Source organism: Yersinia canariae, assembly GCF_009831415.1.
Lineage (GTDB): Bacteria > Pseudomonadota > Gammaproteobacteria > Enterobacterales > Enterobacteriaceae > Yersinia > Yersinia canariae.
Genome location: NZ_CP043727.1, coordinates 2187778 through 2245448, shown reverse-complemented (window position 1 = coordinate 2245448; position 57671 = coordinate 2187778). Strand labels below are relative to the sequence as shown.

The following is a 57671-nucleotide window of genomic DNA, read 5'->3' as shown; positions in this document are numbered from 1 at the left end:
ACACCTGCTGAGTGTCTTGCCACAGTCGGTGAGCAAAATAGCCGTATTGGACCGCACCAAAGAACCGGGTGCGCTGGCCGAGCCACTTTATCTCGATGTCATGACTGCGCTGGCGGAAGCCTATAGTCGTGGCGAGCGCGCAACACTGCCAAAAGTCATCGGAGGCCGCTATGGGCTGTCTTCCAAAGAGTTTGGCCCCGACTGCGCCTTGGCAATATTCAAAGAATTGTCTCTTGAACTGCCCCGCCCGCGCTTTACCGTGGGGATTTTTGATGACGTAACCGGCTTGTCATTGCCACTGACGGATGAAAAAATTGAACAGCGCGCCACATTGGAAGCTCTGTTCTATGGTCTGGGCAGTGACGGTTCGGTCTCTGCAACAAAAAATAACATCAAGATTATCGGCAATAGCACCTCGCTGTATGCTCAGGGCTATTTTGTCTACGACTCGAAAAAGGCCGGCGGCCTGACCGTCTCCCATTTACGGGTCAGTGAAACGCCGATTAATTCGGCTTATCTGGTCAGCCAGGCTGATTTTGTCGGCTGCCACCAGTTACAGTTTATTGATACCTACCAAATGGCAGAACGCCTAAAACCGGGCGGTATCTTCCTGATAAATACACCGTTCAGTGCCGACGAAATGTGGCAGCGCCTACCACAAGAAGTTCAGGCGGTTCTTCATCAGCGCAATGCCCGCCTGTTTGTGATTAATGCGGCAAAAATTGCCCGTGAATGCAAGCTGGGCGCGCGCATCAATACTGTGATGCAAATGGCGTTCTTCCATCTGACTCAAATATTGCCAACTGCCATGGCGCAAGAACAACTGCGCGCGGCGATTGACCGTAGCTACAGCAATAAAGGGCCGGAAATTGTCACCCGCAACTGGCAAGCTCTTGATGCAACTCTAGATGCATTGGTCGAGATCCCACTGCAACCTATTGATGAAAACAGCCCGATGCGCCCCCCTATTGTCTCGGACCAAGCGCCTGATTTCGTGAAAACTGTTACCGCCACCATGCTGGCCGGGTTGGGAGATGCATTGCCTGTCTCTGCTTTCCCACCTGACGGCACCTGGCCGGTGGGCACCACTCAGTGGGAAAAACGCAATATTGCCGAAGATATTCCTATCTGGCAGCCGGACCTGTGTACTCAGTGTAATCACTGCGTGGCGGCCTGCCCGCACTCAGCCATACGTGCGAAAGTTGTCCAACCTGACGCCATGTCAGCGGCCCCAAGCAGCTTACAATCGCTGGATGTGAAAGCCCGCGATATGCGCGGACAAAAGTATGTATTACAAGTTGCTCCTGAAGATTGCACTGGATGTAATCTTTGCTATGAAGTTTGTCCGGCGAAAGACCGGCAAAACCCTGAAATTAAAGCCATTAATATGAAGCCACGGCTGGAACATTTGGCGGAAGAAAAAGCTCACTATGATTTCTTCCTTAAGTTGCCGGAAATCGATAAAACGCAAATGGAACGTATCGACATCCGCACTTCACAACTGATTTCACCGCTGTTTGAATATTCCGGTGCTTGCTCAGGTTGTGGTGAAACGCCATACATTAAATTGCTCACCCAGCTGTATGGCGATCGTCTATTAATTGCCAATGCGACCGGTTGCTCTTCAATCTATGGCGGCAATCTACCCACCACACCTTATACCACCAACGCCGATGGCCGTGGCCCGGCATGGGCAAATTCACTGTTCGAGGATAACGCCGAGTTTGGTTTGGGCTTCCGCCTGACGGTTGACCAACATCGCCAGCGGGTCACTCGCTTAATCAACCAACTGGCCCCACAGCTGCCGCCGGAATTGGTTGAACAGTTGCTTAATGAGGATGCGACACCTGAAGTTCGCCGCGAACAAGTCAGCCAACTGCGCCAAGTGCTACAGGGGATCCCAGGAAATGATGCACAGCAATTAGCAACCGATGCAGATTATCTGGTGGATAAATCCATTTGGCTGATTGGCGGTGACGGCTGGGCCTATGACATCGGGTTCGGCGGCTTGGACCATGTGCTTAGCTTGACCGAAAATGTCAATGTATTGGTGCTCGACACCCAGTGCTACTCCAATACCGGTGGGCAGCAATCCAAAGCCACGCCGCTAGGAGCTGTGACCAAGTTTGGCGAACACGGTAAACGTAAGGCTCGCAAAGATTTAGGCGTCAGCATGATGATGTACGGCCATGTGTATGTCGCGCAGATTTCGCTGGGGGCGCAACTCAACCAAACTGTTAAAGCTATTCAGGAAGCAGAAGCCTACCCCGGCCCGTCGCTGATTATCGCGTACAGCCCTTGTGAAGAGCATGGGTATGATTTGGCCTACAGCCATGACCAAATGAAGCAATTAACCGCCACCGGTTTCTGGCCTCTGTATCGTTTCGACCCACGTCGCGCCGATGAAGGAAAAATGGCTTTGGCGCTGGATTCTCGCCCACCAAGCAGCGATTTGACGACGACATTGCTCAATGAACAGCGTTTCCGGCGGCTCAACACCCAAGAGCCGGAAGTTGCAGCGCAGTTGTATGCTGCGGCTGAAAAGGATCTGAAAAAACGCTATGACTTCCTCAGCTTGTTAGCGGGTAAAACGGAGAAAGCGCCAACTGAGTAACCGCTTGATTAAATAAGTCAGACCCACCAGCCGGCCAGTTTTTTACTGACTGGCTGGTGGTTAATGACCGAGTATCAGCAACTAGGGGAATCAGCCGGTCATTAAGACACAATGAACGACTCTCTGGGAGCGGATTGACCATTTTGCGTTAAATAAAATTAAATTTTCATTAATCTTAGGTATTTTTATTAGTGGATTAATTATGACTTCGAATATTGGGCTTTACAAATTTGGAGGGAATATATAAATCTAAACCTAAGTTACCGCAATACTCTCTAAACATATTCAAAGAGTTGACCCCCGCTTTTTCGTAGATCATTCTTAATTTATTTTCTATTGTTCTGTGTGATAAGGAAAGTCTTTTCGCCACCATTTTAGCGGTCATCGGTTGTAATATAAAAAATATTATCTCAAGTTCTCTTTCATTAAACAGATCTGTTGGCGGAGTCAGTGTTAATACTGAGGGAGTACGGTGGTCTACATATTGTGAAAGAGAAATAAAATTTAATTTGCTGGCATTTGTTAATGTTCCTATACATTCACCAATCTTATTGTAAATGGGGAATCTAGGTAAATAGTAGGGTTCTAATATTCTATCCCGACCATAAAAATTGGTTGAAATAATCGCCACGCGCTTACCACTTTTCTCCGCCTTTCTATCATTTGCCTGATATTGCTCAGCAAATTCTGCCCAATCAGCGGGGCATTCATTATCTAATTTCCCTTCAATATCAAAGCCGACGGGTAAATTTAAGAAATCAAGACCCGCTTGATTAACATAGACATAGCGCGACTGGCAATCTCTTACAACCCAAGGTTCATGACTGTGTTCCATGATGGAAATCAGTGGGAGTGAATTCAAAGACTCTACAATTAAACTTTTTGAATTCACTGGGTTATTTGGTTTCTTTTCATCCATGATAAACTCTACCTCTCCAATTTTGTCATCCTAACAAAAAGCGAATTCGACGATTATTTGACGAGTGATTGTTCAGCGAGTGATGGTTCAACAAGTGATTGTCACTTTGTAAAACCTACCCCATAGAACCCGCGAGTTCAAGAATAAAGATTGCCGCCGATTTACCCATTGCCCTTTAATATCCTTATCTGATTGGTCTTATTACAGATTAACAGCTCAGATTATAATATTACTCAGGATCACCCGGCCACAGGTCAGACGAATGCAGATAATGCTCGTTATAATCATTATTCACCTCAAGTACATAACACCGTGTCCAGTGATAAAGAGTGGTGTGAATTACTCATGTGTCTAAATTTAGAATAGCTACCGCGTAACTTTCTGCATTATTTTCAATCTTCAATAACAAGGAAGATATTATGAATATGAGAAATTGGATGTCCCGTATTAGTGATACACAGCTATTAAGCCAACTTTCCATCCCCGGAACACATGATTCTGCTTCATTCCTTTCAAACGTATTTGGTGCTGAATTTACAAAAACACAATCATGGAATATAAGAGAACAACTTGATAATGGCGTCAGGTTTTTAGATGCCAGATGTCGCCTTATTAATGATGTATTCACCATGCACCACGGCGCGGTTTTTTTAAAGCAGCAGTTTGGTGACATCCTCAATAGCTGCATTGAGTTCCTCAAAAAAAATCCCACTGAATTCATTCTGTTATCCGTTAAACAGGAACACACAACTGAAAGTAGCACTAAAAGTTTTAACGAAATTATGCACGATAGCTATATTGAACCACATAATAAAATATTTTATTTGAAGAATAAGAACCCTAGCATTCGAGATATCAGAGGAAAGATAGTCCTACTTCGACGCTATTCCGGTAATAAAGTGGGCATTGATGTCTCTCACTGGAAAAATGACACGACGTTTAAAATTAAAAATGGTGATTTTAATATATACATCCAAGATCATTATGATGGTTACACCGCACTGAGTATCAATTTCAAAAGAAAGTTTGTCGAGAGTTTACTTAACGAGGCGAAAAAAAACCGCCCCAATGATATGTATATTAATTTCACCAGCGTATCCGGGATATTGACACCCTATGCCGGTGCCAAAGGTCATCATTTAATAGATGGAATGAACATTTGGTTTTGCAAACAATACAGAGAGAAGCAAAAGATGGGCATTATTGTGGCCGATTTTGTCGATATTGAGGATGGGGCGATTATTAAAACCGTGGTGAATTCAAATACTTTCCTATAAGTCATTATCCTGACCATCACTAAAAAAGACCAGTTCATAAATTAAAATACTAATATATACACTTATTGAATGATAAACTTGCACCATAGCAACACAGGTCCGTCATGCCCCTAACTGGATATGAGTCAAGAACAAATGCAAGAGAAACAAGTGGTTAGCCAAAAAGAACAATACGATTTGAACAAATTACAGAAACGCCTGCGCCGCAATGTAGGTCAGGCGATTGCTGATTTTAATATGATTGAAGAAGGTGACCGCGTGATGGTTTGCCTCTCTGGGGGCAAAGACAGCTACACCATGTTGGATATTTTGCAAAGTCTGCAAAAAAGTGCGCCGATTAACTTCACCCTGATCGCCGTTAATCTGGATCAAAAACAGCCGGGATTTCCTGAGGATATCCTGCCAGCTTATCTGGATAAGCAAGGTGTTGAATACAAGATTGTTGAAGAGAATACCTATGGGATTGTGAAAGATATTATCCCCGAAGGGAAAACCACTTGTTCACTTTGCTCGCGCCTGCGCCGTGGGATTTTATACCGCACCGCCACGGAGCTAGGGGCGACCAAAATCGCGCTAGGCCATCATCGTGATGATATTCTGCAAACACTGTTTCTGAATATGTTTTATGGTGGGAAACTGAAAGGCATGCCCCCAAAACTGATGAGTGACGATGGCAAACATGTGGTCATCCGCCCACTGGCTTACTGTCGCGAAAAAGATATTGAGCGTTTCGCTGTTGTCAGGGAGTACCCCATTATTCCTTGTAACTTATGCGGTTCACAGCCCAATCTGCAACGTCAGGTGATTAAAGATATGCTGCGCGACTGGGATAAACAGTATCCGGGGCGAATCGAAACCATGTATAGCGCGATGCAAAATGTCGTGCCGTCACACTTAAATGATCACACGTTATTTGATTTTAAAAGTATTACTCATAACAGTGAGATTGTGGACGGGGGAGATTTGGCCTTCGATCGTGAAGAACTGCCACTGCAACCCGTTGGCTGGCAACCAGAAGATGATGAGGATAGCGAAAAGCAACCGCTGATTCGTCTTGATGTGCTGGAAATCAAATAAACCACTTATACACATCGCCTCTCACCATCAGGGTTTAGAGGCGACACACCCTTTGTGCCCTACCCAGCTATCTCACTAAAAAAACACAAAAAAAATGCCGATGTTGAAACAACATCGGCATCGTAACAATTATGTGCTATGCAGTAATTCAAAATAAAAGTATTACAAATATGGAGCGCAACGCCCATCGCTTGACGTTGCATTCACCTGCGAAGTCATAATGCCTGAGTCATCACGGTCAAATCTTGATATCGCTCAATTTTGCAGTGATTAGCCCAATATCTGGCACACTCTTTTACCCCGTTAGATGTCATTCACTAGAGCCATTTACTGCGTTTTAACCACCACGCAACACCTAATATCAGCACCACCAACATCATACAAAATGCTGCAAAACCAAAAGAATAGGTATTCCCAGGAATCCCGCCGAGGTTGACACCGAACAGGCCAGTCAAAAAGGTGGTGGGTAAAAACACCATCGCCAACAGCGACATAGTATAGGTGCGCCGGTTCATGGCATCGGCCATTAGCGAGCTAATCTCATCAGACAACACTGCAGTGCGAGCAATGCTAGAGTCTAAATCCTCTAAGCCGCGCCCCAGACGTTCTGAGATTTCCTGCATGCGACGTCGGTCATCATCATTCATCCACGGTAAGCGCTCACTGGCCAGCCGGGCAAAAACATCGCGCTGCGGGGCCATATAACGGCGCAATACAATCAACTGCTTACGCAGCAATGCCATCTGCCCACGTTGTGGAATTTTTTGCTCCAGTAAATCATCTTCAAGATCGATAATTTTATCATGCAGATCTTCAATAAATTCATTGGTATGGTCGGTCAAACCATCGACTATTTCCACCAGCCAGTTACCACTATTTGTTGGGCCAGTACCACTTTGTAAATCATTCAATACATCATCAATAGAATACACTTTGCGGTGCCGGGTTGAGACAATCAACTTATCCGTCATATAAACTCGGATGGTAACTAACTGGTCAGGGCGGGCATCATTATTAAAATTTATACCTCGCAGCGTTATCATCGTGCCGTCACCCATGCGAGTCACCTTCGGACGCACACTTTCACCGGCAAGACCAGCCCGAACGACCTCGGGAAGTAATGGGGTATTTTGTAGCCAGGCGGCACTTTCCGGGTGTGTGTAATCCAGATGCAGCCAACAAGGTTGCTCCGCGGTCGCGATGGCATCGGCACTGATTGATGTTACGCCCCCTTTGCCATCAAATTGATAAGCATAAACAGCATCAGAAACTTGAAGTGCTTTCCCTTCGACTAGATCCACGACAACATCCTCAATTTCAGTATTTATCATGCAATTGGCTCAGTGTAGCGCCCACAACCCAATCTTTAAAGGTGATGTAACAGGATAACTTGCTATTCCATTAAATAATCAGACCGTTATCTTTTAACCATCAATAGCAGTAATGCCAGATATATTCGCTGCAAATTTGAGCACCGCGAGACTTATATCTTTAGCCGTAGATTTAAGGACACATAATGATAAAAGCACAAGGTTCACTAAAGCTTTGGTGTACAATTTTTGCTAATTATCAACATGATATATTCAAGGGATATTGATTATGGAAACCAACCTTATGACGTTAATGAAAGCACTCATTGGTGGCGCAGGCGCGGGATTTGCATTTACCGGCGGCTTGTCGTTTTTAGTTCCCGCATTGACCGTGACAACTTCCCTGGCATTTACATTTTCAGCGATTGGAAGTGTATTAATTGCAGGTATTTATCTCAGCAGAGTTTGGTGAACCAAATTGGACTCACTGCCTACCCACTGGTACTCACCACAGACCACTGATGAGTTAACAAAATTTTACTGTATTATCTGTGTTTCTTATATGCTAGTGCATATTGCATGGGATTGTATTTCCAAAAAAACGCCGCCATTTTCATTGGAAAATCTACAATACAAACTTAATGAATTATATTCATCATCGACATTCGCCACGAGTATATTCTTTTTTGTGATAATTTTAGATATAAACAATCCTCTAAGAACATCAGATGCATTTATATTCCCATTAATAGTTGCATCACTGACTGGGTTTATGATCTCTATATCGGCTATTGTTCCTAAGCGGCGCAGTCATAAATAGCCACCTTACTTTAGATATTATCATCATGAAAATATAACCCGCCACGAGTGCTGGCGGATTATATTTTCTGTCAAAATTAACTATCGGACAACAGTCATTAATGTTTGATGATATAGATCATTTGGCTGTATGCCACATCTTCAGGGTTTGTAATCGGGTAACCTTTCACCCAAGGCTTAATTAAGCGCCCATTGGTAAATTGATATATAGGTGCTATTGGTACTTGCTCGGCAATAATCTGTTCAGCTTTGTTGTAATCATCACTTAGCGCTTTAGGATTAGTTTGTTTACCCGCTTCACTCAATAAACGGTCATAATCTGCGCTCGTAAACTTCGCGATATTCCCGCTGTGAGTGGACGTCAGTAATGACAAGAATGTTGAAGGCTCATTGTAGTCCCCAACCCATGATGCGCGGACAACATCAAAGTTACCGGTATTACGGCTATCAATATAGGTTTTCCACTCTTGGTTAATCATTTTGACATCCACACCTAATGTCTTTTTCCACATTGAAGCAATCGCAATGGCTAACTTTTGATTATTATCCGAGGTGTTATACAGCAATGATAATGTCAGTGGTTTATCCGGGCCATAACCCGCAGCATGTAACAGTGCTTTGGCTTGGGCATTCAGTTCTTCTTGATCTTGCTGTTGTAATAAGTTCGCCACTGGGTGATAGCCGGCTGTCACATCAGGGGTAAAGTGATAGGCTGGTTTTTCCCCTGTTCCCAATACTTTTTCAGCGATAATTTTGCGGTCTATTGCATAAGATAATGCTTTGCGCACCCGCACATCACTTGTTGGCGCACGCTGCGTGTTAAATGCGTAATAATAAGTTCCAAGCTGGTCTGGGGTATAAACTTGATCGGGAATATCTTTTAATAATTTCTGATACAAATTTTTGGGGAAGGACTCTGTAATATCAATATCACCAGCCTGATAGCGCTTGGTGGCATTGGCTTCCTGATTGATAGGAATAAAGGTCACTTTGGTTAGAACGGTATGAGCATGGTCCCAATAATAGTCATTAGGTACCAATACTAATTTCTCATTCACAACTCTATCTTGTAATTTGAATGCACCATTCCCCACCAGATTTCCAACTTTCGTCCAATCATTCCCATATTTTTGAACTACGGTTGATGGAACGGGGAATAAACTGAAGTTTGCTGTCAGACTGGGGAAATAAGGCACGGGCTTGCTAAGTTTAACTTTAAGGGTGTAATTATCAACAGCGCTAACCCCTAACGTTTCCGGCGGCATTTTCCCAGCGATAATTTGCTGCGCATTCTCCATTCCGGCCAGTTCTGCAAACCAGGCAAAAGGAGATAAACTTTTAGGGTCAACCAAACGACGCCAACTATAGACAAAATCCTGCGCGGTGACCGGATCACCATTCGACCATTTAGCATCTTTGCGCAACGTGAAAATATAGGTTTGGTTATCTGCCGTTTTCCAATTTGTTGCAACACCAGGAATTATCTGACCATGCGCATCCTGATTAACCAATCCTTCAAACAAATCCCGCGCGACCTGGGCCTCGATTAACCCAACGGCTTTCATCGGATCGAGTGAGGCCGGCTCATCTTTAATATGACGTACAAGTTCTTGTTTTTCAGCCAATACGGTACCCGCAGGGACATCAGCAGCATTTGCCGCGCCCAGCGCTGTGCCAACTAATGCGGCACACAATGCATAACGGAAATAGCGCATAATTAATAACCTTTTCGTTGTCGTTCCATTTCAGCGAAAGTAGTAACAAATTAGAATAAATATAAACTAGCAGATCAAGGGCCATAATGACGATGGTAAAATAAAAATACTGTATTCAATGGCCTACAAAGTGCGGCAGATCAATCAAAAACCGAATGCAACGCTCGCCGTTGATTAAATCGCCATTTTACCTATTACAAAATAACTTATCTTATTGATTCAAAGTAATAATGTTAAATGCTATGTTGAATACAATACGCACATATTCGAAATAACAGAGAATATCATGAGCCAATATAACCCCCGCTCCGCACGGGGAAAGCTGGTCACTTTAGGGCAACAATACGGAACTTCCCTCTTGGGCGCGCCACTGCTTTATTTCCCGGCAGCTAACCCCTCAACAAAGACTGGGCTAATTATCGCCGGAACTCATGGCGATGAAAGTGCGGCCATTGTTGCCCTCTCCTGCGCGTTACGGACTATCACCCCGCAGCAGCAGCGCCACCATGTGATATTGGCCGTGAATCCCGATGGCTGCCAACTGGGGCTACGGGCTAATGCCAGTGGTGTAGATCTTAATCGTAATTTCCCGGCGAAAAATTGGCAGGCGGGTGAAACGGTGTATCGTTGGAACAGTGCTGCGAATGCGCGAGATGTCGTGCTGTCCACCGGGGAATATGCAGGTTCTGAACCCGAAACCCAAGCGCTGTGTACATTGATTACACAGCTGTCTCCGCAGTGGGTAGTTTCCTTGCACGAGCCCTTGGCCTGCATTGAAGACCCGGGCAGCTCCGCGCTGGGTGAACGGCTGGCCGCCAATTTTTCATTACCTCTGGTCACCAGTGTCGGTTATGCCACGCCCGGGTCCTTCGGCAGTTGGTGTGCAGACATCCACTTACCCTGTATCACTGCGGAATTACCTCCCATTTCCGCCGATGCAGCCAGTGAATGTTATCTGGCTGCCATGATTGACTTACTGACCTTGGTAGATTAAGCCAATAAATCAATAGCGCCGGTTGAGAAATGCAACCCATCATCCACATCGTGTTGTAACCACGTTGGGCCATCCAGGTCAACAAAACGAGCCCCTGGGGCCAGTGGTAATGCGGCACGTATCGCACGCGATGTGCACAACATACAGCCGAGCATAATGGCAAATCCAAGTGATTTTGCCTGTTCGGCCAACAGCAATGCTTCTGTTAACCCACCGCTTTTATCCAATTTAATGTTGACCATGTCATAGCGACCAACCAACCCCGCCAAATCAGCGCGCGTATGGCAACTTTCATCGGCACAGATAGGCAATGGGTGAATAAAATTCCGCAATGAATCATCCTGCCCTGCTGGCAGAGGTTGCTCTAGCATCGCCACACCTAAATCGGCCAGTAATTGGCAACGCGCAGCCAACCCCTCAGGTTGCCAAGACTCATTGGCATCCACAATCAATGTCACTTCGGGTGCAGCGCTACGGATTGCCACCAAGCGCTCGGCAATAAGATGGTCATCCAGTTTTATTTTCAATAATTTGGCACCAAGATGCGCCAATGCACTTGCACTGTGCGCCATCGCCTCTGGCGTGCCGATGCTAACTGTCTGAGCCATGGAAATATTAGGAACTGGCGTCGTATGAGTCAGTTGCCATAAACTTTGCTGATTCTGTAGACATTCCAATTGCCATAACGCGCAATCCACTGCATTCCTCGCGGCTCCCGCGGGTAAAAGCTGTTGTAGTGCCGCACGCGAAGCGCCCTGTTCTATGGCACTGGTCACCAATGCCAACTGTGCCATCACAGAAGATTCACTTTCACCATAATGCGGATATGGGGTACATTCCCCAACAGCATGGATACCCGCCTCCTCAATCTCGACAACCACAACTTTTGCTTCAGTACGGCTTCCGCGGGAAATAACAAATGCGGAATGTAGAGGCCAGGCCTCTGGATAGCAACGCAGGGTTCTCATTAATCGCTCCTCAGAAAATTCGGGCTTTGACAGTCAGTATTAGAACCTAACGTCAGCAAAATCTGAATGATTTAGCAAATTTCTCATATCCAAGCTGCCATTGTTACCTTAAACTGAACTTCGTGTTACACATCTGTAAAGGGATCAAATAATGACACAGACAGTCCATTTCCAAGGCAATCCAGTGACCGTTGCAGGTCAACTGCCGCAACCAGGCGATAAAGCTAAAGATTTTACTTTGGTCGCGAAAGATTTATCTGATGTTGCGCTGAGCAGCTTTGTCGGTAAACGCAAAGTTCTGAATATCTTCCCAAGTATTGATACCGGTGTTTGTGCCGCTTCTGTACGCAAATTCAATCAATTGGCTGGCGAACTTGAGAACACAGTTGTTCTTTGTATCTCCTCTGACCTGCCATTTGCCCAATCACGTTTTTGTGGTGCTGAAGGCCTGAGCAACGTCACGACACTCTCGACTTTACGTGGTGCTGATTTCAAACAAGCCTACGGTGTGGCGATTACTGAAGGCCCATTGGCGGGTTTGACCGCTCGCGCCGTAGTGGTTCTGGATGGTCAGGACAATGTTATCTACAGTGAGCTGGTTAACGAAATCACAACCGAACCTGACTATGATGCCGCACTGGCAGCACTGAAATAACACTCTGTTCCGGTTTCAATGAAGCAAAATTTTAATACAAACGGCTGGAACCATTGGGTGCAGCCGTTTTTTGCAATAATCTCTTTATCTTACGTCTTATTCTTCTTCGGTTTCATCACTGGCAGGGCGTTTACTGCTTAAGCCATATTCACGCAATTTATTGGCAATTGCGGTGTGAGAAACACCCAGCCGTTTGGCCAGTTTCCGCGTACTTGGATAGTTGCGATAAAGGCGAGTCAAAACAGAACGTTCGAAACGTTTGCTGATATCGTCAAGCGAACCATCAAGGACTTCATCCCCCAGAACCGCCTCAACTTCAAATTCCGGTAAGACGATATCTTGTGGCCGTAACTCTGCCCCTTCCAATTGTGTCAAAGCGCGATAAATAGCATTTTTCAGTTGGCGCACATTGCCCGGCCAACCGTAATTTGTGAGGAAACTGCTCAGCTCAGGTGCCAACTTCGGCCGAGGAACACCCTGTTCGTCAGAGAAACGCGCAACAAAAAGAGCTGTCAGTGGCATGATATCCGCCTGGCGCTCACGTAATGGCGGCAAAGTGATTGTCAGCACATTGAGGCGGTAATATAAATCCTCGCGGAATTCGCCGCGTTGGACTAATTCCACCAAATTCTTTTGGGTGGCACAAATAACCCGCACGTCAACATGTACCTCATGTTCTTCCCCTACGCGGCGGAAAGTCCCGTCATTAAGAAAACGCAGCAGTTTGATTTGCATACGAGGCGACATTTCGCCAATTTCATCTAACAGTACCGAGCCGCCATTTGCTTGCTCAAAGAAGCCTTTTTTGCCCTCTACCGCATTCGGGTAAGCCCCTGCTGCATAACCAAATAACTCACTTTCCACGACATCGTCGGGAAGAGAAGCACAATTAAGACCGAGGAAAGGCATTTTCCCGCGCGGGCTGCGCAGGTGACAAGCTCGTGCTAAGAGGTCTTTACCGGTTCCGGTATCACCGACCAACAGTAAAGGCGCATCTAACATTGCTAATTTACGTGCCTGTTCAAGCACTTGGCGCATTTTAACACTGGTGGCAACAATCTGTTTAAATTCGGTATCATCGTTTACCGACAAGACTTGCAGTTGTTTCCCCATACGTGCGGTAGATTTTAACATGACGACAGCCCCAACAGTCTGCTGCTGCTGGTTTTCGTCCTCTAGCTGAATCGGAGTGATCTCCATCAGGTAATCCTGATTATTGATCAATACCCGCTCGGTATGAGGCGCGGTCTCTCCCCCATCAAACCAACGGGTAAAATTGTATCCGCCCAATAAGCTCCCCGCTGTTTTGTGATGAATTTTCTCCTCATTAAGGGAAAACAACTCACGGGCTGCGGGGTTAGCTAACTCAAGATTGCCCTTTAAATCGATAGAGAATACCGGCTCAGGCATAGATTCAAGCAACGCCCTTAGTGCACGATGTTCCCGCTCCGAGGGCATAAAGGAGACGGTCCGAACATCTGTCACTCCATCAATGCGCCGGATATCCATCATTAATGCGCTAAATACACTGAAATCCAGTTGTAAAAAATTCAGATAGATACGGCCAGTCGGATCAATTTCGATCCCCCGTAAATCAATGCCGCGTAAAACCAAGAGATCAAGTAACTCTCTGGTGAGACCGATTCGGTCTTCGCAAAAAACTTCCAAGCGCATCAGTATCGACCTTATATATGGCAGGTGCGGAATATCTGTCTATGATAATACCCTGTCCCCTCTTACTGATGAAGCAGTCTGTCAGCAAAAGTTGACAGGAATCGGATTTTTACTGATTTTTCTACCCTATTTAGCGCATTAAGATAAGATCATCAGCGCCTTTCCTTCCCATATGTAGCGAGTTATTAGTTTTTATATAAATAATTTAGAATAATATAATGCCGGATAGCGTCAGATATTCACGTCAAGAGTCCGTGACACTTTGCTTTATATCGGCCAACTGGCTATAGTGAAGGTAGCCATTTGACCGAGGAGGTTACATGAGAACATTTCACCCCACCCCAGTAAGCAAAACAGGGGCGCTATGGCGAGAAATCGGCTTGCCCGCCAGCCGCGGTACGGTATTGGTTGATAGCATCAAAATGGGTTTTTCTGTTGATGTCATTGACAGTATCCATCTATGGGCGTCAATCCCTAAAGCTGAAATCTTGCGAGCGACCGGTATTCCCAGCCGCAGTTTGACACGCCGGCGCACTCATGACGGCCGTTTCACCCCTGAAGAAAGTGAGCGAATTGCGCGCTTCGTCCGGGTAATGGACGCGGCAGTTGAGCTGTTTGGCGGCGATAAGGGGAAAGCTATCACCTGGATGTCGACCCCGATTAAGGGCCTTGGTCACCGGAGCCCAGACTCCCTGCTGGAGACTGAAACCGGTGCATTGGAAGTCTGCGATTTAATTGGGCGTTTGGAGCACGGTGTGTTTTCATAACAGTGAACCACGGGATTCGGGTGTATGGAAGAATATATTAGAGGGATCAGCAGGTTATGAGAATAAACCCGTTTGGGCGGCACTTATGATGCTCTACCGCATCGTGATGCGCCGTTATCTTGCATCAACCTGGACCGGTTATGGCGCTGAAATCTATGGTGGCCGCTGGAATCATAAGGGGCACGCCGCCATCTACTTAGCCAGCAGTGTGTCGTTGGCGATGTTAGAGACATTGGTGCATATTCAGGACAGCTCAACACTGAGTGAGTTTGAGTTATTTCAGATTGAAATTGAAGACAGTCATATCTTGCTGCTTCAGCCGCAGGATTGGCCAGCAGACTGGCGCAATGACCCGGCACCTGCGACCACAATGGATATCGGCACCGAATGGCTGGAGTCAGAATCATCACTTGGATTACTGGTTCCATCCACTCTGGTGCCATCAGAAAATAATCTACTGCTTAATCCTCGACATAAAGATTTTCAAACCAGCTTAAACAGTGTCAAACCACTCTCTTTTGCCTTTGATTCTCGGCTGAAATCGTCCTCATGACTGAGGCAATTTATCTTTCTTTGGCAAGGTATTCTTCAACTGGCTAATCAACTGCCGACGAAAATCGCCCAATTTAGGTTTGTCATCACCTAACCACGGCAATGGCCTGCACAATTCCATTGCTTTGATACCCAATCGGGCAGTCAACAATCCCGCCCCAATACCTTGAGCAGCTCGGGCTGACAAACGCGCAGCTAAATCCTGCGACAGCCAATCCATACCCACTTCTCGCACCAATTCAGACGCGCCAGCAAAGGCAATATTAAGCAACACCAAACGGAACAAACGGAGGCGGCTGAAATATCCCAACTCAATGCCATATAAAGCAGCAATACGATTGATCAGACGAATATTCCGCCAGGCGATAAATGCCATATCCACCAGCGCCAGTGGGCTGACAGCAATCATCAATGCTGACTCAGCGGCATAGCGGCTAATTTCGGCCCGCGCCAGATTATCCAGTGAAGGCTGTACCAATTTAGCATACAGTTCAACGACTTCACGGTCATTATGGGTTTCATGCAGGGAAGCTTGCCAGCGCTGGAGTGCTGGATGACCTTGATCCAACCCAGCCTGGCGCGCCAGTTTTTCACAAAATGCACGCCCTTGCCCGATACCGTGACTCACCAGAAGCTCTCGTGCAATATCTCGCTCTTCGGCCCGTTGACGTAGGCGATACAAGCGCCGCCACTCTGTCACGACCGAACCGACCCCCGCCAGCACAATCAATCCCCCCGCGGTGGTGGCCCCCAAAGCAATCCAATCCTGCTGTTGCCAGGCCTGATTGACCCATTGCACTGACTGAGCAATCACGCTGACACCAAATAATGCCACCCCCGCAGTCACCATTTTGCGCCACAGACTGCGTTTGGGTTTCAATGCAGCATTAACCAATCCTTCCACCCGCCCTTCTTCATTTTCGGCGTCCAGTTCTGGGGCGGCAGGATAGAAATTCTCAGCGGCCTGCTCGTCAAAAGCCTGCGCAGCTTTTAATACTGGCTCATCCAAGGGTTGCAAAGGCTGTTCAAAATCGATCCGTGGTTTTAAAGGCTCGCTCATCGCAATTTATCTCCCAATAAGAATTCCATTACGGCGTCAAGGCGAATATGGGGCAAGGGACTGTCAACATGCACAGCTTGCGGGCGAAATTCGTCAAAATGAAACCCTTGCTGCTGCCAGAACAGTGGGCCGGGTAAACGCGCCGGAACCTCGCCGGGAAAGACAGTCAGTGGCATACCATCGGCCAGCCGATTACCGCGTAGTGCTGGGATTTTTTGCCCCTGATGGTCGACAATTCCACTTTCCGTCGCCTGTACCGAGGCCAGCCCGACGCAATCCATACTGATTCCTTCGAATGCCGCATTTTGCCAGGCTTCCTGCACTAATTGTTGCAGTAAGGAGACTAAGTTCGCGTGTTGGTCCGCCGTCACATGATCAGCTTTGGTTGCCGCAAACATCAGCTTATCAATACATGGTGAGAATAAGCGGCGGAATAAAGTGCGCTTCCCGTAATGGAAACTCTGCATAAGTTGTGTCAGCGCCAAACGCATATCATTGAATGCCTGCGGCCCACTGTTCAGGGGTTGCAAGCAGTCCACCAGCACGATTTGCCGATCAAAACGAACAAAATGCTCTTTGTAAAAACCTTTAACCACCGAGTTGCAGTAATAGTTAAAGCGGGCGCGCAACATCCCCAAATTAGAATGTTTATCGGCCTGCGCCAACCGCGACTCACCCAGGTCACTGACATCCGGCCATGGGAAAAACTGCAATGCAGGTGCGCCAGCCATATCACCGGGCAACACAAATCGCCCCGGCTGAATGAAATGCAGCCCTTCATTTTTACAACGAATCAGATATTCGGTATAGGCCTGAGCAATTGCCGCCAGCTGATTTTCATCAGCGGGCGCTAACGGATCACATTGCTGACACAGTGTTAGCCAAGGCTTTGCCCACTCAGCGCGATCCCCTTGTAACAAGCCCGCCATTTGCCGCGACCAACTTAAATAATCTTGTTCCAGCATCGGCAAATCCAGCAACCATTCACCCGGATAATCGACAATTTCCAGATACAGAGTTGATGTTTCTTTAAAATGGCGCAACAGAGAATCACTGGAACGAAAACGCAGCGCTAAACGGATTTCACTCACACCTCGGGTCGGTGTTGGCCAATTTGGCGGTGTGCCATATAAAGAAGCCAAACCTTCGTCGTAGGTAAAGCGTTGAATACCCAAATCACGCTGTGGTACTCGTTTAACACCGAGTAGCCGCTCTTCGCGCACAGCAGAAAACAGCGGCAAACGAGCACCGCTGTGAACATGAAGTAATTGATTCACCAGAGAAGTAATAAAAGCGGTTTTCCCGCTACGGCTCAGGCCGGTGACGGCCAACCGCAGATGCCTATCCATCCCGCGATTGACCAGTGATGTAATCTCATTTTGCAGTCGTTTCATGCTTCTCCTTAGCAAATTGACCCGCCGCTACCCCCATTGCTCGTTTTAGCATCGGTTCCAACATCATAAGCAGCAACCAGCGCAGGGGTTTACGGCTGACATTTTTGACAATAAAGCCCGCCGCACCTGCCGGGCCATAGGTCAATGCCACACTAAAAACAATCTTAACCAGTGTGGTAAAGACTACACCTGCACGGGTTCGGGCGAAATTACTGTTCATCTTTTTGCTCTCCGGCAGGTTTTATCATTAATAGGTCACATTACAACTGACGAAAACGGCTCTGCACGCCAAAGGTTTCGGACGTAACATAGCGCTCAACTTGGCGCAGACGTTGCTCTCCGGCTCCCAACTCATATTCTAACTGATCAAGGAGTTGGCGTGGGGTCGCTTCATGATGTTCGCTGAAACGGGACGCCGGTGCCGGCTCAAGCATAAAAGTCAGTACGATATAAGCTGCGATGGTGAAAACAAACAGGCCAAAGAATAATGACAACACCACCATCACGCGAATCAATCGTACCGGAATATCAAAATAGTGCGCTAATCCAGCACAAACCCCTTTGATCATGCCCTCTTCTGGCACCCGGTACAGTTTTTTGCTGCTCAGCGCATTATTCTTAAAAAAATCGCCCATTATGACTGCCTCCAGTTTGGATGCTCGGCATCAAGAATTTCTTCCAAAGCCTGAATACGCTCACGCATCCGGCGGGCATCGTCAGTTAACTGCGATAGACGTTGCATATCCTGATGACTGAGTTGAGCACCGCTTTGTTGGCGATTGCTGTAATGTAGCCATAACCAAATCGGCGCGACAAATAGCACAAAAATTGTCAGCGGTATGGCAAGAAACAGGATACTCATTCGTTCCCCTTAATAATATGTTCGCGGCTATCCGCATTTTAGTCATGACAGGCCGCCTTTATCCTGACGGCCGGGCGAAGTCTCTTACTGAAATTTAAGTCATGACTTATTCAGCTGATTTCATTTTTGCTTTCAGAGCAGCGAGTTGGTTACTGATTTCATCATCGGCCTTCAATTCGGCAAACTGGCTTTCCAGCGACTTTTGTTTGCCAACACCCACAGTTTCAGCTTCAGCTTCAGCTTCCATATGATCAATACGGCGTTCAAATTGTTCAAAACGGGCCATCGCCTCATCCAACTTGCCACTGTCTAGCTGACGGCGAACATCACGAGATGATGCGGCAGCTTGATGACGCAGTGTCAGAGCCTGCTGTCTGGCACGAGTTTCGGTCAGTTTACTTTCCAACTCGGTGATTTCGTGCTTCATGCGATTGAGCGTTTCTTCAACCGTCTCCACTTCACGAGTTAGCGTATCAATTAATGACGCCACTTTTTGTTTTTCAATCAGTGCCGCGCGCGCCAAATCTTCTTTATCTTTGCGTAAAGCCAGTTCAGCTTTATCTTGCCACTCTTGCTGCTGGCTTTCACAATGGTCAATGCGGCGCAGCAGTTGTTTTTTCTCAGCCAGTGCGCGAGCCGAGGTTGAGCGGATCTCAACAAGTGTATCTTCCATTTCCTGAATCATCAGCCGTACCAACTTCTGTGGATCCTCAGCTTTATCCAGCAATGTATTGATGTTGGCATTCACGATATCGGCAAAACGAGAAAAAATACCCATAATTTACATCCTCTTTAACTGATTGGCGTTTGGTTGCGCCGATTCACATAATTTCAATAGTGATATATCAAAAGTCGTGCCAATTTTTCATAAAACTTAATACACTGAAAAATAACAAAAAATATTTTTTGACTGTTTTAGGATAAAAGGTAAAGTGATTACTTTAACCAACTATTGGCGAATTTCATCATGAGTGAGCAACTAGAAAATCTGTTAGGTGAAGCAAACTCTTTTGTTGAGGTACTGGAACAAGTTTCCGGGTTGGCAAAGCTGAATAAGCCGGTATTGGTCATCGGTGAACGCGGAACCGGTAAAGAATTGATAGCCCATCGCCTGCATTATTTATCAAATCGTTGGCAAGGGCCGTTTATTTCGCTCAATTGTGCCGCGCTTAATGAAAACCTACTTGATTCAGAGTTGTTCGGGCATGAGGCCGGCGCGTTTACTGGCGCGCAGAAGCGACATCTTGGCCGTTTTGAGCGCGCAGATGGTGGCACATTATTTTTAGATGAGCTGGCGACCGCCCCCATGCTGGTGCAGGAAAAATTATTACGGGTGATTGAATATGGTCATCTGGAGCGTGTTGGCGGGAGCCAACCCTTGCAAGTGGATGTTCGTTTAGTGTGTGCGACTAATGATAATTTGCCCGCACTTGCGGCCGCAGGGAAATTCCGTGCTGATTTACTCGACCGGCTGGCATTTGATGTTGTGCAACTGCCGCCTTTACGCGAGCGCCAACAAGATATCATGTTGCTGGCTGAGTATTTTGCTATTCAGATGTGCCGGGAATTAGGTTTGCCACTGTTCCCCGGCTTTACCCCGCAAGCCAAACAACAATTACTGGAATATCGCTGGCCGGGCAATGTTCGTGAACTGAAAAATGTGGTCGAGCGTTCAGTATATCGCCATGCCGACAGTAGCGAAGCACTGGATAACATTATTATCAACCCGTTCACTCGTCGGCTGAACACAGCAGAAAATGAAAATACCGAAAGCAATAAAACAAAGAGTGAGGCTGGCGAATTACCTACCCTGCCCCTCAATCTGAAACATTGGTTACATAATAGCGAAAATCAGTTGCTCAAACAGGCCTTGGAGCAAGCTCGTTTTAATCAACGAAAGGCCGCTAGTCTGTTAGGATTAACTTACCATCAATTACGGGGCATGCTAAAAAAGCATGCAATTCTGACCAGTGAAGATGGGCAACCATAACTATATTTTCGATTTTTAGTTATCGTTTGTTAATATGCGATAACTAAAAATTAATTCACGCCTTCTAACCCACGTAAATGTTTATCTTTTACGCAAACATTAACAGCCAAGTTAATCAAATAAGCCGTCTGGGCAAAGTGCGGTAAGTTTATTGATAAATTGCTGTCCGTCCTGTCTTCCGCCGTAGCGGAATACCATTCATCATCTATTTTTATATTAATATTATTTACTGAGATATGCCCTGGCTGGCGCATAATACTCGTATTGAAACTTTTGATTAAACGATCATAAAGCATAGTGCCATGAACGGAATCACATTGTGATTGTAAACTGCCCGTGATATATGCAAATCCTTTCCCATGGAATGCGGTAATAACAACAATAAAACCCAAAATGAATAACTTCATACGATAACCTCTAGGGATTTATATTACTGATTGACGTGTTTTTATATTAATAAAATATTGGCCAATAAGAACCCTTGATGACCCAGATGCTGCTCGTGAATACCCGTATTGGAATAGGTGAAATCTAAACGGCCAAAACAAGCATTAATCATTGGATTAACACCCAGTCGCAGCATCCAGGTACGCGGTATTTGCATTGTGGATTTCCCTGAAAAAACAACTGGGTAAGGTCGATTATTGGCGTGAGAACGCGTTTGCACAAATCCTGGGTTTGACAAGTATGCATCTGAGCGCATCACACCACCATCAATATGGTATGCCATTCCAACAGCCACTTGTTCTGCCCCAATCCTGCGATGAGCCATCCACTCAGACAAATAAGGGAGACGATATATCATACGAAAACCACTCCTGTTTTTAAAACTATTGTTACCCTGTAATAAAAATATTAATGTATCCTCTGCGCTATACATATTCTCAGCTGCCCTAATTTGATAAATATAAATTTTTGCATTTTGGCTTCCTTGCTTAGCCAAATTTTTTAATACCCGTTCAGCATAATCATATGCAAAGCTTCTATTGGCAGTTGTCGCAATAAAAGCACTCCCTTCCATTTTCCGTGACTTGCGACAACTTTCCCCGCTGAGATGATCAGCAACATTATGATTATTCCCAGCAGCAACAAACCCATGATTAAAAACATCATGGTGATCACGAGCATCAACACGCCAAACAATATCAGGGGGTTTAGCTTCGCACTCGTAACTTAATAAAATACTGATCAAATATAATAAGATAGCTTTGATTAATATCATCACCTGCCTCTCATGAGCAATATTAATGCTTAATTTAAGCCAACAGGAACATAAGTATCCCAGACAAAATATATCTAAAAAAAGGGATTACACATACAACAAAACGCCTTAATACATGCATAAAAACGATAAATATGGAAAGCATAGCTAAGGAAAGAACATCATCTGATGCTCATGTTTTTATAAGTGAGTTAGTCGCAGGCAAAAAAAAAGCCAGCACCCGAGCTGGCTTAAAAAACACTGGAAGCAATGTGAGCAATGTCGTGCTTTTCTAACAAAAACCTGAAAATTTAGGCTTTGTCCCGAAGAGCAAATTAATGATAATGGTTATCAATAGCACTTGCAAACACTTTGTTGAGAATTTTTCTCATTCCCGCACTAATTCTGATGGAATTATATGCAGCGAAGGGAAGATATTGATCTTCTTTGCCAGCATCCGCGCCGTGAATTCCCGGCGAATAAACAATAATTTGCTGTTTATTACCCTCTATTGCTGCAACAAACAGCAGACAGAGCAGTTGTTTTGCTCAATGGATTGGGAGGCGTGCCAGATTACGGTACACTAAGAGCATTGCTTACTTACTGCGAAAGCGTTTATGCGTGCGTTACTCATTTGGATGCTGTCGCTGGCTTGCCTTGCGACCTCAGCGCTGGCGCAAACTGCCCCGGCCGCCGACCCCACTCAACCGCTGCCGGATATCCGCCAGCGCGGTTTTGTCTATTGTGTCAGTGGAATACTCAATACTTTCAATCCGCAGATGGCCAGCAGTGGATTGACTATCGATACCCTGGCGGCTCAGCTCTACGACCGCTTGCTGGATGTCGACCCTTATACTTATCGGCTAATCCCTGAATTAGCGGAAAGTTGGCAGGTGCTGGATAACGGCGCGACCTACCGTTTTCATTTACGCAAAGATGTCCCTTTCCAGACCACCGATTGGTTTACGCCGACGCGGAAGATGAATGCCGATGACGTTGTATTCAGTTTTCAGCGGGTATTTGATTCACAGCACCCTTATCATGACGTCAACGGCGGCGAATATCCTTATTTTGACAGCCTACAATTTGCCGATGCGGTACAAAGTGTCAAAAAACTCGATGACTATACCGTTGAATTTAAACTGAAAGCCCCCGACGCATCATTTCTTTGGCATCTGGCAACCCATTATGCGCCAGTCCTTTCTGCTGAATATGCCGATGTATTAACTCAAAAGGGTCGACAGGAACAAATCGATCGCGAGCCTGTGGGCACTGGCCCATTCTTGCTAAACGAATATCGGTCTGGTCAATATATTCGGTTATTCCGTAACAGTGATTATTGGAAAGGTTTGCCGCGTATGCCTCAGGTCGTCATTGATTTGGGTGCGGGTGGCACAGGGCGTTTATCCAAGTTATTGACCGGTGAATGTGATGTATTGGCTTATCCCGCCGCAAGCCAGTTATCTATTTTGCGTGATGACCCGCGCCTGCGGCTGACACTGCGCCCGGGGATGAATGTGGCCTATTTGGCGTTCAATACCCGCAAACCCCCACTGAATGACCAACGCGTGCGGCAAGCCATTGCTTTATCTATTAATAACCAACGGTTGATGCAATCAATCTATTACGGTACGGCTGAAACTGCGGCGTCAATTTTACCTCGGGCATCATGGGCTTATGATAATCAAGCTCAAGTCACTGAATATAATCCTGAAAAAGCCAAGGCAATCCTCAAAGAGCTGGGGATAACTAAACTGCAACTCAACTTATGGGTGCCAACGGCGTCACAATCCTATAACCCCAGCCCATTAAAGACGGCCGAGTTGATACAGGCGGATTTAGCACAAGTGGGAATTACGGTGAATATCGTGCCGGTCGAAGGCCGCTTCCAAGAAGCTCGCCTTATGGAGATGAACCACGACTTAACACTGTCTGGCTGGTCAACAGACAGTAATGATCCGGACAGTTTCTTCCGCCCGCTCTTAAGCTGTGCGGCAATTCGTTCGCAAACAAACTATGCTCACTGGTGTGACCCAGAATTTGATGAACTGCTGCAAAAAGCCTTACGCTCCCAGCAATTATCGGCACGTATTGAATATTATCAACAGGCCCAGCGGATTCTGGAGCAACAACTGCCGCTGTTACCTTTGGCGTCATCCCTAAGGTTGCAGGCATATCGTTATGATATTAAAGGTTTAGTTTTAAGCCCGTTTGGTAATTCTTCTTTTGCTGGCGTGTTTCGCGAAAGTCCTAGTGATGAGGGCAAAAAACCATGATCATCTTCACCTTACGGCGCTTATTACTTCTGGTAATAACCCTGTTTATGTTGTCATTGGTCAGTTTTAGCCTGAGCTATTTCACCCCTCACGGCCCGTTGAGCGGCGCATCCCTGCTCGATGCCTACCGTTTCTATTTCAGTAGTTTGCTCCAGTGGGATTTTGGCGTTTCCAGCATTAATGGTCAGCCTATCAGTGAGCAATTGCGCGAAGCATTCCCCGCCACTATGGAACTCTGTGTGTTGGCCTTTACCGTGGCTCTATTTGTCGGTATTCCGCTGGGGATTATTGCGGGTGTGATGCGCGGCAAATTTGCCGATATCGCCATCAGTTCAATTGCACTTATCGGCTTCTCAATCCCAGTATTGTGGCTGGCGCTGCTATTAATGTTGTTCTTTTCATTGCATTTGGGCTGGCTGCCGGTCTCAGGGCGTTTTGATCTGTTATATCAGGTCAAACCCGTCACCGGACTGGCTTTGGTTGATGCATGGCTGTCACCATCACCCTATCGCAAAGAGATGATGATCAGTGCGATTCAGCACATGATTTTACCCATCACCGCGCTGGCTGTGGCCCCCACCACGGAAGTTATCCGCCTGATGCGCACCAGTACCGACGATGTTATTGGGCAAAACTATATTAAGGCCGCGGCAACCCGAGGTTTATCCCGATTTACCATTATTCGCCGCCATGTTCTGCACAATGCTTTGCCCCCCATCATTCCAAAATTGGGGTTGCAATTCTCAACGATGTTGACGCTGGCGATGATAACCGAAGTGGTCTTTAACTGGCCGGGGCTAGGCCGTTGGTTAATCAACGCAATTCGTCAGCAAGATTATGCCGCTATCTCAGCGGGCGTGATGGTGGTCGGTTCGTTGGTTATCGTCATTAACGTACTGTCGGATATTTTGGGCGCGATGATGACGCCGTTAAAGCATAAGGAATGGTATGCCATTCGATAATGTCTACCGCGAGAAGAAAATGCCCAGCCCGCTGCTGTATACCTGGCGGCTTTTCTATGCTGATGGCCTGGCGATGGTGGGGTTTTACGGTGTTCTGGGGTTATTAGTGCTGTGTGTGCTGGGCAGCACATTGGCCCCTTATGCCCTCGACCAACAGTTTTTGGGCTATCAATTGTTACCGCCCTCTTGGTCGCGTTACGGCAATGTTTCTTTCTTTCTGGGCACGGATGACTTAGGGCGCGATATTTTAAGCCGCTTATTGGCTGGCACCGCATCCACTTATGGTTCGGCGTTACTGGTCACCGTGGCAGCCGCGCTGTGTGGCGTCGTTTTAGGGGTCTTTGCCGGTATCACTCATGGTTTTCGTTCAGCCATTCTTAATCATGTGCTGGATACATTACTCTCAATCCCATCACTGTTGCTGGCCATCATTGTCGTGGCCTTTGTCGGCCCCAGTTTAGAACACGCCATGTTCGCCGTCTGGCTGGCGCTTTTACCTCGCATGGTGCGCACCATTTATAGCGCCGTGCATGATGAGTTAGATAAAGAATATGTGATTGCCGCCCGTCTGGATGGGGCGTCCACTCCGCATATTTTGGCCTATGCTATTTTCCCCAATATTGCGGCGGTGTTGGTCACTGAGTTCACTCGCGCGCTTTCAATGGCTATTTTGGATATTGCTGCATTGGGCTTTCTTGATTTGGGCGCACAACTGCCCTCACCAGAATGGGGCGCAATGCTCGGAGATTCACTGGATTTAGTGTATGTCGCGCCGTGGACCGTGATGCTGCCCGGCGGCGCAATTTTGGTCAGTGTGTTGTCAGTTAACCTGTTAGGTGATGGTATGCGCCGGGCTATTAATGCGGGGGTGGAATAATGCCGTTACTTGATATTCGTAATCTCACCATTGAATTTATGACTGCTGAGGGGATGGTCAAAGCGGTTGACCGCATCAGTATTACCCTGACAGAAGGCGAAGTTCGTGGGTTGGTGGGTGAGTCCGGCTCTGGTAAGAGTTTGATTGCCAAAGCAATCTGCGGAGTCAGTAAAGACAATTGGCGTATTACTGCTGACCGTTTTCGTTTTAATGATATTGACCTATTACAATTAACTCCGCGCGAGCGGCGTAAGGTGATCGGCCATAATATTTCGATGATTTTTCAAGAGCCGCAATCCTGTCTGGACCCATCAGAGAGCATTGGCCAGCAACTGATGCAAGCCATCCCCGGATGGACTTATAAAGGCCGCTGGTGGCAGCGATTTCATTGGCGGAAACGTCGGGCTATTGAGTTGCTGCATCGGGTGGGAATTAAAGACCATAAAGACATTATGCGCAGCTACCCCTATGAACTGACCGAAGGCGAATGCCAAAAAGTCATGATTGCTATCGCGCTGGCAAATCAGCCCCGGTTATTGATTGCCGATGAACCAACCAACGCCATGGAGCCCACCACTCAAGCACAAATTTTCCGCTTGCTGGCACGGCTTAATCAGAATAACAACACCACTATTTTGCTCATCAGCCATGATTTGCAGATGATGAGTAAGTGGGCCAACCGGATTAATGTGCTGTATTGCGGCCAAACCGTCGAAAGTGCGGTTTGTGAAGATCTGCTGGCCTCGCCACACCACCCATATACTCAGGCGCTGATCCGGGCGATGCCCGACTTTGGCCGCTCGTTACCGCATAAAAGTCGGCTGAATGCATTGCCGGGGGCGATTCCGTCACTGGAACACTTGCCCATTGGCTGCCGTCTCGGCCCTCGCTGCCCCTATGCACAGAAAACCTGTATTGAAACACCGCGCTTGCGATTGGTGAAAAATCATGCCTTTGCCTGCCACTTCCCCTTAAATCTGGAGGAGCAATAATGGCCGAGACACTGCTCGAAGTCCGTAATCTGAGCAAAACCTTCCGCTATCGCACCGGCTTGTTTCGTCGTCAACATGTGGAGGCGGTTAAGTCGGTCAGCTTCACCTTACGGGAGGGGCAAACGCTGGCGGTTATTGGTGAGAATGGCTCGGGTAAATCCACGTTGGCCAAAATGTTGTCGGGCATGATTGAACCGACTGACGGCGAATTGCTCATTGATGACCATCGCCTGGTCTATGGTGATTATGCTTATCGCAGCCAACGCATTCGGATGATTTTCCAGGACCCCAGCACGTCGCTCAACCCGCGTCAGCGTATTGGTCAACTGTTAGATGCGCCGCTAAAGCTGAACACCGATTTAGATGCCGCCGCGCGTGAACAGCGGATCTACCAGACTTTACGGCAAGTGGGGTTATTGCCCGACCACGCGAATTATTATCCTCATATGTTGGCCTCCGGCCAGAAGCAGCGTATTGCGCTGGCAAGGGCGTTAATCCTGCAACCCAAAGTCATTGTTGCCGATGAAGCTTTGGCGTCGCTGGATATGTCCATGCGCTCACAGATTATCAATCTGATGCTGGAATTACAGGAAAAACACGGCATATCCTATATTTATGTCACCCAACATTTAGGAATGATGAAGCATATCAGTGACCAAGTGATTGTGATGCACCAAGGTGAAGTTGTGGAGCGCGGCAGTACCGCAGAAGTCCTCGCGTCGCCATTGCATGATCTGACCAAGCGATTGATTTCCAGCCATTTTGGTGAGGCATTAACCGCAGATGCCTGGCGTCGGGATAGTGCTAACTTCTAACCAATTCACTTGATGAATGAAGTTCGGTGATTATATCCTCGGTTAAATTTGCAGCCACATTAGGCTGCAAACTGATTTTCCCCTGTGACGTCGCGCAAGAATGTCACCCCATTCGCCGCACCGTCACTATTGAGGATATCGGCAACCCGACTGCGTTTTTGTGTTCAGATTTGGCCGCAGGAATGACCGGGGAAATTCTGCATGTCGATGGCGGCTTTAGCCAATTATTCGCTAACGTAACAACATTTTTGTTATATATAATAATATGTTATTACTTTTAGTTATGGATTATGGTTTAACATTATTTTATCTCGTAAACTCAATCAGCAATGATATCCACTGTGTTCATTCCATAAAACAACAGGATATCTCGCCGATGCTGATACCTCACACTTTGCATAACTCCCTGCCAGATACCGCAATATCCGCCCTCTTTATCATTATTCATCCGCACCTATCGAATGGGGCGGCGGTGACTCACCCACCTTTAACTTTGGCGTGTTGCTGCCCCTAACGGAGGTCACTATGGTGCAATTTAGACAGCAAAACAATGCTCATTGGTATCATGAAACTCAGCGCAGTGGCCGGGTCTTGGCAACACATATTGCTGGCGCAATTGATGCGGTGAATAGTGATAATACCTATCAGGGAGGAAATATTATCGAACAGGGTATTTTTCTGCTTGGCTTAGCGAATGATATTCCCACAGCATTAAATGACACCTTACAACACCATGGCGCGATGTTATCTGCTTCAGATGTCATGTATCAGGCGCTTTTCCCGCCGGTTGTTGAACTCAATCGTGAAAATACATTTTCTCTTTATGACAGATTAAGCAGTGCATTAACTGTCGCACAGGTGACCGGGGTTCAGCGCTTATGCAGCCACTATGCTGCTCGCCTCACACCGCTTTCCAGCCCTGATGCTTCGCGCGAAAGTAATATCCGGCTCACACAAATCACCCAATATGCACGCCAACTCGCCAGCCAGCCGACATTAATTGACCGGCATGCGCTACAGCAATTGGCTGAAGTGGGGCTTACGGATGCAGACATTATTGTTTTATCGCAGATAATTGGTTTTGTTGGATTTCAGGCCCGAGTGGTCGCGGGGGTTGCTGCTCAGGCGGGCTATCCGACCGTTATGCTGCCCGGTTTCCCTCGTATGGAGGATGCGCAGTCAGCCCCGTTACCGGAAGGAAAGCCGCAATGGCAAGGTTGGCTGCCCTCACTGGCGGAAAACGAGCCGATGACAGAATCAGACTCCACGGCGGATACTGCGGTAACACTCAACCAGCTACTGGCGCACAATCAACAGAGTTTTCAACCCTATAGCGCGATTATCACCCGGCTGTATAGCCGCCCGCGAGTCCCGTCTGATTGGCTGGAGTTAGTGTCACTGGTGAGTGCCCAAATCAACGGCAGCCGCTACTGCCAGGCAAACCATCAGCATAATTTGCTTCAACTGACAGGAAATACCGCGTTATTAGCCGCGCTACCGTCAGGGATTGACAGTGCCCTGGCAATACAGTCCAAGGAACACAATATCCACCCGCTTATCTCGCTCGCAGCCGAACTGACTCGTGGCCCAGAGCGCTTTAGCCATCAGCATATTACGCCGCTACAGACTATTGGCCTCAGTGATACGCAAATACTCAGTATTATCTTCTATGTCGCCTCGGCGGGATGGGCTAACCGCCTGCGCCACACTTTAGGGCAAACTGTTTGATGGCGGCAACCATGCCAATCATCACGCCTCGTGGGAAGTTAGCCACTCCTGAGTGACATCAAAGAAGTGCTGGGCCAGCGGCGTCACCCGCCCTGGTTCAGCAACCACCACCGCCGCATGGCGGCTCATCTTAGGAATAATCAATGGCCTTCGCTGCAACGCCGGGGACATGTCCTCCAGCAAACTGCCCTGCGGGAACAGGCCGCAGCCCAGCCCGACAAAGACCCCTTGCAGCAACTGAAATATAGACGTGCTTTCCAGCCGAGCATGCAATGACAGACCGGCGTCGCGAAAGCTATTATCCAGATAACGGCGAAAATAGCGGCTAGGTTCCGCCAAACAAAGGGGTAATTCGACAACTTGAGACAGTGTTAACGGCTCGGTGCCTATCAATTGCGGGAAATGTTCCGGGTGGAAAACCACATCGACCCCGCGATCAACCAGTGGTTGGGCTTGAAAATGCAGCTCATTCAATGTCGCTAATTCAAAAAAACCCATTCCCACATCAACTGAATGCCCCGTCAACGCCGCCAGTAACTGATCAGCACTTAACACGGAGACCCGATAGTCCAACTGCGGATAGCGCTCGCTGGCACTTTTCAGCAGCCGAGCCAATGAGATACTGCATTGTGGCACCACGCCGATACGCAGTGTGCCATTCAAACCATTTTTTAGGGATTCGACTTCCAGTTTTAACCCTTGATAGACAGAGACAATTTCTCTGGCCCACGCCAAAACACGTTCGCCTTCCGCGGTAAATCCTTCAAAATTATTGCCACGGTTTATCAGAGCAACACCCAACTCCCGCTCCAGATTCTTTAAGCGCATCGACAATGTCGGCTGACTCACAAAGCTGGCTTCAGCCGCGCGGCCAAAGTGCCGCTCGCGCTCTAAATTACAGAGATAGATAAGCTGCTTGATATCCATACACAATCTCAGATTTTCATGATTTCATCAGTATACCATTGTGCCCCTGATAGATGTTTTGCAGTAGAGGCCTTTTCCGGCTAAAAATTTACACAACTCTCTGATCCAGATCTCAGTTCACTGTTAGATGCAGCCTTTTGACTGGTTAACATTTAATCAGATTTTGGATAATTTCAGACTTTTCATAATAAGCACAATATTGATTTGGTTATTCACATACATATAACGATATGAACCATAAAATAGCCAAATAGCAGAATATATCCCTAAACAAAATCAGTTCAGCTTTTAATCAAAACAAAAATTCGCCAAACAGCTAAAACATAAACGTTAATACTGCATAACATTTGCAACATAGTCTTATCGCGCTGACAAGGATATATGTAACAGAACATTACAAAAGACTTGTCTCGCTGACAAAGATAGTGAACATTAACCGCCGCTAAACATCTTATAACAACGCAAAAGGATGCCATTTCGTGCATTCACTTTTGTCTTTCCTGTCATTTATGTCAGGTAGTGAAAACAGAGGTTTCCGTGTCAACAGCAAACAACAATCAGCAACCACCCAATAACAGCCAACCCGAAATCAGCCTGAATGCATTCAAGCAACCGAAGGCGTTTTACCTGATTTTCTCTATCGAGCTTTGGGAGCGGTTTGGTTATTACGGCCTACAAGGGATCATGGCCGTTTATCTGGTAAAAATGCTTGGGATGAGCGAAGCCGATTCAATCACTTTGTTCTCCTCTTTCAGCGCCCTGGTCTATGGTTTTGTTGCCATCGGTGGCTGGTTAGGAGATAAAGTCCTCGGTGCAAAACGTGTCATTGTGCTGGGCGCACTGACGCTAGCAGTCGGTTATGCCATGATTGCCTACTCCGGCCATGACATTTTCTGGGTTTATCTGGGCATGGCAACTATTGCCGTGGGTAATGGTTTGTTCAAAGCCAACCCGTCGTCCCTGCTTTCAACCTGCTATAACAAAGACGACCCGCGTTTGGACGGTGCATTCACTATGTACTATATGTCCGTCAATATCGGTTCGTTCTTCTCTATGCTGGCGACCCCATGGTTGGCAGTGAAATATGGCTGGAGTGTGGCATTCTCACTGAGTGTTGTCGGGATGCTGATCACCTTGGTGAACTTCTGGTTCTGCCGTAAATGGGTGAAAAATCAAGGTTCTAAACCTGACTTCGCACCATTACAGTTTAAAAAACTGCTGATGGTATTGGTCGGCGTCGTTGCTCTGATTGCCTTGTCGAGCTGGTTGCTGCACAACCAGATAGTGGCCCGTTGGGCACTGGCGTTAGTTTCCGTCGGCATTATTTGCATCTTTGCTAAAGAGACATTTTCACTGCACGGCACCGCTCGCCGCAGAATGATCGTGGCCTTCTTGTTGATGCTCGAAGCGGTCGTGTTCTTTGTGTTGTACAGCCAAATGCCAACATCACTGAACTTCTTCGCCATTCATAACGTTGAACATACTCTCTTTGGTATTGCCTTTGAGCCGGAACAATATCAAGCATTGAACCCATTCTGGATTATGGTTGCCAGCCCGATACTGGCCGCAATCTATAACAAAATGGGCGACCGCTTACCTATGCCGCACAAGTTTGCTTTCGGCATGATACTGTGTTCCGCAGCCTTCCTGGTACTGCCGTGGGGTGCAAGCTTCGCCAATGAACACGGGATTGTTTCCGTCAATTGGTTGATTCTCAGCTATGCGCTGCAAAGCATCGGCGAATTGATGATTTCGGGTCTGGGTCTGGCGATGGTTGCGCAGTTAGTGCCTCAGCGGTTAATGGGCTTCATCATGGGGTCATGGTTCCTGACCACTGCCGCTGCTGCCCTGATCGCGGGTAAAGTTGCCGCATTGACGGCGGTACCGAGTGATATCACCGACGCCCATGCATCACTGGCAATCTATAGCCATGTATTTATGCAGATTGGTATTGTGACCGCTATCATCGCCGTGCTGATGATGTTGACCGCACCAAAGCTGTATCGCATGACTTTAGCGCCGACAGAAAGCAACAAAGCACCATCCGCCACCGCCGTTTAAACATTCGGTTGGCTAAAAGCGCTCTTTCGGGAGCGCTTTTTTTTTGTTTAACACTGACGCCCATCAGTTATCTGACCATACCGCCAACTGATACCCATCGGGGTCGGTAAAGTGGAAACGTCGCCCACCCGGAAAAGCAAAAATTGGCAGCACGATAGTCGCTCCGGCATCTTCTAACCGTTTTTGCGTCTGTTCCAAATTATCCGCATACAGAATGATTAACGGCCCGCCATTGGGATGAACCTCGCTCAAGGTGGTGAAACCGCCGGTGAGCCGCCCATCAGTAAACTCACAATATTGCGGCCCATATTCAGTAAAACGCCAATTGAAAACCTTGCCGTAGAAATCTTTCGAGCGGGCAATATCACTGACGGCAAACTCTATGTTGTCGATTCGACTATCATTTCCCTGAATTCCCATAACCTACTCCTATTAAAATAGCGCTATTAAGTCACTCATTTATCTTAAACATTTGCTGAGACTATAAATATAGCCCGCCTTAATAATGATAACTTCCTCACATTATTCGTGTACAAAAAATAAACTATACTGATCTTAGGCCGCACAATGTTAACCCTTATCCTGAGGGCATATCAGGATGATATTGGTCTGTTGTTGGCGGTCGATAACAGGTAGGAGGTGATTTATGATCAACCATGTTTGGGGGCTGATGATCCACCCCGGTCAAGAGTTACAGCAGATCAAACGTGAGGGCGAAAGCGTACGCCATATGTACGCGCATCACATTCTCCTGATGGCTGCTATTCCGGTAATTTGTGCGTTTATCGGCACCACGCAAGTCGGTTGGAATTTTGGTGATGGCCAAACCATAAAACTGACAACCTTAACCGCGCTCTATTCTGCTGCAATTTTCTATGTTTTGATTCTGGCCGCCGTCGCGCTAATGGGCCGTGTGATTTATTGGATGGCCCGCCGCTATGAAAGCCGCCCGAGTTGGCAAAGTTGTACTCTATTCGCCGGTTATGCCGCCACACCGATGTTTTTGGCCGGAGTTGTCGCCCTCTACCCGATTATCTGGTTGTGCTTATTGGTCGGGGTAATTGCACTTTGCTATGCCGGTTACTTGATGTATTTGGGCATCCCCACGTTCTTAAATATTGACCGGCAAGAAGGTTTCATCTTCTCCGGCTCCACATTTGCAATCGGGGTGCTCGTCTTAGAATTACTTCTTGGCCTGACCGTCTTACTGTGGGGTTACGGTTCGCGATTGTTGTGACACCGTCACGTGTTGCTGCATCCGCTCTCGGTGTAATTTTGCGGAGAGCGGGCCTCTAATGTGCTATTTGAATGCCGTAACAGGCTTTTATCGTGATTAATGTCGCCCAGATCGCAATCTCTTACATCCCCGCACAGAATAAGGTTGTACACTGTGTGAGACTGATGCAAACAAGGCAAAAAAAATGAAAAAGCTGACATTAAAAGAAATGACCGAAAGTGAGCAACGCGATGTCAAAACGCAACTCGATAAAGCCAGAATAAATATAGGAAGGGCATTAACTAACTCAGAACAAAATAAAGTGAAAGACGAAGCAATAGAAAAAATCATGAACGCCCGCGAACAAGTTGCCAAATTAACCCGCGTAGAAAGAAAAACCAAAAAAACAGCACCAAGCACCACCACCTTTAGCTGGTCCGCTTCTATCAGCACACGTCCACCACGGTAATTGATTTCCACTGACTAAGATAATTGTCATGGATAGCCTACAGTGGGGGAAATTCGCCACTGTAGGTACTTACTGCATAATTATATTACATTGCCCTGGCTGCATTTTTTGTCTGCCTGCCTTAGGATTACAGAAGCTTTTTCTTTCAGTACTTGATTAAGGAGTTTGTGATGAAATTGTTCTATAAACCCGGTGCCTGCTCTTTATCCCCACATATTGTATTACGTGAATCGGGATTAGACTTCAGTATTGAAAGCGTCGATCTGGCGACTAAAAAAACTGAAACGGGTGAAGACTATTTAAGCATCAATCCCAAAGGACAAGTCCCTGCGCTGTTGCTCGATGACGGTAGCCTGCTCACTGAAGGGGTTGCTATCGTGCAATATCTGGCAGATAAAGTGCCGGATCGCCATCTTATTGCCCCATCAGGCACCCTTTCGCGCTATCACGCTATTGAGTGGCTAAACTTCGTGGCGACTGAATTGCATAAAGGTTTCAGTCCACTGTTTAACCCTAAAACACCCGATGAATATAAAGCCATTGCCTGCGAGCGCCTGGATAAGCAATTTAGCTACGTCGATAGCGAATTAGCAAAGCATGATTATCTGCTAGGCTCAAAATTCAGTGTGGCTGATGCCTATTTATTTACCGTGACCCGCTGGGCCAATGCACTGAAGCTTGAAATTAAACAACGTAGCCATTTAGATAAATTTATGGCGCGTGTGGCTGAACGCCCGGCAGTAAAAGCAGCCCTCGCGGCTGAAGATGCAAAGAAATGAGTAATTAGATTAAGATTAATGGCAGTGCCCCTGATTCAGGGGCATTTTAGCGGCAGATTATAATTTCGTCGCCGTAAATTGGCAGGTAGGATGAACAATTGCGTCCTGTGCTGCAACCACCTGAAGTTCATACTCACCCATCTCCTGAGTTTTCAGCATAACTTCATATACCGCGGCAGTCACATGTTCTAGCGCTTTATCTAATGGCTCACCTTTGAGTAAATTCACCAGCAATAATCCACTGGTCAAATCACCCACACCAACAGGCTGACGCGCGCCAAAATCCACCAGCGGGCGGCTGATATGCCAGGCATCCTCAGCGGTCACCAATAACATTTCAAAACAGTCAGGATTATAACCGGCGCGGCTCAAGTGCTTAACCAGAACCACTTTCGGCCCTTTAGCACAAAGGTCTCGGGCAATATTGACGGCTTGCTCAACATTTTCTACCCGTACACCACTGAGTTGCTCCAGTTCAAGCAAGTTAGGCGCAATGATGTCGCTGGCCGGCAATGCCTCTTTACAGAAAAACTCTGCCACACCGGGGGCCACAATACAGCCTTTTTCAGGATGCCCCATGACCGGGTCACAAAAATACCAAGCATTTGGATTAGCCTGCTTGACTCGCGCGACCGCCGCCAAAATATGCCCACCCTGCTCAGGTGAGCCAATATAACCACTTAATACTGCATCACAATCTTTCAGCCGATCAATATCGGCAATACCTTGGACAATTTCAGTCAGATGGCTGGCTGGCATGACGCAACCCGTCCAGTGCCCATATTGAGTATGATTCGAAAACTGCACTGTATTCAGCGGCCAGACATTAACCCCCATCCGGCGCATAGGAAATTCAGCAGCACTATTACCTGCATGGCCAAAAACAACGTGTGACTGAATTGAAAGTATATTTTTCATTGGTACGGCCTAAAGTGAATAAACCATCAGCAAAAAATAAGGGACATTCAAGCCCCTTATTTTCTTTTACTCTTATAGCCAGCTAATCAGGCAATAATGTTTTTTGCCGCGACGCAATAAGGTATAGCGCCCAAATAGACGGTCACTCTCGGTGAAAGTGTATTCCGGATCTGATTGCTTCTCACCATTGAGGGCTACAGCATTGGAGCTAATCATAGTGCGCGCTTGACCACGGGAAGGAACCAGTTCGGCATTAACCAACGCCTGTTGCAAATCCGCATCACGGCTCAATTCAATGGTGGGCATCCCATCTTGCGCCAACTGAGCAAAATCAGCCTCGGTCATTTCGTTCAAATCACCGGAGAACAAGCTGGCAGTAATGCGCTTCGCCGCGGCCAAACCTTCCTCGCCATGTACCATGCCCGTGACATTTTCTGCCAGAACATACTGCGCGCGGGGCGCTTTACCACTGTTTTTATCTTCTTCTTCCAGCGAGTTGATCTCTTCCAGACTCATGAAAGTAAAGAATTTCAGGAAACGATAAACATCAGCATCTGCGGTATTGATCCAGAATTGGTAGAATTTGTAAGGGCTGGTTTTCTTCGGATCAAGCCACACTGCCCCGCCTTCGGTTTTACCAAACTTGGTGCCATCTGCTTTGGTTATCAGTGGAACGGTCAGGCCATAAACCTGCTGCTGGTGAAGACGGCGAGTCAAATCGATACCGGAGGTAATGTTACCCCATTGGTCAGAACCACCGATTTGCAATGCCACGCCGTGTGCTTCATTCAGGCAAGCAAAATCATAAGCTTGCAACAGATTGTAGGAAAACTCAGTAAACGAAATGCCGCTATCATCACGATTCAGGCGCTGCTTCACCGCCTCTTTATTAATCATCTGATTAACAGAGAAGTGCTTGCCGATATCGCGCAGGAAAGTCAGCACATTCATGCCACCAAACCAATCGTAGTTATTAGCGGCAATGGCGCTGTTTTCACCACAATCAAAATCCAGGAATGGGGACACCTGACGACGGATTTTCTCCACCCACTCATTCACAGTATCTTCAGTATTCAGCTTACGTTCGCTGGCTTTAAAGCTTGGGTCACCTATCATACCGGTAGCGCCGCCAACTAAAGCAACCGGGCGATGCCCTGCCAGTTGGAAACGCTTTAGGCACAACAACGGAACCAGATGACCTAAATGCAAGCTGTCTGCGGTCGGATCAAAACCGCAATACAGTGAAATTGGCCCTTGCGCCAGTTTCTCTACTAACGCGTCTTCATCCGTAACCTGGGCAACGAGGCCCCGCTCTTGCAATTGTTTAATTAGGTTGCTGCTGGTCATCAACGACTCCATTGTCTTTTACAAAAATTGTCTTCTTCAGAGTAATCAGAATATACCCCAAGAACTTGGAATTGCAGGTAGGCAGCAAGCGCATAACAAGTCGGCCGACAGCCGATTTGAACAATATTTATGCAAACCCATAAAGTGGGGGAATACACCCCCCTGCGACTTCAAGTACGAAGGGTATAGAATAAAGCGCCTGCCATACGAGCGCTAGGATTAACCACAATTATTTCATCGTGTTCAAGGGGCTAAACGGTCAATTTTCCATGCTTCGGCATCCCGTTGATAGATAAAACGGTCATGCAAGCGGTGTTCGCCCCCTTGCCAAAACTCGACGGAGTCGAATTTAACGCGGAATCCGCCCCAGAAGCTGGGTAGCGGGACGTCACCTTGCTGGAATTTTTGTTTTAGCTCGAGAAATTTACTTTCCAGCACGCCACGGGCGGAAATTCGCGAAGATTGCTGGGATACCCAAGCGCCAATCTGGCTGTCTTTGGGGCGGGAGCTGAAATATTTCAGCACTTCGAGGGTGGAAAGGCGCTCTGCTTTCCCCAGAAAAATGACCTGTCGGTCCAGCATATGCCAGGGGAATAGCAAGCTAATATGTGGGTTTTCAGCTAATTGCTGTGCTTTACGACTCCCCAAATTGGTGTAAAACACCAAACCGTGATCATCATAATGCTTTAGCAGCACAATCCGCTGATAAGGCTGGCCAGTAGCATCGACGGTTGCCACGCACATTGCCGTCGGATCAGGCAAACGCGCATCACAGGCTTGTTTTAGCCAGCGCTCAAACAATTCCAAGGGATTTTCGGTTAAATCACTACGACGGAGACCGCCACGGACATATTCACGGCGCAAGTCTGCAACATCAAATTCATTATTGTCAGTCATATAAGCTCTGTTATGCACAGGAAAGCAGTGATTATCATTCTGCCCTTGCAGCAACAGAATCACAATCACCCTAAGCCGACAACGACCTGATTATTTGATCAAAACACAGTCATTGATGATGACCTTTTCGTCACGCTCAACAAAAGCCGTATTTCCTTTCGACCAGAAAGTATAATGCCCATCACTGTATTTAGTGCCGGATGCCGCACGCACTTGCGGCAAGCTCAACTGTTTACCATCTAAAACCAAACTGACTTTATCTTGTTTATTGTCCTGCATGACCTTCAGTTTGGTGGTCCCACATTGGTAATGTAAAGTTTCATTCTTCGGTTGCACCAAACTGCACCCCGACAACATGAATACGGCTGTCGCGCCCAATACTGCGGTCACTCTCAATAAATAGTTCATTTTGCCGTCCTTATTGCATGAATAAGCCACCATAACCTATGGCAGCTTAACACCGTCATCGTGACGATACAGGATAGACTGCTCCTAAAATGGTTTCGCAACTGGCACCGGTCACTGATGGCAAATTACCCGATTTACCCGATAGCGTTCGAAATGCGAGCCAGGCGAATGCCAGCGCCTCCATATCATCGCCGCTGACACCAAAATCATCGGTGACACACACTTCGGTGCCGGGCAGTAATGTTGACATCCGCGACATAACTAAGGGGTTTCTCGCCCCGCCGCCGCAGACCAGCAACCGCTCACAGCCCCCGGCCAACTGGACTTGTTCAGCAATAGAAAGTGCGGTTAACTCCGCGAGTGTCGCCTGGATATCTTCGGGTTTTATCCCCGGAATTTTAGTCAATTGCTTATCCAGCCACCCAGCATTGAAATACTCGCGCCCGGTGCTTTTCGGCGCAGGTTTCGCAAAGTATGGGTCACTGAACATCAGTTCCAATAGCGGTTGATTGACCTTACCTGACAAGGCCCAAGCAGCATCGTTATCATAAGGCAACGCGCGATTACGCCAAATCCAGGCGTCCATCAGCATATTTCCCGGGCCGGTGTCAAAACCCCGCACCGGTAAATCAGGTAAGAGCATAGATAAGTTTGCGATGCCACCGATGTTCAAAACCATTCGCCGTTCAGTGGCATGGGCCAGTAATGCATGATGGAAAGCTGGCACCAGAGGCGCGCCCTGCCCGCCATAGGCCATATCCCGCCGACGGAAATCCCCAACTGTGGCAATTTTCGTCATGGCGGCAATGCGATTATTGTCACCTAATTGTATCGTAAAGGCAGGTTCTCCCAGCGGTTCATGCCATACCGTTTGCCCATGGCAACCAATCGCCGTGATGTCTTGCGCTGTCAACCCCTCTTTGGCCAATAGAGCCAGCACCGCCTCAGCAAATAATATCCCTAATTGGGCATCGAGTTTCCCCACTGCGGATAATGTGGTTGACTGCCCTTGGCACATGCCGAGAATGTCTTTTTTTAGCTGTAATGGCATCGGGTGGCAATGGCTGGCCTGCTGAGCCACCATGCGCTCATCAATGGCGGCCAGCACCACATCGATGCCATCCAGACTGGTTCCTGACATCACTCCAATAAAACGGCCTGATTTCATAGCAATGACCTTATTTCCTATTTAGGGACAAAATAGCAATGAGACTTTGCGCACGCCAAGTCAGAATAATAAAATTAACACCATGAAAAGATATACTTTTTTAAGTGTATACCGCCATAGGGCCATATCTTAAAGAATGATTTTTATTTGCAAGAAGGGTCACATAAAAGTCACTAATACTTTCAGTATGAGTTATGGCAGTGAAATTTCTTACTTTAAGAAAGTTAAACCGCCGTTTAATATTGGTTGAAGTGTAAACCGCTAAGCTGCGTTTCCATCGATGTGGTCAAAAAATCAAACACACCGTCAAAAATACGTTAAGTAGTGAAATAAATATTTGGGTAAGCCATACTTTATGCAAATACTAGGCCGTCAATGGGCTGGATTTGGATATACCAGGCATACTGAACCGTAATACGGTTATGCATTTTAATAGGAGTTTTTATGATCAAGCCATTAATCGCCGTTGCTATTGCTGCGGTTACTCTGACCGGTTGTGCCAACAATAACACTTTATCGGGTGATGTTTTTAGTGCCTCACAAGCTAAGCAAGTACAAACCGTGACTTACGGTACATTGCTTTCAGTTCGTCCGGTCACTATTCAAGGTGGTGATGACAACAATGTGATGGGCGCTATTGGTGGTGCCGTGTTGGGTGGTTTCCTGGGTAATACTGTCGGCGGTGGTACTGGCCGTAGTCTGGCGACAGCAGCCGGTGCGGTTGCTGGTGGTATGGCAGGACAAGGGGTTCAGGGCGCAATGAACCGTACTGACGGCGTACAGCTTGAAGTACGTAAAGACGATGGCACCACTATTCTGGTTGTACAGAAGCAAGGCCCAACCCGCTTTAGCGTTGGTCAGCGCGTCATGCTCGCCAGCAGTGGCAGTACCGTGACGGTAAGTCCGCGCTAATCGCCATCTCGAAACAGATTTATTGATGCAACCTGTAAAAGCCAGAGATCATAATAATCTCTGGCTTGTTTTTTTACTGCTAAAAATTTTCTTTCTGCTGTGAATAGAGACGTAAAACTTTATTTTACTTACTTTGTAATTGAATAATGTTTCTCTCGAGCTTATCAATCAAACCAGATAATAATTCAATCTCATCTGGCGAAATTCCCCCAAGAATTTCTTTACGAGTGGAACAGATAACACCATCAACCTGCTCTATTATTGGTGAAGACTGTTCCGTCAGTTTTATCCTCTTTGCACGCCGATCATTTGCGCAAGTATGGCGTGTGATTAGCCCTTTCTCCTCCAGTTGATCTAAGGTTCTAACCAATGATGGTTGTTCGATACCAATCGCTTTTGCCAGTTGAATCTGTGATTGCTCAGGTGGTAAACGATTAATGTTATGCAAGGTAACCCAATGCGTTTGGGTCAGCTCCAGCGGTTTCAACCGATGGTCGATAAGTGCGCGCCAAACGCGAACTAATCGTGCTAAATCAGATCCTAATGTCGATTCCAATTGCTCCTCCTTTTATTTAGCGTGCTAGCATAACTACCAGAGTCCGGTCTATTTTGGGTAATTAACATTAAAAACACAAATGTATATATACCGTCGATGCTAGGACAATAGCAATAAATACGGGGAATCCTTTAGCAAAAATTAAGTATTTACTAAAATTACCTCTTAAGGATTAACCTTATGTATGTATCTATATTATCCATAAATGCACCGATGTCAGACCTGGTTTTAGGTGCCTCTATCTATTTCCCGCCGATATTTAAGGCGGTTATGCTAGGTTTGGTGTTATGGCTACTGATCCATCATGTGCTACGGAATTGGATCTACTCTGGTGACATCTGGCATCCAATATTAATGGATCTGTCCATTTTTGTCATTGCGGTCAGTGTTTCTTTATGGATATTAGTCAGTTGGTAAATTGATATGAATCATCAGTCTCTTAAATACCTCTCTTCAGTTATCGTATTCGCCCTCGCACTCTGTGCCGGTTGGTGGATGTGGAATTATTATATGCAATCGCCCTGGACTCGCGATGGTAAAGTCCGGGCTGAATTAGTCAGCATCACGCCAGAAGTCTCCGGTCGGTTGGTTAAAATATTAGTTCATGATAACCAGTTGGTAAGTTCGGGCAGCCTATTATTTGTGATTGACCCACAACCCTATCAATTAGCTCTGGATAATGCCCAAGCGGCCGTTATCCGTGCTCAAGCCGAACTGGCCAAAGCCAATCATGAGGCCGAACGTCGCCGAAATTTACCCAAAAATATCATTTCAGGTGAAGATCTCGATATCGCCAACTTAACTGCGGACAGTATGAAAGCGGCGTATCAGGGGGCGCAAGCAAACCTCGAACAGGCCAAATGGAACCTCAGTAAAACCCGTATTTATGCGCCGGCCAATGGATATATCACTAATTTACAGACTCGCGTGGGTAACTACGCAACCGCGGGTACTCCATTAGTCGCGCTAATAGATACCGATTCATTCTATGTGATGGGTTATTTCGAAGAAACCAAGCTAAGACACATTAGAGAAGGTAATGAGGCCAAAATTGTTTTGTATAATGGCAACATTCCTTTACGGGGTGTGGTCGAAAGTATTGGTCGTGCTATTTATGACCAAAGTGTCGATACCAGCGATAGTTTGCTAGTGGACGTGAAACCTAATGTCCCGTGGGTGCGCCTGGCACAGCGGGTTCCAGTGAGGATTAAATTGCTGGATGTACCCGCCGATGTCACGCTGATTGCGGGCACCACCTGTACAATTTCTCTGGTGGATTAAGAGATGCGCCTGACTCTCCCCTCGTGGCGGCAAACCCCGTGGGGTAAGGCTAATGCGGGTCAATGGCGTTACGCGCTGCGTAATTCGCTGGCCATGTGTTTGGCGCTGTGGATTGCATTTGCGCTGAATTTAGACGAACCCTACTGGGCGATGACGTCCGCGGCAGTGGTCAGTTTCCCCACCGTCGGTGGCGTGATAAGCAAAAGTATTGGCCGGGTCATTGGTAGTCTTATTGGCGCTGCGGCATCACTGATGATTGCCGGACATTGCCTCAATGACCCCTGGCTGTTTACCTTTGTCATTGCCGCCTGGATTGCCTTATGCACTTTTGTCTCAAATCACTATCAGAATAACGTTTCTTATGCTTTTGCGTTGGCGGGCTACACCACCGCCATCATTGCCTTTTCTACCGTCAACACCACTGATACCCAACAAATATTTGATATCGCCCAGGCCCGAGTCTGTGAAGTGATTACCGGCATTCTCTGTGGCGGCCTGATGATGATGCTACTGCCCAGCACCTCAGATGGCGAAGCGCTGCTGACATCATTGCGCCGGATGCAATCTCGCTTGCTGGAACATGCGGAATTATTATGGCAAACAGAACAAAATCCGCAGATTCGCACCTCGCATGAGAGCCTGATTGGGCAAATCCTCACCATGAATTTGCTGCGAATTCAGGCATTTTGGAGCCATTACCGCTTACGTCGGCAAAACAATGTATTGAATTTTATTCTGCATCGCCAATTACGTATCACCAGCGTGATTACCAGCTTACGCCGTATGCTAGCTAACTGGCCATCTCCACCAGAGAACTTGCCCAGCGTATTGGCGCAATTGCTCACGGCCTTACAGCAACCAGATTGTGATAGATATCAGGTCGCCAAGATCCTTCAGCACATTGCTCCCCATGATGAGTTTGATTATCGCCATCGAGCTTTCTGGTTACGATTGCGGCATTTCTGTGGGTTATATTTGCAAGTCAACCGCTGGTTAGCACAACTGGATAAAGAACCTGAAAGCGGCGTGTTGTCACCCCCTCCCGTGACCTCTCTCGCCCGACACACTGACACCTATGAGGCCGCCTATAATGGTCTGCGGACTTTTGCATGCATTGTTATTGGCTGCGCATTCTGGATACACACACAATGGAGCGCGGGCAGTGCCGCGCTGGCATTGGCGGCCGTGAGTTGCGTGCTCTACTCTGCCACCCCGTCGCCCACTGACAGCATTGCCACACTGGTGAAAGCCATTGTTTTACTCTCCATTAGCTGCTTTATCCTGAAATTTGGCGTAATGGTGCAACTTGATGATTTCTGGCAATTTGCCGCACTGCTATTCCCCATTTTAATCACCATGCAGATGATGAAACTCCAGCATCCAGCTTATGCATCCTTGTGGGGGCAATTGATTGTGTTTATGGGGTCATTCCTGAGTGTAACCAACCCGCCCAGCTATGATTATCAGGAATTTCTAAATGATAATATTGGCAAATTAGTTGGTGTGATGTTAGCTGGCGTGGCATTTCAGCTACTGCGCCCCAGCTCTGACAAACGTAAAAGTCGGCGAATTATTCGCATGCTGCGGCGTGATTTTATCGATCAACTCAGTGACCACCCACAACAAAATCAGAATCAATTTGAATCACTGATATATCACCGCATCAGTCAACTCAATCTCAGCAAAGATCAACTGGCCCGCCTGTGGCTGCTCCGCTGGGGAATGGTGCTGCTCAATTGTAGTCATGTGGTCTGGCAGTTGCGGGATTGGCAAACCACCTCTGCGCCACTGTCCGCCGTGCGAGATGTCTGCATTCATTGCTTAAAAGGGTGTATGACAGAGAAAGGTGTCCAGCCAAGTTCATTGCAAGCCACGTTACAGGAATTGCAACGAATGAGTGCTATTTTAGGACAATATCCGGATGCGTCGGGACGAGAACTGGCCGGGCTGATTTGGCGGCTGTATTGCTCGCTAACACAGCTCCAGTTGGCGGTGCCTGGCGAGGAGAATAAAGTTGCGCCAGCCTGAGGCTCGCTGGCGCAAAAAAATGGGCTTAAGGCACGTCATAGCCCAAAGCGGCGCGGCGAATACGGAACCACTGCTGCCGCGTCATCGTCAGGGAAAGTGATGCCCACGCGGTTTTAACGCGCTCTATCTTGCCGGAACCAATAATGGGTAATGGTGCCGAAGGTAAGCGCAGCACCCAGGCATACACCACTTGTTCGATACTTTCCGCGCCAATCTCATCAGCAATGGCCTGCAACTCATTACGTAATGTCTGGAATTCAGGATCACTAAACAAGCGACCACCGCCCAAACAAGACCATGCCATGGGCTTAATACGTAACTGCTGGCAAGCATCCAGCGTCCCATCCACAATGGCTGGCTGGTGCAGAGGTGAAATTTCCACCTGATTAGTGACCAGAGAAAACGGCAGGCGTGACTGCAACAAGCTGAATTGCGCAGGCGAAAAGTTTGAAACACCAAAATGTTTTACTTTGCCGCTTTTGTGTAATTGAGTGAATGCCTCAGCAACTTCATCAGCATCCATCAATGGGTCTGGCCGATGAATTAGCAATAAATCGAGATAATCTGTGTGCAGATGGGTTAAAGATTGTTCAGCACTTTCAATAATATGAGAACGATCCGTAATATAATGCCCCAGCGCATGTTCTGGTTTAGCCGTGGTGGCAATACCACATTTACTGACTAATTCCAGTTGGCTACGCAGGGAGGGTTTAAGGCGCAATGCTTGCCCGAATGCCTGTTCGCATTGATAACCGCCATAAATATCAGCGTGGTCAGCGGTAGTGATACCCAATTCAATATGTTGCTCGATAAAAGCTAGCAATTGTTCCGGTGTCATGCCCCATTCCATCAGCCGCCAATATCCGCAAATCATGCGGGAAAACTCAGGCCCTAGCGGAGCCAGTTGGCTACGTGTATCCATTATTAGCTACCTCATTTGTTTATCTGCCTATCAGCATACACAACCGACAGAAAGGGTAAATCCTCCCTGACCAATGAATTGGGGCTGAGTAACTAAATCGCCATAATCGCTAAACGGTAAGACAAAATAATGTTGAATCAGAATAATGAAGGCTGTTCTGGCAATGGGTCGTCCAGTTGTTTATTGGCGCGCTGCAAGCGCAATAGGCGTTGACGGCATAACCGCAGGACATCCCGCTTTTGTGGGTCACTCATTTTCATCCAATTAAAGCGCTCATCCCGGCTACGCATGCAGCCACGACAAAAGCCACGGTCATCTGTTTGACAGATACCACGGCACGGACTGGGGATGTCAAAAAACTCAAGTTGCTGAGCCAAATAGCCTCCTACTGCTAACACTTTAATTGAAGACTGCTTCGACGCGCCTGACAAGTCCCTATTTCTCATCGTGACCAACACAGCGCTCCAACCACTAAGGTTATCTTAAGTTTCATTCAGTAGCATTCAATCAATTAGTGAACTGTAGGGTTTGATTTTCACAATGAATGTTCGATATAAGTTACAGTGTAACGGATTGGTTTTTATTTTAGCCACGGCGCTGTTTTTTACTCTTTTCCAGAATGCACTGTTTATTGATAAAGCCTGGTCGCTCATTCACTTTGACAGCAGTGACAGCTACTTATTTGCCGCGACCATTCCGGTCGTTATTTTCTGCGCCCTCAATATCATTTTTAGTCTATTAGCGGTGCCAGTGCTGCGCAAACCGCTCATTATTATATTTCTATTAGGCGGCGCGGCAGCTAACTATTTTATGTTCAGTTACGGTGCTGTCATTGACGCCAATATGATGCAGAACGCGTTTGAAACCAATTCACAGGAAGCCACCGCCCTTTTCACTCCGCGCATGGCCTTGTGGCTGCTGATATTGGGTATTTTCCCGGCCATTGTTATCTGTTTTGTGCATATCAGGGCAACCCGCCCTTGGTGGTATATGTTGGGGCTGCGTGTAACCAACATACTGATATCAACTGTCATTATCATGCTCGTCGCCACACTGTTTTATAAAGATTACGCCTCACTTATCCGTAATAATAAAAGTATCGTTAAGATGCTGACGCCATCCAATTTTGTCAGCGGTAGTTTTCAGTTTGCTAAACATAAATATTTCGCCAGTAATATGTCACTCGTGACAATCGGAGAAGATGCCCATAAAGGCCCTTTAATTAGCGGGCAACCAAAGAAAACACTGGTGATTTTAGTGGTCGGAGAAACAGCCAGAGCAGAGAATTTTTCGTTGGGCGGCTATGAGCGGGAAACTAATCCTCGCTTACAAAAACAGGATGTTATCTATTTCCAAAAGGCCTCTTCTTGCGGAACAGAAACCGCGGTTTCCGTGCCCTGTATGTTCTCGAATATGTCGCGTAAAAATTATGATGCCACACTTGCCAGCCATCAGGAGGGCTTGATGGATATTCTTGCTCATGCCGGGTTGAATGTGTTGTGGCGGGAAAATGACGGTGGTTGCAAAGGTGCCTGTGACCGAATTCCTCACCAAGATGTGACTCAGTTACAATTAACTGTCGAGTGTGAAAATGGTGTCTGCTTAGACAATGCATTGCTCTACAAGTTAGATGATTATATCAATGGATTACAAGGTGATGCAGTCATTGTATTGCACCAAATGGGGAGCCATGGCCCCGCTTATCACCGCCGTTCCACAGCAGAAACACGTCAGTTTTCCCCAACCTGTGATAGCAACCAAATTCAAGATTGCACGTCACAGGAACTGGTAAATACGTATGACAACTCCATTCTTTACACTGATGCGATGCTCGATAGCACCGTTAAATTACTGCAACAACATAATAATAAATTTAACACCGCCCTGGTCTACCTCTCTGATCACGGTGAGTCATTAGGCGAAAATGGCCTGTATTTACACGGAACGCCCTACATGTTTGCCCCCAGCCAGCAGACACACATACCTTTTTTAATGTGGTTATCACCTGAATATACAAAAAACTATGGCATAAATCGCCAATGTGTAGCCGATAGCGCACAACATGATGAAATTTCGCAAGATAATCTCTTCCACACCCTATTGGGGATGATGAATATTCAAACTACTGAATATCAATCTGGAATGGATTTGCTACAGAAATGTCGAAGTGAAGGTTAGCCAACAAAAAGTACTAATAAATAGCCCATAGATAATGATTTTAATGCCAGCGTCCCCTCTGCTGGCATTTTTTTCTTGACCTAGACCGATCGGTCTATTAAGCTTTTAGTCATGAACAAAATACAGCACACACACGTAGACACCCGTGAACATTTGTTAGCAACCGGTGAGAGCCTCAGCCTGCGCCTTGGCTTTAATGGCATGGGTCTCAGCCAATTACTCACCACTGCGGGTATCCCGAAAGGGTCGTTTTATCACTATTTCCGCTCAAAGGAAGTCTTCGGTGAGGCGATGCTACAGCGCTATTTTGATCGCTATGACGCTGAAATGGAAAACCTGTTAACGGGAACACAAGGTGATAAACGCCATCACCTGCTGCACTATTTTGCTCAAGCTATTGCCAACTATTGTGGTAGTGAATGCCACAATGCTTGTCTGGCGGTTAAACTATCAGCCGAAGTAAGTGATTTATCCGAACCTATGCGCCATGCGCTAGATATCGGCACTGCTCGCGTCATTGGTCGTTTGCAAGATGCTATCGAAGCCGGTATTAAAGAAGGCTCGCTGCGCATCACGCTTTCCCCTGCTGCCACCGCAGAAACGCTCTATGCCCTGTGGCTAGGCGCGTCGTTGCGCGCGAAGGTGAAACGATCAGTTGCGCCGCTGACTTGTGCGCTAGAAAGTATTGAACTGATTTTACAACCTGCCCAATAATCCAATGATCCTGAATCTATACTTTTTTGTTTTCAGGATTTACCCAGTCTCTAGTCGACTGGTCTATTAATATAGGATGCACCATGAAGACTGCTAAACTGTTCTCCCCTGTGAAGGTTGGCGCGCTCACTTTGCCGAACCGTGTATTTATGGCTCCACTGACGCGTTTACGCAGTATTGAGCCAGGTGATATCCCAACACCTTTAATGGCTGAATATTATCGTCAACGTGCCAGTGCGGGTTTGATTATCACCGAAGCCACACAGATTTCTTTCCAGGCGAAAGGCTATGCCGGTGCTCCGGGGTTACACACTCAAGAGCAGTTAACCGCATGGAAAAAAATCACTCAAGCCGTGCATGATGAAGGCGGACATATTGCTGTGCAGTTATGGCATGTTGGTCGTATTTCACACAACAGTTTGCAGCCGGGTCAACAAGCACCCGTGGCCCCTTCGGCCATTGCCGCAGATACCCGCACCACAGTACGCGACGAAACCGGCGCTTGGGTTCGTGTTCCCTGCTCTACCCCGCGCGCACTAGAAACGAATGAGATCCCTGGCATCATTAATGATTTCCGCCAGGCAACAGCTAATGCCCGTGAAGCTGGATTTGATTATATTGAACTGCACGCGGCCCATGGCTATTTATTGCACCAATTTATGTCTCCGGCATCGAACCAACGTACCGACCAATACGGTGGCAGCATTGAAAACCGTACTCGTCTGACACTGGAAGTGGTTGATGCCACTGCGGCCGAATGGGGCGCTGAACATATTGGTATTCGTATTTCACCTTTGGGGCCATTCAATGGTCTGGATAATGGTGAAGACCAAGAAGAAGCCGCGTTGTATCTGATAGAAGAATTAAACAAACGTCATATCGCGTACCTGCATATTTCTGAGCCAGACTGGGCCGGTGGTAAGCCTTACTCAGATGCTTTCCGCGATGCCGTGCGCGCACGTTTCAAAGGTGTGATTGTCGGTGCGGGTGCCTATACTGCAGAAAAAGCCGAAGACCTGATTGAGAAAGGATTTATTGATGCCGTCGCCTTTGGCCGTAGCTATATTTCCAATCCGGATCTGGTTGAGCGTTTGCAGCAAAATGCGCCACTGAATGAACCAGACGGCGAGACTTTCTATGGTGGTGGTGCTAAAGGTTATACCGACTACCCAACATTGTGATTTATCTATAATTTAAATCATTAAATAACAGCCAGTTAGACTAACCCTCTCACTGGCTGTTTTGTTTTTGGCGATTGAGCGATAAAGCATAAAACTGTCTTTCAATCTTATTGTTAGATGTTGTAGTGCTGTCTTAGCTATTAGCTTAAATATTCAGTGGTTAATTTTGAATTAAGCTCCGGCGATGCAAACCAATTGATTTTGTGAAATATGGCGCGTAAAAATTAAAAGAATACATATAGGAGTTTCAAAAATGGATAGCGCTATTGTTTCAGTTTTAACTATAAGTGGTGTTATCGCATTAGGGGCCATGTCACCTGGGCCAAGTTTTATTCTTGTTGCCCGGACAGCAATGTCTTCTTCACTTAAAAATAGTTTAGCCGTGGCATTCGGCATGGGGACGGGATGTGCATTCTTTGCCTTCGTGGCTTTATTGGGCTTGCAATCATTGTTATTGACCGTACCTTGGCTCTATATGTCTCTTAAAGTCGGAGGCGGGCTTTATCTCATCTATTTAGCATTTAAAATGTTCTTCGCCCCTAAAAGGACACTAAAATTTGAATCTGAAGCGGTGGCGCAACGTAGTCTGTCCCGCTCATTTTATATTGGCCTCATGACACAAATCAGCAACCCCAATACAGCCCTGGTTTTTGGGGGAATATTCGCCGCCATCCTGACCCAGAATATCGCTGGCTGGATGTATATTGTTTTGCCTGGTTTAGCATTCCTGATTGATCTCATTTGGTATGCCATTGTTGCTTGCCTTCTCTCCGCCCCAGTTCCACGGAACTATTATATGCGGTTCAAAATATACTTTGACCGTCTTGGTGGTGTAGTCATGGGCCTTCTTGGCCTCAAGTTAATATTTCAAAAATAGAAACTGGCCTTTATATGACAGCCCCAAAGACTATTCCACCGGCTATAGTAGCAAATGCACGTGAGGTCATTAAAATGCGTTTCTATTGAGGGCCGCGGATGGAAGAATATACCGTGGTAATAACAAATAGTGATACTGAAAGAACAAAAGAAAATATTGTCACCAATACACTCATTATGACGTCTGCAATCGCTAAAATAAAAAATTCCATTTAATGACTTACCGATAAATATTTCATTCCATAAGCTGCATATCACTCAGTCCAAACATTGCCCCTCATCAGGGTTCCGAGGTAGTGAGTGAAGTCATATTACTATATGATTATGACTTAATTTTGATTTACAATGACTTTTAAATATTAACCTGTTGATTTAAAAGAGGTATTATGAAGCGCTTACTCCATACCATGATCCGCGTCGGTGACCTGCAACGTTCCATCGATTTCTACACCAAGGTATTAGGGATGCGTTTACTGCGAACCAGCGAAAATACCGAGTATAAATACTCGCTGGCATTCGTGGGTTATAGCGATGAAAGTGAAGGCTCAGTGATTGAGCTGACGTATAACTGGGGCGTTGATAGTTACGAGATAGGGACTGCATTTGGTCACCTGGCGCTGGGCGTGGATGATGTTGCCGCCACTTGCGACCAAATTTGTCACGCCGGAGGCAAAGTGACCCGCGAGGCTGGCCCAGTCAAAGGCGGTAATACTATTATTGCTTTTGTTGAAGATCCCGACGGTTACAAAATCGAGTTAATCGAGAATAAGAGCGCCGGACACGGCCTCGGAAACTGATTAACCAGAAGGCACCTGCAAGGTGCCTTTTTTCTCATCGCGATATCCCCCTGCATCCCGCGCTAAAATTTGACATAATGCGTGCTGAATTCGCTGAAGATAAGAAGCTGATGGCAGATAAAAGTGACATTAACGCCCTGAGTGGCCGTTTTCGTGGGTATTACCCCGTAGTAATTGATGTAGAAACCGCCGGTTTTAATGCTCAAACCGACGCATTATTAGAAATTGCCGCCGTCACCTTGCAAATGGACAAGGAGGGCTGGCTACTGCCTCATGAAACACTGCATTTTCATGTAGAGCCGTTCGAAGGTGCCAATCTGCAACCTGAAGCGCTGGCATTTAATGGGATCGACCCAACTAACCCGTTACGTGGTGCAGTCAGTGAACATGATGCTTTACATGCTATTTTCAAAGCCGTTCGCAAAGGGCTGAAAGATCAAGGCTGTAACCGCGCAATTATCGTCGCGCATAATGCCCATTTTGATCACAGCTTTGTGATGAACGCGGCCGAACGCGCCAGCTTGAAACGCAACCCATTCCACCCATTTGCCACTTTTGACACGGCAGCTCTCAGTGGGCTAGTTCTGGGGCAAACTGTGTTGGCAAAAGCCTGTCTGACGGCAGGTATTGCGTTTGATAGTAGCCAGGCGCATTCTGCTTTGTACGATACAATGCAAACAGCAAAATTATTCTGTGAGTTAGTCAATCGCTGGAAAAAGTTGGGCGGCTGGCCAGTCCCGGCGGGTGAGTCAGAGTAATATGGTGCCAGAATAAATAGAGATTTCATGATAAAAAAGGTGGCCTGAAAGCCACCTTTTGTTTGTTGTGCTGACCAATCAGCACATTACTCTGCTGCGGGTTTTTCTTCTTCCGCACGGTATTTATCGGCTGTTTCTTTCAGCAGCTGTTGCAACTCACCACGCTGATACATTTCCATCAGGATGTCGCAACCGCCGACCAACTCACCATCAACCCATAGCTGAGGGAATGTTGGCCAATTAGCATATTTTGGCAGCTCAGCACGAATATCTGGGTTTTGCAGAATATCAACATAAGCAAAGCGTTCACCACAAGCTGATAGCGCCTGCACAGCCTGAGCAGAGAAACCACAGTTTGGCAGCTTAGGTGAGCCCTTCATGTAAAGCAGGATTGGGTTTTCTGCTATCTGGCGCTGAATTTTATCAATCGTCGTCATTTCTTGCTTCCTCAAGCCATTTTGTGGCTACAATACTTAGAACCTATCCATTAGGGCTATTTTATTATTGCGTCCGGCCTATTGTAGCGACTGTCACGGCTAGAATAAAACGCCATCTTTTGCAGGGGCTTTATGCTGCCAGTGAATAGTTATAGTGCCAGCTACAAATATGTGCATTTAGAATAACATTTTTGATCCCCTCACTTCATTATTATCTTCATTGTGAGATACCAAAAATACCGGCGGGTTAACCCGTTGACGTATGGTTGATTTAAGGCCAGAGGCCGTGTGAAAAATCGACAATTGCGACGCCATTAACGTTTTCTCACAATATCGACTAGAATCCTGTATCTCTGTGCTTTTTTATATCGTGAGTTTCGGCAATACTGTAACTCTTCATATTCATTTCAGGGCTAAGGTTGGTAGCGTTATTATGCGTTTAATACTTACGCTGTTTGTGCTGCTGTTTACCCAGCTATTTCTAAACCTCGCGCATGCGTCGCCGCAGGCTCACGTCTCGGCTGAGCAAAAAAAAGGTCAAATCAGTCAGGCCAGCCCTGATGATCGTAAAAAACGTAAAGCTGATAAAAACATCAAAAAAACTAAAGTTGATAACAATAAAACCGCCAGTAAAAACAGCGCAAATAAAACAACGACCAACAGCGATAAGAAAAAAACAGCCGCCACAGCCAGCAAAACCATTAAGAAGAAAGCGCAAGAAGTTAGTAAACCCGCCAATAAGAAATTAAATAACAATAAAACGGTGGCGAATAAAACATCTCCTATTAAAACGGCGGCTAATAAAAAAGCCGCCGTGAGCAAAACAGAAAAAGTCGCTTATGGCCGTCACCGAAATAAGGCCCAAGGTAAAGCTGATACCGAATTAGCGGCAAATAATAAAATAAAGCTCACTCCTGCACATAAAAAACGCTACCAGCACGCCAAACAGACCGCAATGAGTAAACTGATGAAGCAAGTCGGCAAACCTTATCGTTGGGGCGGCACCTCGCCTAATACAGGTTTTGACTGCAGCGGGCTTATTTATTATGCCTATAAAGATGTCATCAGAATAAAAATGCCACGTACAGCGAATGAAATGTATCATTTACGTGATGCCGCTCCGGTAAAACGGGCTGAATTAGAAAGTGGTGATTTAGTATTCTTCAATATAGCCAACCGCGGTGTTGCTGATCATGTCGGGGTTTATTTAGGCAATGGTAAATTTATTCAGTCCCCACGAACCGGGGAAGAAATTCGCATCAGTATGCTCAATAATGACTATTGGCAAGATCATTATGTCGGCGCTCGTCGCGTCGTGACACCAAAAACCATCCGCTAATCTCGCAATCCGCACCCAGTGGCCTATTGGGTGCGCGGCCCTTCAATGACATTATTTCAGTGTCTAACCTTCAGCCATTCCCCATCAAACTGTATGGTTATATCTGTCATTCCTGTAGAAAGTTGTTAAGATTAATACCCACAACAAAAATACAACAATTACGATTTTAACCGCCCCTCACCCTTCTTAGCGATTGCTAATGATCGGATTTGAGGAGCAAACACCCTGAGCAACCCCGAAAGGAGAGAGCTATGTCTTTTGAATTACCGGCATTACCTTATGCACAAAATGCACTGGAACCGCACATTTCTGCTGAAACGCTGGAATACCATTACGGCAAGCACCACAACACCTATGTGGTCAACCTCAATAATCTGATTAAAGATACCGAGTTTGCCGGTAAAAGCCTGGAAGAGATTGTCAAAACCTCCAGCGGCGGCATCTTTAATAATGCAGCTCAAGTCTGGAATCACACCTTTTATTGGCACTGTTTGTCACCTAATGGTGGTGGCGAGCCAACAGGCAAAGTCGCCGAGGCCATTAATAAATCCTTCGGTTCTTTCGCTGAATTTAAAGCGCAATTTACTGATGCAGCAGTGAAAAACTTTGGTGCGGGCTGGACGTGGCTGGTCAAAAAAGCGGATGGCACTCTGGCTATTGTCAGTACATCCAATGCCGCCACACCGCTGACGACCCAAGATAAGCCGCTGTTGACTGTAGATGTATGGGAACACGCTTACTATATTGATTACCGTAATGCGCGACCAAAATATCTGGAGAACTTCTGGGCGCTGGTGAATTGGTCTTTCGTTGAGAAAAATTTAGCCTAATTCAGCAAAAGAAATAGTCAATCGTGTTGACGTGATACCCAATAGATTTCAAGTTGCAGATAGGTGGTTATAAAATAAGCCCAAGGAATTGAAATAACACAATGAGTTGGGTGAGTGAGGCGACCAGCAACCCTGTATTTTGAAAGATGGCGGGTATTTCTCTAGACATAATTAAGGGCGGATTAACCGCCCTACTTATCACTTCACACCGGCAAGCGGTTTAATTAATTCATGACCGCCACGAAGCTAAAAGCAATAATCATTGCCAGCGCACCAACAGTCGTAATCAGCGACATTTTCAGATTGGTATCCATAACAACTCCTCAGCCGGTTAATTTTTATACTCATCATACTTTCAGTAGCAATGGTGTTGGCTACGCGCAATCATCCGAATCATTTACGACAGTAAACTCACCGAGATTCATCCGCTTGCCACCTTCCTGCTACCCGCATTATTGAGAGTATAGTAGGGTAAAGGCACATAATTAGTGCGTTAAATTATTTTCCCACAGTTAAGAAAAAAAATCTTGTGCTCATTACGCACTTTATAACATTGATTACCTCTTCCACTTTTCCTCCAGATCAGCCAAAATTCGCAGTTCATAACTGTATGCCGACTAATAACGTCCAATAAATACTCTCAGACGACCATCTGACTTCGCTCTCCAGCCCACTATTGTGTTTCTGTCTGAGCGGTGTTCGAGTCATGCAGGCAAACGATTAACATAATACTGACCTGTTGTAACAGGTGAGCTTAGGAGTCATTCTTTTTATGGCAACGATTAAAGATGTGGCCAAACACGCGGGTGTGTCTACCACCACCGTTTCGCACGTTATCAATAAAACTCGTTTCGTCGCCGAAAATACTAAGGCCGCAGTGTGGGCGGCCATTAAAGAGCTGCATTATTCGCCCAGTGCTGTGGCCCGTAGCTTGAAAGTGAATCACACGAAATCAATTGGCTTGTTGGCAACATCCAGTGAAGCGCCCTATTTCGCTGAGGTGATCGAAGCAGTTGAAAATAGCTGTTATAGCAAAGGTTACACCCTGATTTTATGTAATTCACATAATAATCTGGATAAACAAAAAGCCTATCTGGCCATGCTGGCGCAAAAACGTGTCGATGGATTATTGGTGATGTGTTCTGAATATCCTGAGCAATTACTGGGAATGTTAGAAGATTATCGCAATATCCCCATGGTTGTGATGGACTGGGGTACTGCTCGCGGTGATTTTACCGACTCGATTATTGATAATGCTTTTGAAGGCGGCTATTTAGCCGGCCGTTATCTTATTGAGCGCGGTCATCGAGATATTGGCGCTATTCCTGGCCAATTATCCCGTAATACTGGCGGTGGTCGCCATCAGGGCTTCCTGAAAGCACTAGAGGAAGCCAATATCGAATTACGTGATGAGTGGGTGGTTCAGGGCGATTTTGAACCCGAATCCGGTTATAAGGCCATGCACCAAATTCTGACACAAAAACATCGCCCGACCGCGGTGTTCTGTGGCGGCGATATTATGGCCATGGGCGCAATATGTGCTGCGGATGAGTTGGGCCTGCGGGTGCCACAAGATATTTCGGTGATTGGCTATGACAATGTCCGTAATGCCCGGTATTTCTCACCTGCGCTGACCACAATTCATCAGCCAAAAGAGAGATTGGGCGAAACCGCTTTTGCCATGTTGCTCGACCGTATTATCAGTAAACGCGAAGACCCGCAAACAATTGAAGTGCATCCTAAGTTGGTTGAGCGCCGGTCTGTTGCTGATGGCCCATTCCGCGATTATCGCCGTTAATCTTGCCTATGCCGGTAGCGCCGCATGCTACCGGCAGCTAATCCTGCTGCCCGCCGCCCTACGTGACATCATTATCATCTTTTAACCACTCATTATTTAGCGTGACACTGTCACCCAAATACGCCAGCATCCATGCTAAGGCCGGTGAGTGATTATTCTGATCCCACGTCAAGCAACACGGGCTGTCAGGCAGGGGTTCTGTCAGTGTTAATACCGCCAATTTCCCTTGTTGAATCAATGGAGATACCATATGCGCAGGAACCATTCCGATACATAACCCTTCACACAAACAGTCGATTCCCGTCGCCCAATCCGGTGCGACCAATCGCTGTTGGTTATCTAATGTCCAAGTATCTCGTTTCGGCAAATTTCGCGCCGTATCTTCCAGGCACAATGAGGGATAAGGCCGCAGCTGGTCATCATTAAGCGGCCCGGTTAAATGGGCTAAGGGGTGATTAACACTCACCACACAAAGCCAGGTCAAGAAACCCATGTCGCGAAAGACAAACCGCCCACCAACAGGAATAGCGCGAGTTGCACCAATCGCCATATCAGCCTGCCCATCCACCAGCGCATCCCAGACACCATTAAACACCTCATAACGCACTCGCAGTTCGATATCGGGGAAATGGCGATAAAAATCCTGCACTAAACGACGGCTACGTTGTGGTTTGACGATTTTATCGACCACGATATTTAATTGCCCGCGCCAACCATTCGCGACTTGCTGACACTGGCGGCGTGTGCTATTCATTTTTTTGATAACATCTCGGGCTTCCTTGATAAAAACCCGGCCCGCTTCAGTCAATTCTACGTCCCGATGACGCCGCGTAAATAAGGGCACAGCCAACCATTCCTCTAATTGGCGCACGGTATAACTGACCGCAGACGGCACTCGGTGCAATTCTTGTGCGGCTGCGCTGAAACTTCCTGTACGCGCAACTGCATCCACCACATCCAATGAATATTCTGACCACATGATTTTTCGCCTCACGCACACGAAATAATTGATATCAATTTTTTTGATAGCATGTCGCAAATATTACCGTTTCACAACAGAATATCTCGCCGGATAGAATGCCCCCCGCCATTAATTTCAATGACAAAATTTTTGCCTGCAAAATTATAATTTAGCCAAAGTCATTGAGGCAGCAGATAGATAGCAAGCTTATTAAATAAAATTAACTGATATAAATCAGTTGATTGCATGCCAATCAGTGACGCGCAGATTGGCGCACGGCTTGCCGCGATCTCGTGGAGCTAAGGCTCGAGGGCGAGCCGAATAACGAGCAGAGCTATCCCCTGCGGTTTCAAGGACATAGGATATAAAGAGAAATAAAGAATGAAAACGTCTTCAAGTTTCATGTTCTATCTCG

Annotated in this window: 59 protein-coding genes and 1 pseudogene (2 of these 60 only partly in view); 34 read left to right on the top strand and 26 right to left on the bottom strand. The window is 46.8% G+C overall.

What is annotated here, in order from left to right:
* Positions 1 to 2614: the 3' portion of a pyruvate:ferredoxin (flavodoxin) oxidoreductase gene (gene nifJ / locus F0T03_RS10410; protein WP_159678212.1), read on the top strand. Its footprint begins 920 nt before the window's first position; the window shows 2614 of its 3534 coding nt (coding positions 921–3534); the start codon falls outside the window, past its left edge; it ends in the stop codon at positions 2612 to 2614.
* A 196-nt stretch (positions 2615 to 2810) separates the two neighbouring features.
* Here nifJ and F0T03_RS10405 read toward each other — a convergent pair whose 3' ends face one another.
* On the bottom strand, positions 2811 to 3533 hold the full coding sequence (locus F0T03_RS10405) for a helix-turn-helix transcriptional regulator (RefSeq protein ID WP_159678210.1): 723 nt from the start codon (positions 3531 to 3533) through the stop codon (positions 2811 to 2813).
* 419 nt (positions 3534 to 3952) lie between these two features.
* Here F0T03_RS10405 and F0T03_RS10400 point away from each other — a divergent pair, with 419 nt between their 5' ends.
* A complete protein-coding gene (locus F0T03_RS10400) occupies positions 3953 to 4810 on the top strand; it encodes a phosphatidylinositol-specific phospholipase C (RefSeq protein ID WP_159678208.1) in 858 nt (285 codons plus the stop codon).
* 135 nt (positions 4811 to 4945) lie between these two features.
* Entirely contained in the window at positions 4946 to 5887 is a 942-nt protein-coding gene (gene ttcA / locus F0T03_RS10395; protein ID WP_159680811.1) for a tRNA 2-thiocytidine(32) synthetase TtcA, read from the top strand.
* Between the two features lie 317 nt (positions 5888 to 6204).
* Here ttcA and zntB read toward each other — a convergent pair whose 3' ends face one another.
* Positions 6205 to 7188 carry a zinc transporter ZntB gene (gene zntB / locus F0T03_RS10390; RefSeq protein WP_145556645.1) on the bottom strand — a complete coding sequence of 328 codons (984 nt, stop codon included), beginning with the start codon at positions 7186 to 7188 and terminating at the stop codon, positions 6205 to 6207.
* Between the two features lie 298 nt (positions 7189 to 7486).
* Here zntB and F0T03_RS10385 point away from each other — a divergent pair, with 298 nt between their 5' ends.
* The gene (locus F0T03_RS10385; protein ID WP_145556646.1) at positions 7487 to 7669 is read left to right on the top strand and encodes a hypothetical protein; all 183 of its coding nucleotides are present in this window, start codon (positions 7487 to 7489) and stop codon (positions 7667 to 7669) included.
* 445 nt (positions 7670 to 8114) lie between these two features.
* On the opposite strand, the gene F0T03_RS10380 is transcribed toward F0T03_RS10385, so the two are convergent.
* Positions 8115 to 9731, bottom strand: coding sequence for a peptide ABC transporter substrate-binding protein (locus tag F0T03_RS10380; protein WP_145556647.1), 1617 nt, complete (start codon positions 9729 to 9731; stop codon positions 8115 to 8117).
* 286 nt (positions 9732 to 10017) lie between these two features.
* On the opposite strand from F0T03_RS10380, the gene mpaA reads away from it, so the two are divergent.
* Complete coding sequence (gene mpaA / locus F0T03_RS10375) at positions 10018 to 10725, top strand: murein tripeptide amidase MpaA (RefSeq protein WP_145556648.1); 708 nt, start codon at positions 10018 to 10020, stop codon at positions 10723 to 10725.
* On the opposite strand, the gene ycjG is transcribed toward mpaA, so the two are convergent.
* Entirely contained in the window at positions 10722 to 11693 is a 972-nt protein-coding gene (gene ycjG, locus F0T03_RS10370; protein ID WP_145556649.1) for an L-Ala-D/L-Glu epimerase, read from the bottom strand. The two genes, mpaA and ycjG, sit on opposite strands and share 4 nt — an antisense overlap.
* 151 nt (positions 11694 to 11844) lie before the next feature.
* On the opposite strand from ycjG, the gene tpx reads away from it, so the two are divergent.
* Positions 11845 to 12348, top strand: coding sequence for a thiol peroxidase (tpx, locus tag F0T03_RS10365; RefSeq protein ID WP_145556650.1), 504 nt, complete (start codon positions 11845 to 11847; stop codon positions 12346 to 12348).
* A 96-nt stretch (positions 12349 to 12444) separates the two neighbouring features.
* Here the strand turns inward: tpx and tyrR are convergent, their stop codons facing one another.
* On the bottom strand, positions 12445 to 14022 hold the full coding sequence (gene tyrR, locus F0T03_RS10360) for a transcriptional regulator TyrR (RefSeq protein WP_159678206.1): 1578 nt from the start codon (positions 14020 to 14022) through the stop codon (positions 12445 to 12447).
* A 320-nt stretch (positions 14023 to 14342) separates the two neighbouring features.
* On the opposite strand from tyrR, the gene xre reads away from it, so the two are divergent.
* Both xre and F0T03_RS10350 read left to right on the top strand, forming a co-directional pair.
* Positions 14343 to 14789, top strand: a complete 447-nt coding sequence (xre, locus tag F0T03_RS10355; protein ID WP_145556652.1) for a type II toxin-antitoxin system antitoxin Xre — start codon at positions 14343 to 14345, stop codon at positions 14787 to 14789.
* A gap of 85 nt (positions 14790 to 14874) precedes the next feature.
* Positions 14875 to 15342, top strand: a complete 468-nt coding sequence (locus tag F0T03_RS10350; RefSeq protein ID WP_145556653.1) for an RES family NAD+ phosphorylase — start codon at positions 14875 to 14877, stop codon at positions 15340 to 15342.
* Here F0T03_RS10350 and F0T03_RS10345 read toward each other — a convergent pair.
* The 6 genes from F0T03_RS10345 to pspA all read right to left on the bottom strand — a co-directional run bounded on the left by F0T03_RS10345 (position 15337) and on the right by pspA (position 19435).
* Positions 15337 to 16401 (bottom strand): YcjF family protein, encoded by a 1065-nt coding sequence (locus F0T03_RS10345; protein ID WP_159678204.1) that lies wholly within the window; start codon positions 16399 to 16401, stop codon positions 15337 to 15339. The genes F0T03_RS10350 and F0T03_RS10345 overlap by 6 nt on opposite strands.
* A complete protein-coding gene (locus F0T03_RS10340) occupies positions 16398 to 17795 on the bottom strand; it encodes a YcjX family GTP-binding protein (protein ID WP_145556655.1) in 1398 nt (465 codons plus the stop codon). The genes F0T03_RS10345 and F0T03_RS10340 overlap by 4 nt, the downstream gene beginning before the upstream one ends.
* Positions 17776 to 18015 carry a phage shock protein PspD gene (gene pspD, locus F0T03_RS10335; protein ID WP_159678202.1) on the bottom strand — a complete coding sequence of 80 codons (240 nt, stop codon included), beginning with the start codon at positions 18013 to 18015 and terminating at the stop codon, positions 17776 to 17778. Before pspD ends, F0T03_RS10340 begins: the two co-directional genes overlap by 20 nt.
* A 40-nt stretch (positions 18016 to 18055) precedes the next feature.
* On the bottom strand, positions 18056 to 18430 hold the full coding sequence (gene pspC / locus F0T03_RS10330) for an envelope stress response membrane protein PspC (protein ID WP_145556657.1): 375 nt from the start codon (positions 18428 to 18430) through the stop codon (positions 18056 to 18058).
* Positions 18430 to 18657 carry an envelope stress response membrane protein PspB gene (gene pspB, locus F0T03_RS10325; protein ID WP_005161022.1) on the bottom strand — a complete coding sequence of 76 codons (228 nt, stop codon included), beginning with the start codon at positions 18655 to 18657 and terminating at the stop codon, positions 18430 to 18432. Before pspB ends, pspC begins: the two co-directional genes overlap by 1 nt.
* A gap of 106 nt (positions 18658 to 18763) precedes the next feature.
* The gene (gene pspA / locus F0T03_RS10320; protein ID WP_159678200.1) at positions 18764 to 19435 is read right to left on the bottom strand and encodes a phage shock protein PspA; all 672 of its coding nucleotides are present in this window, start codon (positions 19433 to 19435) and stop codon (positions 18764 to 18766) included.
* Positions 19436 to 19624: 189 nt separating this feature from the next.
* On the opposite strand from pspA, the gene pspF reads away from it, so the two are divergent.
* Complete coding sequence (gene pspF, locus F0T03_RS10315) at positions 19625 to 20647, top strand: phage shock protein operon transcriptional activator (RefSeq protein ID WP_159678198.1); 1023 nt, start codon at positions 19625 to 19627, stop codon at positions 20645 to 20647.
* Between the two features lie 50 nt (positions 20648 to 20697).
* Here the strand turns inward: pspF and ytxB are convergent, their stop codons facing one another.
* Positions 20698 to 21054 carry a putative AB5 enterotoxin binding subunit YtxB gene (gene ytxB / locus F0T03_RS10310; RefSeq protein WP_159678196.1) on the bottom strand — a complete coding sequence of 119 codons (357 nt, stop codon included), beginning with the start codon at positions 21052 to 21054 and terminating at the stop codon, positions 20698 to 20700.
* Between the two features lie 41 nt (positions 21055 to 21095).
* Positions 21096 to 21869, bottom strand: a complete 774-nt coding sequence (ytxA, locus tag F0T03_RS10305; protein WP_159678194.1) for a putative AB5 enterotoxin ADP-ribosylating subunit YtxA — start codon at positions 21867 to 21869, stop codon at positions 21096 to 21098.
* Positions 21870 to 22465: 596 nt separating this feature from the next.
* Here ytxA and sapA point away from each other — a divergent pair.
* From sapA to F0T03_RS10270, 7 genes and pseudogenes are all read left to right on the top strand, one after another.
* Positions 22466 to 24124 carry an ABC transporter substrate-binding protein SapA gene (gene sapA, locus F0T03_RS10300; RefSeq protein ID WP_159678192.1) on the top strand — a complete coding sequence of 553 codons (1659 nt, stop codon included), beginning with the start codon at positions 22466 to 22468 and terminating at the stop codon, positions 24122 to 24124.
* Positions 24121 to 25086 carry a putrescine export ABC transporter permease SapB gene (gene sapB, locus F0T03_RS10295; RefSeq protein WP_145556663.1) on the top strand — a complete coding sequence of 322 codons (966 nt, stop codon included), beginning with the start codon at positions 24121 to 24123 and terminating at the stop codon, positions 25084 to 25086. Before sapA ends, sapB begins: the two co-directional genes overlap by 4 nt.
* Positions 25073 to 25963 (top strand): putrescine export ABC transporter permease SapC, encoded by an 891-nt coding sequence (sapC, locus tag F0T03_RS10290; RefSeq protein ID WP_145556664.1) that lies wholly within the window; start codon positions 25073 to 25075, stop codon positions 25961 to 25963. The genes sapB and sapC overlap by 14 nt, the downstream gene beginning before the upstream one ends.
* A complete protein-coding gene (gene sapD / locus F0T03_RS10285) occupies positions 25963 to 26955 on the top strand; it encodes a putrescine export ABC transporter ATP-binding protein SapD (RefSeq protein WP_145556665.1) in 993 nt (330 codons plus the stop codon). Before sapC ends, sapD begins: the two co-directional genes overlap by 1 nt.
* Positions 26955 to 27770 (top strand): putrescine export ABC transporter ATP-binding protein SapF, encoded by an 816-nt coding sequence (gene sapF / locus F0T03_RS10280; protein WP_145556666.1) that lies wholly within the window; start codon positions 26955 to 26957, stop codon positions 27768 to 27770. Before sapD ends, sapF begins: the two co-directional genes overlap by 1 nt.
* Positions 27771 to 27865: 95 nt before the next feature.
* Positions 27866 to 28051: pseudogene (locus F0T03_RS10275) on the top strand (SDR family oxidoreductase); the annotation flags it as partial.
* A 244-nt stretch (positions 28052 to 28295) separates the two neighbouring features.
* Complete coding sequence (locus F0T03_RS10270) at positions 28296 to 29498, top strand: CMD domain-containing protein (RefSeq protein ID WP_159678190.1); 1203 nt, start codon at positions 28296 to 28298, stop codon at positions 29496 to 29498.
* Positions 29499 to 29519: 21 nt separating this feature from the next.
* Here F0T03_RS10270 and F0T03_RS10265 read toward each other — a convergent pair whose 3' ends face one another.
* Positions 29520 to 30425, bottom strand: coding sequence for a LysR family transcriptional regulator (locus F0T03_RS10265; protein ID WP_159678188.1), 906 nt, complete (start codon positions 30423 to 30425; stop codon positions 29520 to 29522).
* A 537-nt stretch (positions 30426 to 30962) separates the two neighbouring features.
* Between F0T03_RS10265 and dtpA the strand changes: the two genes are divergently transcribed.
* Positions 30963 to 32486 carry a dipeptide/tripeptide permease DtpA gene (dtpA, locus tag F0T03_RS10260; protein ID WP_162526932.1) on the top strand — a complete coding sequence of 508 codons (1524 nt, stop codon included), beginning with the start codon at positions 30963 to 30965 and terminating at the stop codon, positions 32484 to 32486.
* A 63-nt stretch (positions 32487 to 32549) separates the two neighbouring features.
* On the opposite strand, the gene F0T03_RS10255 is transcribed toward dtpA, so the two are convergent.
* Entirely contained in the window at positions 32550 to 32906 is a 357-nt protein-coding gene (locus tag F0T03_RS10255) for a VOC family protein (protein WP_145556669.1), read from the bottom strand.
* 226 nt (positions 32907 to 33132) lie between these two features.
* On the opposite strand from F0T03_RS10255, the gene F0T03_RS10250 reads away from it, so the two are divergent.
* The 3 genes from F0T03_RS10250 to gstA all read left to right on the top strand — a co-directional run bounded on the left by F0T03_RS10250 (position 33133) and on the right by gstA (position 34950).
* Positions 33133 to 33723 (top strand): Yip1 family protein, encoded by a 591-nt coding sequence (locus tag F0T03_RS10250; RefSeq protein WP_145556670.1) that lies wholly within the window; start codon positions 33133 to 33135, stop codon positions 33721 to 33723.
* Between the two features lie 184 nt (positions 33724 to 33907).
* Entirely contained in the window at positions 33908 to 34171 is a 264-nt protein-coding gene (locus F0T03_RS10245; protein ID WP_145556671.1) for a YjbD family protein, read from the top strand.
* Positions 34172 to 34341: 170 nt separating this feature from the next.
* Positions 34342 to 34950, top strand: coding sequence for a glutathione transferase GstA (gstA, locus tag F0T03_RS10240; protein ID WP_145556672.1), 609 nt, complete (start codon positions 34342 to 34344; stop codon positions 34948 to 34950).
* 57 nt (positions 34951 to 35007) lie between these two features.
* On the opposite strand, the gene pdxY is transcribed toward gstA, so the two are convergent.
* The 5 genes from pdxY to anmK all read right to left on the bottom strand — a co-directional run bounded on the left by pdxY (position 35008) and on the right by anmK (position 39688).
* On the bottom strand, positions 35008 to 35868 hold the full coding sequence (pdxY, locus tag F0T03_RS10235) for a pyridoxal kinase PdxY (protein WP_145556673.1): 861 nt from the start codon (positions 35866 to 35868) through the stop codon (positions 35008 to 35010).
* Positions 35869 to 35940: 72 nt separating this feature from the next.
* On the bottom strand, positions 35941 to 37215 hold the full coding sequence (gene tyrS, locus F0T03_RS10230) for a tyrosine--tRNA ligase (protein ID WP_159678186.1): 1275 nt from the start codon (positions 37213 to 37215) through the stop codon (positions 35941 to 35943).
* Positions 37216 to 37458: 243 nt separating this feature from the next.
* On the bottom strand, positions 37459 to 38112 hold the full coding sequence (gene pdxH, locus F0T03_RS10225) for a pyridoxamine 5'-phosphate oxidase (RefSeq protein WP_145556675.1): 654 nt from the start codon (positions 38110 to 38112) through the stop codon (positions 37459 to 37461).
* A 90-nt stretch (positions 38113 to 38202) separates the two neighbouring features.
* Positions 38203 to 38520: an MliC family protein gene (locus tag F0T03_RS10220; protein ID WP_145556676.1), complete on the bottom strand. Its 318-nt coding sequence runs from the start codon at positions 38518 to 38520 to the stop codon at positions 38203 to 38205.
* Positions 38521 to 38575: 55 nt separating this feature from the next.
* On the bottom strand, positions 38576 to 39688 hold the full coding sequence (gene anmK, locus F0T03_RS10215) for an anhydro-N-acetylmuramic acid kinase (protein ID WP_159678184.1): 1113 nt from the start codon (positions 39686 to 39688) through the stop codon (positions 38576 to 38578).
* Between the two features lie 444 nt (positions 39689 to 40132).
* Between anmK and F0T03_RS10210 the strand changes: the two genes are divergently transcribed.
* On the top strand, positions 40133 to 40600 hold the full coding sequence (locus tag F0T03_RS10210) for an outer membrane lipoprotein (RefSeq protein ID WP_005165921.1): 468 nt from the start codon (positions 40133 to 40135) through the stop codon (positions 40598 to 40600).
* A 124-nt stretch (positions 40601 to 40724) separates the two neighbouring features.
* Here F0T03_RS10210 and rovA read toward each other — a convergent pair whose 3' ends face one another.
* Positions 40725 to 41156, bottom strand: coding sequence for a virulence master transcriptional regulator RovA (gene rovA / locus F0T03_RS10205; RefSeq protein ID WP_004706617.1), 432 nt, complete (start codon positions 41154 to 41156; stop codon positions 40725 to 40727).
* Between the two features lie 180 nt (positions 41157 to 41336).
* Here rovA and F0T03_RS10200 point away from each other — a divergent pair, with 180 nt between their 5' ends.
* The 3 genes from F0T03_RS10200 to F0T03_RS10190 are packed head-to-tail and all read left to right on the top strand — an operon-like array spanning position 41337 to position 44465.
* On the top strand, positions 41337 to 41573 hold the full coding sequence (locus F0T03_RS10200; RefSeq protein ID WP_145556678.1) for a DUF1656 domain-containing protein: 237 nt from the start codon (positions 41337 to 41339) through the stop codon (positions 41571 to 41573).
* Positions 41574 to 41579: 6 nt separating this feature from the next.
* The gene (locus F0T03_RS10195; RefSeq protein WP_159678182.1) at positions 41580 to 42437 is read left to right on the top strand and encodes an efflux RND transporter periplasmic adaptor subunit; all 858 of its coding nucleotides are present in this window, start codon (positions 41580 to 41582) and stop codon (positions 42435 to 42437) included.
* 3 nt (positions 42438 to 42440) lie between these two features.
* On the top strand, positions 42441 to 44465 hold the full coding sequence (locus tag F0T03_RS10190) for an FUSC family protein (RefSeq protein ID WP_159678180.1): 2025 nt from the start codon (positions 42441 to 42443) through the stop codon (positions 44463 to 44465).
* A 25-nt stretch (positions 44466 to 44490) separates the two neighbouring features.
* On the opposite strand, the gene F0T03_RS10185 is transcribed toward F0T03_RS10190, so the two are convergent.
* Complete coding sequence (locus F0T03_RS10185; RefSeq protein ID WP_159678178.1) at positions 44491 to 45387, bottom strand: aldo/keto reductase; 897 nt, start codon at positions 45385 to 45387, stop codon at positions 44491 to 44493.
* A 137-nt stretch (positions 45388 to 45524) separates the two neighbouring features.
* Entirely contained in the window at positions 45525 to 45764 is a 240-nt protein-coding gene (locus F0T03_RS10180; RefSeq protein WP_005165934.1) for a DUF1289 domain-containing protein, read from the bottom strand.
* 163 nt (positions 45765 to 45927) lie between these two features.
* Between F0T03_RS10180 and eptA the strand changes: the two genes are divergently transcribed.
* From eptA to rnt, 6 genes are all read left to right on the top strand, one after another.
* Positions 45928 to 47565, top strand: coding sequence for a phosphoethanolamine transferase EptA (gene eptA, locus F0T03_RS10175; protein WP_159678176.1), 1638 nt, complete (start codon positions 45928 to 45930; stop codon positions 47563 to 47565).
* Positions 47566 to 47676: 111 nt separating this feature from the next.
* Positions 47677 to 48279: a TetR/AcrR family transcriptional regulator gene (locus tag F0T03_RS10170; RefSeq protein WP_159678174.1), complete on the top strand. Its 603-nt coding sequence runs from the start codon at positions 47677 to 47679 to the stop codon at positions 48277 to 48279.
* An 83-nt stretch (positions 48280 to 48362) separates the two neighbouring features.
* Positions 48363 to 49460 (top strand): alkene reductase, encoded by a 1098-nt coding sequence (nemA, locus tag F0T03_RS10165; protein WP_145556684.1) that lies wholly within the window; start codon positions 48363 to 48365, stop codon positions 49458 to 49460.
* A 253-nt stretch (positions 49461 to 49713) separates the two neighbouring features.
* Entirely contained in the window at positions 49714 to 50337 is a 624-nt protein-coding gene (locus tag F0T03_RS10160) for a LysE family translocator (RefSeq protein WP_145556685.1), read from the top strand.
* Between the two features lie 385 nt (positions 50338 to 50722).
* Positions 50723 to 51133: a lactoylglutathione lyase gene (gene gloA / locus F0T03_RS10155; RefSeq protein WP_159678173.1), complete on the top strand. Its 411-nt coding sequence runs from the start codon at positions 50723 to 50725 to the stop codon at positions 51131 to 51133.
* Positions 51134 to 51243: 110 nt separating this feature from the next.
* Positions 51244 to 51891 (top strand): ribonuclease T, encoded by a 648-nt coding sequence (gene rnt / locus F0T03_RS10150; protein WP_145556686.1) that lies wholly within the window; start codon positions 51244 to 51246, stop codon positions 51889 to 51891.
* An 86-nt stretch (positions 51892 to 51977) separates the two neighbouring features.
* Here rnt and F0T03_RS10145 read toward each other — a convergent pair whose 3' ends face one another.
* On the bottom strand, positions 51978 to 52328 hold the full coding sequence (locus tag F0T03_RS10145; RefSeq protein WP_004706606.1) for a Grx4 family monothiol glutaredoxin: 351 nt from the start codon (positions 52326 to 52328) through the stop codon (positions 51978 to 51980).
* A 433-nt stretch (positions 52329 to 52761) separates the two neighbouring features.
* On the opposite strand from F0T03_RS10145, the gene F0T03_RS10140 reads away from it, so the two are divergent.
* Complete coding sequence (locus F0T03_RS10140) at positions 52762 to 53667, top strand: C40 family peptidase (protein ID WP_159678172.1); 906 nt, start codon at positions 52762 to 52764, stop codon at positions 53665 to 53667.
* A 251-nt stretch (positions 53668 to 53918) separates the two neighbouring features.
* Complete coding sequence (gene sodB / locus F0T03_RS10135; protein WP_159678171.1) at positions 53919 to 54497, top strand: superoxide dismutase [Fe]; 579 nt, start codon at positions 53919 to 53921, stop codon at positions 54495 to 54497.
* Positions 54498 to 54721: 224 nt separating this feature from the next.
* On the opposite strand, the gene cydH is transcribed toward sodB, so the two are convergent.
* Positions 54722 to 54811, bottom strand: coding sequence for a cytochrome bd-I oxidase subunit CydH (cydH, locus tag F0T03_RS10130; RefSeq protein ID WP_016266160.1), 90 nt, complete (start codon positions 54809 to 54811; stop codon positions 54722 to 54724).
* A 458-nt stretch (positions 54812 to 55269) separates the two neighbouring features.
* On the opposite strand from cydH, the gene purR reads away from it, so the two are divergent.
* Positions 55270 to 56295, top strand: coding sequence for an HTH-type transcriptional repressor PurR (gene purR / locus F0T03_RS10125; protein ID WP_145556689.1), 1026 nt, complete (start codon positions 55270 to 55272; stop codon positions 56293 to 56295).
* A gap of 58 nt (positions 56296 to 56353) precedes the next feature.
* Here purR and punR read toward each other — a convergent pair whose 3' ends face one another.
* On the bottom strand, positions 56354 to 57274 hold the full coding sequence (gene punR, locus F0T03_RS10120) for a DNA-binding transcriptional activator PunR (RefSeq protein WP_159678170.1): 921 nt from the start codon (positions 57272 to 57274) through the stop codon (positions 56354 to 56356).
* 363 nt (positions 57275 to 57637) lie between these two features.
* Here punR and punC point away from each other — a divergent pair, with 363 nt between their 5' ends.
* Positions 57638 to 57671, top strand: partial view of a purine nucleoside transporter PunC gene (gene punC / locus F0T03_RS10115; protein ID WP_145556691.1) — the beginning only. Its footprint extends 1184 nt past the window's final position; only the first 34 of its 1218 coding nucleotides appear in the window; it begins with the start codon at positions 57638 to 57640; its stop codon lies beyond the right edge, outside the window.

Coding starts and splice junctions, on each gene's coding strand:
- sapD (WP_145556665.1), top strand. CDS start 25,963: ATGCCGTTACTTGATATTCGTAATCTCACCATTGAATTTATGACTGCT.
- pspA (WP_159678200.1), bottom strand. CDS start 19,435: ATGGGTATTTTTTCTCGTTTTGCCGATATCGTGAATGCCAACATCAAT.
- pdxH (WP_145556675.1), bottom strand. CDS start 38,112: ATGACTGACAATAATGAATTTGATGTTGCAGACTTGCGCCGTGAATAT.
- sapB (WP_145556663.1), top strand. CDS start 24,121: ATGATCATCTTCACCTTACGGCGCTTATTACTTCTGGTAATAACCCTG.
- cydH (WP_016266160.1), bottom strand. CDS start 54,811: ATGGATACCAATCTGAAAATGTCGCTGATTACGACTGTTGGTGCGCTG.
- rnt (WP_145556686.1), top strand. CDS start 51,244: ATGGCAGATAAAAGTGACATTAACGCCCTGAGTGGCCGTTTTCGTGGG.
- pdxY (WP_145556673.1), bottom strand. CDS start 35,868: ATGAAAAATATACTTTCAATTCAGTCACACGTTGTTTTTGGCCATGCA.
- anmK (WP_159678184.1), bottom strand. CDS start 39,688: ATGAAATCAGGCCGTTTTATTGGAGTGATGTCAGGAACCAGTCTGGAT.
- sodB (WP_159678171.1), top strand. CDS start 53,919: ATGTCTTTTGAATTACCGGCATTACCTTATGCACAAAATGCACTGGAA.
- F0T03_RS10385 (WP_145556646.1), top strand. CDS start 7,487: ATGGAAACCAACCTTATGACGTTAATGAAAGCACTCATTGGTGGCGCA.
- gstA (WP_145556672.1), top strand. CDS start 34,342: ATGAAATTGTTCTATAAACCCGGTGCCTGCTCTTTATCCCCACATATT.
- eptA (WP_159678176.1), top strand. CDS start 45,928: ATGAATGTTCGATATAAGTTACAGTGTAACGGATTGGTTTTTATTTTA.
- pspC (WP_145556657.1), bottom strand. CDS start 18,430: ATGGGCGATTTTTTTAAGAATAATGCGCTGAGCAGCAAAAAACTGTAC.
- F0T03_RS10140 (WP_159678172.1), top strand. CDS start 52,762: ATGCGTTTAATACTTACGCTGTTTGTGCTGCTGTTTACCCAGCTATTT.
- F0T03_RS10255 (WP_145556669.1), bottom strand. CDS start 32,906: ATGGGAATTCAGGGAAATGATAGTCGAATCGACAACATAGAGTTTGCC.
- pspD (WP_159678202.1), bottom strand. CDS start 18,015: ATGAACAGTAATTTCGCCCGAACCCGTGCAGGTGTAGTCTTTACCACA.
- ytxB (WP_159678196.1), bottom strand. CDS start 21,054: ATGAAGTTATTCATTTTGGGTTTTATTGTTGTTATTACCGCATTCCAT.
- F0T03_RS10200 (WP_145556678.1), top strand. CDS start 41,337: ATGTATGTATCTATATTATCCATAAATGCACCGATGTCAGACCTGGTT.
- sapA (WP_159678192.1), top strand. CDS start 22,466: ATGCGTGCGTTACTCATTTGGATGCTGTCGCTGGCTTGCCTTGCGACC.
- F0T03_RS10400 (WP_159678208.1), top strand. CDS start 3,953: ATGAATATGAGAAATTGGATGTCCCGTATTAGTGATACACAGCTATTA.
- sapC (WP_145556664.1), top strand. CDS start 25,073: ATGCCATTCGATAATGTCTACCGCGAGAAGAAAATGCCCAGCCCGCTG.
- F0T03_RS10185 (WP_159678178.1), bottom strand. CDS start 45,387: ATGGATACACGTAGCCAACTGGCTCCGCTAGGGCCTGAGTTTTCCCGC.
- F0T03_RS10340 (WP_145556655.1), bottom strand. CDS start 17,795: ATGAAACGACTGCAAAATGAGATTACATCACTGGTCAATCGCGGGATG.
- F0T03_RS10190 (WP_159678180.1), top strand. CDS start 42,441: ATGCGCCTGACTCTCCCCTCGTGGCGGCAAACCCCGTGGGGTAAGGCT.
- gloA (WP_159678173.1), top strand. CDS start 50,723: ATGAAGCGCTTACTCCATACCATGATCCGCGTCGGTGACCTGCAACGT.
- pspB (WP_005161022.1), bottom strand. CDS start 18,657: ATGAGTATCCTGTTTCTTGCCATACCGCTGACAATTTTTGTGCTATTT.
- F0T03_RS10250 (WP_145556670.1), top strand. CDS start 33,133: ATGATCAACCATGTTTGGGGGCTGATGATCCACCCCGGTCAAGAGTTA.
- pspF (WP_159678198.1), top strand. CDS start 19,625: ATGAGTGAGCAACTAGAAAATCTGTTAGGTGAAGCAAACTCTTTTGTT.
- ytxA (WP_159678194.1), bottom strand. CDS start 21,869: ATGATATTAATCAAAGCTATCTTATTATATTTGATCAGTATTTTATTA.
- tyrS (WP_159678186.1), bottom strand. CDS start 37,215: ATGACCAGCAGCAACCTAATTAAACAATTGCAAGAGCGGGGCCTCGTT.
- F0T03_RS10145 (WP_004706606.1), bottom strand. CDS start 52,328: ATGACGACGATTGATAAAATTCAGCGCCAGATAGCAGAAAACCCAATC.
- ycjG (WP_145556649.1), bottom strand. CDS start 11,693: ATGAGAACCCTGCGTTGCTATCCAGAGGCCTGGCCTCTACATTCCGCA.
- F0T03_RS10160 (WP_145556685.1), top strand. CDS start 49,714: ATGGATAGCGCTATTGTTTCAGTTTTAACTATAAGTGGTGTTATCGCA.
- F0T03_RS10350 (WP_145556653.1), top strand. CDS start 14,875: ATGATGCTCTACCGCATCGTGATGCGCCGTTATCTTGCATCAACCTGG.
- F0T03_RS10195 (WP_159678182.1), top strand. CDS start 41,580: ATGAATCATCAGTCTCTTAAATACCTCTCTTCAGTTATCGTATTCGCC.
- F0T03_RS10265 (WP_159678188.1), bottom strand. CDS start 30,425: ATGGATATCAAGCAGCTTATCTATCTCTGTAATTTAGAGCGCGAGCGG.
- F0T03_RS10220 (WP_145556676.1), bottom strand. CDS start 38,520: ATGAACTATTTATTGAGAGTGACCGCAGTATTGGGCGCGACAGCCGTA.
- F0T03_RS10405 (WP_159678210.1), bottom strand. CDS start 3,533: ATGGATGAAAAGAAACCAAATAACCCAGTGAATTCAAAAAGTTTAATT.
- tyrR (WP_159678206.1), bottom strand. CDS start 14,022: ATGCGCTTGGAAGTTTTTTGCGAAGACCGAATCGGTCTCACCAGAGAG.
- xre (WP_145556652.1), top strand. CDS start 14,343: ATGAGAACATTTCACCCCACCCCAGTAAGCAAAACAGGGGCGCTATGG.
- ttcA (WP_159680811.1), top strand. CDS start 4,946: ATGCAAGAGAAACAAGTGGTTAGCCAAAAAGAACAATACGATTTGAAC.
- sapF (WP_145556666.1), top strand. CDS start 26,955: ATGGCCGAGACACTGCTCGAAGTCCGTAATCTGAGCAAAACCTTCCGC.
- mpaA (WP_145556648.1), top strand. CDS start 10,018: ATGAGCCAATATAACCCCCGCTCCGCACGGGGAAAGCTGGTCACTTTA.
- F0T03_RS10210 (WP_005165921.1), top strand. CDS start 40,133: ATGATCAAGCCATTAATCGCCGTTGCTATTGCTGCGGTTACTCTGACC.
- F0T03_RS10380 (WP_145556647.1), bottom strand. CDS start 9,731: ATGCGCTATTTCCGTTATGCATTGTGTGCCGCATTAGTTGGCACAGCG.
- punR (WP_159678170.1), bottom strand. CDS start 57,274: ATGTGGTCAGAATATTCATTGGATGTGGTGGATGCAGTTGCGCGTACA.
- purR (WP_145556689.1), top strand. CDS start 55,270: ATGGCAACGATTAAAGATGTGGCCAAACACGCGGGTGTGTCTACCACC.
- F0T03_RS10345 (WP_159678204.1), bottom strand. CDS start 16,401: ATGAGCGAGCCTTTAAAACCACGGATCGATTTTGAACAGCCTTTGCAA.
- tpx (WP_145556650.1), top strand. CDS start 11,845: ATGACACAGACAGTCCATTTCCAAGGCAATCCAGTGACCGTTGCAGGT.
- F0T03_RS10245 (WP_145556671.1), top strand. CDS start 33,908: ATGAAAAAGCTGACATTAAAAGAAATGACCGAAAGTGAGCAACGCGAT.
- nemA (WP_145556684.1), top strand. CDS start 48,363: ATGAAGACTGCTAAACTGTTCTCCCCTGTGAAGGTTGGCGCGCTCACT.
- F0T03_RS10170 (WP_159678174.1), top strand. CDS start 47,677: ATGAACAAAATACAGCACACACACGTAGACACCCGTGAACATTTGTTA.
- F0T03_RS10270 (WP_159678190.1), top strand. CDS start 28,296: ATGGTGCAATTTAGACAGCAAAACAATGCTCATTGGTATCATGAAACT.